General features: G+C 65.6%; 45 protein-coding genes (2 of these 45 cut by a window edge). 22 read left to right on the top strand and 23 right to left on the bottom strand.

Features of this window, described 5'->3' with window-relative positions:
• The 3 genes from IPM80_16565 to IPM80_16555 form a co-directional block, all read left to right on the top strand.
• Positions 1–1,670 carry the 3' portion of a hydantoinase/oxoprolinase family protein gene (locus tag IPM80_16565; GenBank protein MBK8959985.1) on the top strand. It extends 421 nt beyond the left edge of the window, so 1,670 of the gene's 2,091 nt are visible here — the last part of the coding sequence; the start codon falls outside the window, past its left edge; the stop codon is at positions 1,668–1,670.
• Between the two features lie 62 nt (positions 1,671–1,732).
• Positions 1,733–3,499, top strand: coding sequence for a hydantoinase B/oxoprolinase family protein (locus IPM80_16560; protein MBK8959984.1), 1,767 nt, complete (start codon positions 1,733–1,735; stop codon positions 3,497–3,499).
• 22 nt (positions 3,500–3,521) lie between these two features.
• On the top strand, positions 3,522–4,877 hold the full coding sequence (locus IPM80_16555; GenBank protein MBK8959983.1) for an aminotransferase class III-fold pyridoxal phosphate-dependent enzyme: 1,356 nt from the start codon (positions 3,522–3,524) through the stop codon (positions 4,875–4,877).
• 29 nt (positions 4,878–4,906) lie between these two features.
• Here the strand turns inward: IPM80_16555 and IPM80_16550 are convergent, their stop codons facing one another.
• Positions 4,907–5,449 carry a DUF2380 domain-containing protein gene (locus tag IPM80_16550; GenBank protein MBK8959982.1) on the bottom strand — a complete coding sequence of 181 codons (543 nt, stop codon included), beginning with the start codon at positions 5,447–5,449 and terminating at the stop codon, positions 4,907–4,909.
• 194 nt (positions 5,450–5,643) lie between these two features.
• On the bottom strand, positions 5,644–6,639 hold the full coding sequence (locus IPM80_16545; GenBank protein ID MBK8959981.1) for a hydroxyacid dehydrogenase: 996 nt from the start codon (positions 6,637–6,639) through the stop codon (positions 5,644–5,646).
• A gap of 331 nt (positions 6,640–6,970) precedes the next feature.
• Here IPM80_16545 and IPM80_16540 point away from each other — a divergent pair, with 331 nt between their 5' ends.
• The 5 genes from IPM80_16540 to IPM80_16520 all read left to right on the top strand — a co-directional run bounded on the left by IPM80_16540 (position 6,971) and on the right by IPM80_16520 (position 15,323).
• The gene (locus IPM80_16540) at positions 6,971–7,807 is read left to right on the top strand and encodes a nitroreductase family protein (protein ID MBK8959980.1); all 837 of its coding nucleotides are present in this window, start codon (positions 6,971–6,973) and stop codon (positions 7,805–7,807) included.
• A gap of 14 nt (positions 7,808–7,821) precedes the next feature.
• Positions 7,822–8,175 carry a hypothetical protein gene (locus IPM80_16535; GenBank protein MBK8959979.1) on the top strand — a complete coding sequence of 118 codons (354 nt, stop codon included), beginning with the start codon at positions 7,822–7,824 and terminating at the stop codon, positions 8,173–8,175.
• 8 nt (positions 8,176–8,183) lie between these two features.
• Positions 8,184–9,734, top strand: coding sequence for a long-chain-fatty-acid--CoA ligase (locus tag IPM80_16530; protein ID MBK8959978.1), 1,551 nt, complete (start codon positions 8,184–8,186; stop codon positions 9,732–9,734).
• A 77-nt stretch (positions 9,735–9,811) separates the two neighbouring features.
• Positions 9,812–10,969, top strand: a complete 1,158-nt coding sequence (locus IPM80_16525) for a helix-turn-helix domain-containing protein (protein ID MBK8959977.1) — start codon at positions 9,812–9,814, stop codon at positions 10,967–10,969.
• A gap of 349 nt (positions 10,970–11,318) precedes the next feature.
• Positions 11,319–15,323 (top strand): hypothetical protein, encoded by a 4,005-nt coding sequence (locus IPM80_16520; GenBank protein MBK8959976.1) that lies wholly within the window; start codon positions 11,319–11,321, stop codon positions 15,321–15,323.
• Here IPM80_16520 and IPM80_16515 read toward each other — a convergent pair.
• Positions 15,320–16,705: an indole acetimide hydrolase gene (locus IPM80_16515; GenBank protein MBK8959975.1), complete on the bottom strand. Its 1,386-nt coding sequence runs from the start codon at positions 16,703–16,705 to the stop codon at positions 15,320–15,322. The two genes, IPM80_16520 and IPM80_16515, sit on opposite strands and share 4 nt — an antisense overlap.
• A 2,438-nt stretch (positions 16,706–19,143) precedes the next feature.
• Between IPM80_16515 and IPM80_16510 the strand changes: the two genes are divergently transcribed.
• Entirely contained in the window at positions 19,144–20,673 is a 1,530-nt protein-coding gene (locus tag IPM80_16510; GenBank protein MBK8959974.1) for a PKD domain-containing protein, read from the top strand.
• Positions 20,674–21,000: 327 nt separating this feature from the next.
• On the opposite strand, the gene IPM80_16505 is transcribed toward IPM80_16510, so the two are convergent.
• From IPM80_16505 to IPM80_16490, 4 genes are all read right to left on the bottom strand, one after another.
• The gene (locus IPM80_16505) at positions 21,001–21,225 is read right to left on the bottom strand and encodes a hypothetical protein (protein ID MBK8959973.1); all 225 of its coding nucleotides are present in this window, start codon (positions 21,223–21,225) and stop codon (positions 21,001–21,003) included.
• Positions 21,226–21,370: 145 nt separating this feature from the next.
• Positions 21,371–23,317 carry a metallophosphoesterase family protein gene (locus IPM80_16500; protein MBK8959972.1) on the bottom strand — a complete coding sequence of 649 codons (1,947 nt, stop codon included), beginning with the start codon at positions 23,315–23,317 and terminating at the stop codon, positions 21,371–21,373.
• Positions 23,318–23,497: 180 nt separating this feature from the next.
• Complete coding sequence (locus IPM80_16495; protein ID MBK8959971.1) at positions 23,498–24,754, bottom strand: adenylate/guanylate cyclase domain-containing protein; 1,257 nt, start codon at positions 24,752–24,754, stop codon at positions 23,498–23,500.
• A complete protein-coding gene (locus IPM80_16490) occupies positions 24,747–25,970 on the bottom strand; it encodes an adenylate/guanylate cyclase domain-containing protein (protein ID MBK8959970.1) in 1,224 nt (407 codons plus the stop codon). The genes IPM80_16495 and IPM80_16490 overlap by 8 nt, the downstream gene beginning before the upstream one ends.
• Before the next feature lie 341 nt (positions 25,971–26,311).
• On the opposite strand from IPM80_16490, the gene IPM80_16485 reads away from it, so the two are divergent.
• Together IPM80_16485 and IPM80_16480 are read left to right on the top strand one after the other, a co-directional pair.
• The gene (locus IPM80_16485) at positions 26,312–27,367 is read left to right on the top strand and encodes a hypothetical protein (protein MBK8959969.1); all 1,056 of its coding nucleotides are present in this window, start codon (positions 26,312–26,314) and stop codon (positions 27,365–27,367) included.
• Positions 27,368–27,395: 28 nt separating this feature from the next.
• On the top strand, positions 27,396–28,343 hold the full coding sequence (locus IPM80_16480; protein ID MBK8959968.1) for a hypothetical protein: 948 nt from the start codon (positions 27,396–27,398) through the stop codon (positions 28,341–28,343).
• 298 nt (positions 28,344–28,641) lie between these two features.
• Here IPM80_16480 and IPM80_16475 read toward each other — a convergent pair whose 3' ends face one another.
• On the bottom strand, positions 28,642–29,028 hold the full coding sequence (locus IPM80_16475; protein ID MBK8959967.1) for a helix-turn-helix domain-containing protein: 387 nt from the start codon (positions 29,026–29,028) through the stop codon (positions 28,642–28,644).
• Between the two features lie 148 nt (positions 29,029–29,176).
• Between IPM80_16475 and IPM80_16470 the strand changes: the two genes are divergently transcribed.
• Positions 29,177–30,286, top strand: a complete 1,110-nt coding sequence (locus IPM80_16470) for an NrdH-redoxin (protein ID MBK8959966.1) — start codon at positions 29,177–29,179, stop codon at positions 30,284–30,286.
• Between the two features lie 362 nt (positions 30,287–30,648).
• Here IPM80_16470 and IPM80_16465 read toward each other — a convergent pair whose 3' ends face one another.
• Complete coding sequence (locus tag IPM80_16465) at positions 30,649–31,122, bottom strand: hypothetical protein (GenBank protein ID MBK8959965.1); 474 nt, start codon at positions 31,120–31,122, stop codon at positions 30,649–30,651.
• Between the two features lie 242 nt (positions 31,123–31,364).
• Between IPM80_16465 and IPM80_16460 the strand changes: the two genes are divergently transcribed.
• Positions 31,365–31,886 carry a hypothetical protein gene (locus IPM80_16460; protein MBK8959964.1) on the top strand — a complete coding sequence of 174 codons (522 nt, stop codon included), beginning with the start codon at positions 31,365–31,367 and terminating at the stop codon, positions 31,884–31,886.
• Positions 31,887–32,124: 238 nt separating this feature from the next.
• On the top strand, positions 32,125–32,280 hold the full coding sequence (locus tag IPM80_16455) for a hypothetical protein (protein MBK8959963.1): 156 nt from the start codon (positions 32,125–32,127) through the stop codon (positions 32,278–32,280).
• Positions 32,281–33,918: 1,638 nt separating this feature from the next.
• Here the strand turns inward: IPM80_16455 and IPM80_16450 are convergent.
• Positions 33,919–36,081: an autotransporter domain-containing protein gene (locus tag IPM80_16450; protein ID MBK8959962.1), complete on the bottom strand. Its 2,163-nt coding sequence runs from the start codon at positions 36,079–36,081 to the stop codon at positions 33,919–33,921.
• Positions 35,969–37,318 carry a hypothetical protein gene (locus tag IPM80_16445; GenBank protein ID MBK8959961.1) on the bottom strand — a complete coding sequence of 450 codons (1,350 nt, stop codon included), beginning with the start codon at positions 37,316–37,318 and terminating at the stop codon, positions 35,969–35,971. The genes IPM80_16450 and IPM80_16445 overlap by 113 nt, the downstream gene beginning before the upstream one ends.
• A 298-nt stretch (positions 37,319–37,616) precedes the next feature.
• Here IPM80_16445 and IPM80_16440 point away from each other — a divergent pair, with 298 nt between their 5' ends.
• Positions 37,617–37,823 (top strand): glutathione S-transferase family protein, encoded by a 207-nt coding sequence (locus IPM80_16440; protein ID MBK8959960.1) that lies wholly within the window; start codon positions 37,617–37,619, stop codon positions 37,821–37,823.
• On the opposite strand, the gene IPM80_16435 is transcribed toward IPM80_16440, so the two are convergent.
• The 3 genes from IPM80_16435 to IPM80_16425 form a co-directional block, all read right to left on the bottom strand.
• Positions 37,798–38,067: a hypothetical protein gene (locus IPM80_16435; GenBank protein ID MBK8959959.1), complete on the bottom strand. Its 270-nt coding sequence runs from the start codon at positions 38,065–38,067 to the stop codon at positions 37,798–37,800. The genes IPM80_16440 and IPM80_16435 overlap by 26 nt on opposite strands.
• Positions 38,064–39,578 (bottom strand): YifB family Mg chelatase-like AAA ATPase, encoded by a 1,515-nt coding sequence (locus tag IPM80_16430; protein MBK8959958.1) that lies wholly within the window; start codon positions 39,576–39,578, stop codon positions 38,064–38,066. Before IPM80_16430 ends, IPM80_16435 begins: the two co-directional genes overlap by 4 nt.
• A gap of 109 nt (positions 39,579–39,687) precedes the next feature.
• Entirely contained in the window at positions 39,688–39,939 is a 252-nt protein-coding gene (locus tag IPM80_16425) for an accessory factor UbiK family protein (protein ID MBK8959957.1), read from the bottom strand.
• A gap of 298 nt (positions 39,940–40,237) precedes the next feature.
• Here IPM80_16425 and IPM80_16420 point away from each other — a divergent pair, with 298 nt between their 5' ends.
• The 5 genes from IPM80_16420 to aroE all read left to right on the top strand — a co-directional run bounded on the left by IPM80_16420 (position 40,238) and on the right by aroE (position 45,347).
• Positions 40,238–41,053 carry a hypothetical protein gene (locus tag IPM80_16420; GenBank protein MBK8959956.1) on the top strand — a complete coding sequence of 272 codons (816 nt, stop codon included), beginning with the start codon at positions 40,238–40,240 and terminating at the stop codon, positions 41,051–41,053.
• A 126-nt stretch (positions 41,054–41,179) separates the two neighbouring features.
• Positions 41,180–41,518, top strand: coding sequence for a P-II family nitrogen regulator (gene glnK, locus IPM80_16415; protein ID MBK8959955.1), 339 nt, complete (start codon positions 41,180–41,182; stop codon positions 41,516–41,518).
• A 314-nt stretch (positions 41,519–41,832) separates the two neighbouring features.
• On the top strand, positions 41,833–43,110 hold the full coding sequence (locus tag IPM80_16410) for an ammonium transporter (GenBank protein ID MBK8959954.1): 1,278 nt from the start codon (positions 41,833–41,835) through the stop codon (positions 43,108–43,110).
• Positions 43,111–43,385: 275 nt separating this feature from the next.
• Positions 43,386–44,447: a cyclic nucleotide-binding domain-containing protein gene (locus tag IPM80_16405; GenBank protein MBK8959953.1), complete on the top strand. Its 1,062-nt coding sequence runs from the start codon at positions 43,386–43,388 to the stop codon at positions 44,445–44,447.
• Positions 44,448–44,519: 72 nt separating this feature from the next.
• Positions 44,520–45,347 (top strand): shikimate dehydrogenase, encoded by an 828-nt coding sequence (gene aroE, locus IPM80_16400; protein MBK8959952.1) that lies wholly within the window; start codon positions 44,520–44,522, stop codon positions 45,345–45,347.
• A 447-nt stretch (positions 45,348–45,794) separates the two neighbouring features.
• Here aroE and rsmA read toward each other — a convergent pair whose 3' ends face one another.
• The 8 genes from rsmA to ispG form a co-directional block, all read right to left on the bottom strand.
• Positions 45,795–46,583: a 16S rRNA (adenine(1518)-N(6)/adenine(1519)-N(6))-dimethyltransferase RsmA gene (rsmA, locus tag IPM80_16395; protein ID MBK8959951.1), complete on the bottom strand. Its 789-nt coding sequence runs from the start codon at positions 46,581–46,583 to the stop codon at positions 45,795–45,797.
• Positions 46,576–47,595, bottom strand: coding sequence for a 4-hydroxythreonine-4-phosphate dehydrogenase PdxA (gene pdxA / locus IPM80_16390; GenBank protein ID MBK8959950.1), 1,020 nt, complete (start codon positions 47,593–47,595; stop codon positions 46,576–46,578). The genes rsmA and pdxA overlap by 8 nt, the downstream gene beginning before the upstream one ends.
• Complete coding sequence (locus IPM80_16385) at positions 47,573–48,868, bottom strand: peptidylprolyl isomerase (GenBank protein MBK8959949.1); 1,296 nt, start codon at positions 48,866–48,868, stop codon at positions 47,573–47,575. The genes pdxA and IPM80_16385 overlap by 23 nt, the downstream gene beginning before the upstream one ends.
• Positions 48,869–49,050: 182 nt before the next feature.
• Complete coding sequence (gene lptD / locus IPM80_16380) at positions 49,051–51,288, bottom strand: LPS assembly protein LptD (protein MBK8959948.1); 2,238 nt, start codon at positions 51,286–51,288, stop codon at positions 49,051–49,053.
• 148 nt (positions 51,289–51,436) lie between these two features.
• A complete protein-coding gene (locus IPM80_16375; protein MBK8959947.1) occupies positions 51,437–52,057 on the bottom strand; it encodes an LON peptidase substrate-binding domain-containing protein in 621 nt (206 codons plus the stop codon).
• Positions 52,054–53,415: a UDP-N-acetylmuramate:L-alanyl-gamma-D-glutamyl-meso-diaminopimelate ligase gene (gene mpl / locus IPM80_16370; GenBank protein ID MBK8959946.1), complete on the bottom strand. Its 1,362-nt coding sequence runs from the start codon at positions 53,413–53,415 to the stop codon at positions 52,054–52,056. The genes IPM80_16375 and mpl overlap by 4 nt, the downstream gene beginning before the upstream one ends.
• A 15-nt stretch (positions 53,416–53,430) precedes the next feature.
• Positions 53,431–53,955: a hypothetical protein gene (locus IPM80_16365; protein MBK8959945.1), complete on the bottom strand. Its 525-nt coding sequence runs from the start codon at positions 53,953–53,955 to the stop codon at positions 53,431–53,433.
• Between the two features lie 67 nt (positions 53,956–54,022).
• Positions 54,023–55,288 (bottom strand): flavodoxin-dependent (E)-4-hydroxy-3-methylbut-2-enyl-diphosphate synthase, encoded by a 1,266-nt coding sequence (ispG, locus tag IPM80_16360; protein ID MBK8959944.1) that lies wholly within the window; start codon positions 55,286–55,288, stop codon positions 54,023–54,025.
• 95 nt (positions 55,289–55,383) lie between these two features.
• On the opposite strand from ispG, the gene IPM80_16355 reads away from it, so the two are divergent.
• A complete protein-coding gene (locus IPM80_16355; protein MBK8959943.1) occupies positions 55,384–56,301 on the top strand; it encodes an ROK family protein in 918 nt (305 codons plus the stop codon).
• Positions 56,302–56,552: 251 nt separating this feature from the next.
• Here IPM80_16355 and IPM80_16350 read toward each other — a convergent pair whose 3' ends face one another.
• Positions 56,553–57,233, bottom strand: a complete 681-nt coding sequence (locus IPM80_16350) for a response regulator transcription factor (GenBank protein ID MBK8959942.1) — start codon at positions 57,231–57,233, stop codon at positions 56,553–56,555.
• A gap of 225 nt (positions 57,234–57,458) precedes the next feature.
• On the opposite strand from IPM80_16350, the gene msrB reads away from it, so the two are divergent.
• Positions 57,459–57,671, top strand: partial view of a peptide-methionine (R)-S-oxide reductase MsrB gene (msrB, locus tag IPM80_16345; GenBank protein ID MBK8959941.1) — the 5' portion only. It continues 183 nt past the right edge of the window; only the first 213 of its 396 coding nucleotides appear in the window; its start codon is at positions 57,459–57,461; the stop codon falls past the right edge of the window.

Below are 57,671 nucleotides of genomic sequence, written 5' to 3'. Positions count from 1 at the left end.
CGGGCAGGGTCTTGAAGGCGCTCGACGTGGCGCAGGCCGAGGGCGTGCTGCAAACCATCCGCGCGCAGGGCTTCGAAGCGCTGGCGGTGGCGCTGCTGTGGGCGACGGCGAACCCGGTGCACGAGCGGCGCCTCGCCGAACTCATCGAACAACACCTGCCCGGCGTGCCCTATACGCTCGGCCATGCATTGAATCCCATCCTGCGCGAATACCGGCGCGCCTCGTCGGTGGCCATCGATGCCTCGATCAAGCCCTTCATGCAGGCGCATCTGCGCGACCTGCAACTCGATCTGCGCGAGGCGGGTTACCGCGGCGAGCTTTTGATCAGCACCACCATCGGCGGCTGCATCGACGTCGAGAGCGTCATCGAGCGACCCATCCACACCGTGCGCTCGGGCCCCGCCATGGGACCGGTGGCGGGACGCCGCTATGCGCAACTCGAAGCACGCGCGGAGCCGGCGCTGGTGGTCGACACCGGCGGCACCACCTTCGACGTCAGCCTGGTGCGCGACAATCACATCGCCATCACCCAGGAGACCTGGCTCGGCGAACGCTTCACCGGCCACATGCTCGGCATTCCGGCGGTGGATGCACGCAGCGTCGGCGCCGGCGGTGGTTCGATCGCGTGGCTGGACGACGCCGGCCTGCTGCACGTCGGCCCGCAAAGCGCCGGCGCCGAGCCGGGCCCGGCCTGCTACGGACGCGGCGGTACGCGCGCGACGGTCACCGATGCGGCGCTGGTGCTCGGCTACCTGGACCCGGAATTTTTCCTGGGCGGTCGCATGCGCCTCGACACCGCGGCCGCGCTGCGTGCCATCGAGAGCATCGCCCAGCCGCTGGCCATCAGCGCCGAGCAGGCCGCCTATTCGATATTCGCGGTTTCCAACGAGACCATGATCAACGCCATCAAGGACATCACCGTCAGTGAAGGCATCGACCCTTCGGAAGCGGTGATCGTCGCCGGCGGCGGCGCGGCCGGGCTCAACATCGTCTCGATCGCGCGCGAGCTGCAGTGTCGCGCCGTCATCGCGCCGCGCACCGCCAGCGTGCTGTCCGCCTGCGGCATGCAGTTCTCCGACATCCAGGCCGAAGCCAGCGCCGCCGCGCCGACGCGCTCCGATGCCTTCGACCGCGCGCTGGTCAACCGCGCGCTGGACGACATCGATGCGCGGCTCGACGCTTTCGCCGCGCGCCTCGCCGCGCGCGGTTTCACGAAACTCACGCGCCACTACCGCGTCGATGCCCATTACACCGCGCAGGTGTGGGACTTGAGCGTCGACCTGCCGGCGGCACGCATCGGCGATGACACTGCCGAGCAGGCGCTGGTGGAAGCCTTCCATGCCGCGCACCGCCGCGTGTTCGAAGTGGAGGATCGCGCCAGCGCCGTGGAATTCCTGAGTTGGACCGGACGCCTCGCGGTGGCGCTGCCCGAGATCGCGGTGGTCGGCCAGGGCGCCACGCGCGACGCACGCCCGACCCGACGCAAGGTGTGGTTCGACCTCGAAGGTCCGCGCGATGCGACCGTGGTGCGCGGCGATGCGCTGGCCATTGGTGCCGAGGTCAGCGGTCCGGCCATCATCGAGGAAGCCACCACCACCCTGGTCCTGCCGCCCGGCACGCGCGCGCGGCTGACCGCCAACGACAGCTATGTCATCGAGCTCAGCGCTTGAACCAGGAGGCACCCGTGACCACCACCACCCGCACTGACGGCGCCACCCGCACCCTCTCGCCCATGCTGCTCGCGGTGCTCGCCAACCGCTTCGACGGCGTGGTGCGCGAAATGACCAACACCATGCTGCGCACCGGCCGTTCGGCGGTGATCAACTCGGCGCGCGATTTCTCCTGCGGCATCACCACCGCCGACAACCAGCTGTTCGCCACGGCCGAGGGGCTGCCGGCGCACACCTACGGCCTCAACCTGCAGACCGCGGCGATGTGCGCCTTCCATGACGACATCGCCGAGGGCGATGCCTACCTGCACAACGATCCCTACAGCGGCAATTCCCATCCCGCCGATCACACCTTGATCGTGCCGGTGTTCTGGCAAGGCAAGCACGTGTTCAACGTGTGCGCCAAGGCCCACCAGGCCGACATCGGCAACAGCCTGCCGACCACCTATCACGCCGCCGCGCGTGATATCTATGAAGAAGGTGCGCTGATTTTCCCGGCGGTGCGCGTGCAGCGCGGCGGGCGCAACATCGACGACATCATCCGCATGTGCCAGCGCCGCATCCGCGTGCCGGATTACTGGTACGGCGATTTCCTGGCCATGCTGGCGGCGGTGCGTACCGGCGAGAAGCGCATCCACGAGGTGTTCGCCAAGTACGGCGCCGACACGCTCGCGCGTTTCGTCACCGAGTGGTTCGACTACAGCGAGGCGCGCATGCGCCAGGCCATCCGCAACCTGCCGGCCGCGACCGTCGAGCGGCACAGCGCCCACGATCCCCTGCCGCCGATGATGCCCGATGGCATCCCGGTGCATGCGCGGGTCAGTGTCGACCCGGCGGCGGCGCGCATCGTCATCGACCTGACCGACAACATCGACAACATGGACAACGGTCTCAATCTCTCGGAAGCCTGCTCCATCAGCAATTCCGTGGCCGGCATCTTCAACTGCCTGCCGAGCGACATCCCGCGCAACGGCGGCTCCTATCGCTGCGTGGAAGTGAAGCTGCGCGAAGGCGCGGCCATTGGCATTCCGCGCTTTCCTCACAGCTGTTCGGTGGCCACCACCAACGTCTCGGATCGCCTGCTCAACACGGTGCAGGCGGCGCTGTCGGATCTCGGTGAAGGCTACGGCCTTGCCGAAGGCGGCATCGGCATGGGCGCGGGCTTCTGCGTGATCTCGGGCCGCGACCCGCGCCACGGTAATCACCCTTACGTCAACCAGCTCATCATCGGCAACAACGGCGGCCCCGGTGGACCCGAGTGCGATGGTTGGATCACCTACGGCATCCCGGTCGTGGCCGGCCTCATGTATCGCGACAGCGTCGAAGTGAGCGAGCTGAGTTACCCCATCCACTACCGCGAGATCCGACTGACCACCGACACCATGGGCGCCGGCCGCCGTCGCGGCGGACCGGGCGTCGAGATCACCTATGGGCCGAGCGATGCGCCGATGACGGTGGTGTTCGCGGCCGACGGCCAGGTCAATCCGGCGCGCGGCGTGCGTGGCGGCGGTGACGGCAACATCGGAGCGATGCATGTCATCGACCGTGACGGCCAGCGCGTGCGTGCGCCGAGCGTCGGGCAGATAGTGCTCGATACCGGCATGTGGTTGAACGGCGTCGAGACCGCGGGCGGCGGCTATGGCGATCCGCTGGAGCGCGAACCGGAACGCGTGCGCGAAGACGTGCTCGAGCGCTATGTCACTTTCGCCCACGCGCGCGAGGTCTATGGCGTGGTGTTCAGCGACACGCGCCTCGACGAGACGCTGGCGGTGGACGTGGCCGCCACCACCGCGCAACGCGACGCACTGCGCGCCGCGCGTGCGCACTGAATCATCCGCGGGAGCGGCACGCATGACGACCATTTCGAAGCGCGGCACCGAGGACGAACGCTTGCCGATGCTGCTCGGCTTCCAGCGCGTGTCGGACAACACCGCGAGCGCAACGCGCTTCATGGAATACGGCCGTGGCATCTACGTCTACGATACCGACGGGCGCGAATACATCGAGGCCACGGCGTCGTTCTACGTCGCCTCGCTCGGCTATCAGAATGCCGAACTGATCGACGCCATCGAGCGCCAGTACCGCGAGCTGCCGTTCTTCGTGTCGGCCTTGCATCGCACCAGCCGCGCTTCGCTGGAACTGGCCGAGAAGCTGGTCAGCCTGGTGCCGGTCGCCGATGCGCACCTGCTGTTCGGTTCGACCGGCTCGGAGGCCATCGATTTCCTGATCAAGCTGCTGCGTTTCGGCGCCGTGGCGCGCGGTGAGCCGCGCCGCACCACCATCATCGGTCGCCATGGCAGCTACCACGGCGGCACGCTGGCGTCCGCCAGCCTGACCGGCGGGCACCACGAGGAATTCGGGCTGCCCATCGAAGGCTTCCGCCACGTGGCGCAGCCGGATTACCACGGCGAGCGCGAGGTCGGTGAAAGCCCGGCGGCGTTCTGCCAGCGCCTGGCACGGGAGCTCGAAACGCTGATTGCGCGCGAGCCCGCCGACAGCATCGCGGCGTTCTTCTGCGAACCGATCAGTTTTTCAGCAGGCTTCAAGCTGCCGCCGGCCGAGTATTTTCCGAGCATCGTGCCGGTGCTCGAAGCCCATGGCATTGCGCTGGTGGCCGACGAGGTGGTGACCGGTTGTGGACGCACCGGGCAGTGGTGGGGCAGTCAGACCTTCGGCCTGAAGCCCGCCCACGCCACCATGGCCAAGGGCATCACCTCGGGCTATTTCCCGCTGTCGGCGGTTGCCATTGGCAAGGATTTGTATCGCGATCTCGAACGCGGTTCGGAACGTGTCGGCACGCTCGCCCATGCCGGCACCTATGCTGCCCACCCGGTCGGCGCGGCCGCCGCCTTGAAAACCATCGAGATCATCGAGCGCGATGGACTGGTGGCCCACGCCGCGGCGATGGGCGCCAGGCTGCACGCCGGATTGAATGCCTTTCGCGATCACCCGCTGGTCGGTGATGTACGCGGCGCCGGCCTCGCCGGTTGTCTCGATTTCCTGCGCCGTGATGCCGACGATCGTCCCATCAACGGCGATGCCGACGCGGTGCTGGAACGCGTCTACGAAAAACTGCTCGAGCGCGGCGTGGTGGCGCGATTGGCCGGTCGCAGTCTCATCATCGCGCCGCCGCTGGTGGTGCAGGCCGACGAAATCGACGAGATCTGTCGTCGCGTGGGACTCGCGCTCGACGACGCCCTCGCCTGAGGGCGGCTGCGCTCGCGATGCGGGCCGGCTCAGCGCGCCGCCACCGGCGCGCGTTTGAGTGAAGTGAATACATCCAGCAACTGGTCCGCGAGGCTGACGGCGGCGCGGCGCGTCATGCGTTCGTCGGTCATGGCGCCGCGAAGATCCGCTTCGACCCGCGCCACCGCGAGTTCGCGGTGGGTGTCGATGAGGAACAGCCGCAACCACGAGATCAGGAAACTGAATTTGCGCTGCACGCCGAACGCCACCCAGTCCGCGCCTGCTGCGCGCCCGAGTGCCGCGACGGCGGCCGGATGGGCGAGGTAGTAACCGTTGGACGCGAGCGCGCGCGTCTCTTCGTCGACCGGCCGTTCGATGACGGTCACGCCGCTCGCTTTCAAGCGTTCGCGCAGGAACGGCGCGAGGGCCGCGGAGCGCGCGACTTCGGCCGGCACCCGCGGCAGCAGCGTGTCATCTTCGAGTCCGAAGTCGAGCACCAGCACGCGTTCGCCGGCGGCGTGGGCAGTGCCGGCAAACAGCAGGAACATCAAGCAGAACACATGGGCGTGGCGCAGGGGCTTCGAGCTGGGCATGACGGCATTCCGATAGCGCGGCCACTCGCCGCAAGGAACAACTTAGCGGCGCGGCGCGGTGCGCGCCAAGGTCACGCTGCCCGTCGCGCGCCGGGCATTTTGCCCGGTCTGCGCGCCGCTTCGATGCCATGCATGCCGGGCGCGCTGCGGTCCGGCACCGAGCGATGGGACGCCGGCGAACGACGTACGGCTATTCAGGGCGCACCCGCCAGCGCGGCCCGAAGCTTCGGCCACACGTCGGCGTTGACGCAGTGCTCGGGCAGTTCGCCGCGCTCGAGCTTTTCAATATTGCGTACCACCGCCGCGCCGATGCCGCGCAGGCTTTCCTCGGTCACGCCGCCGACGTGCGGCGTGGCGATGACGTTGTATTGCAGCAGCGCATCGTCGGGATCGAACGGTTCGGTCCAGAACACGTCGAGGCCCGCGCCGGCGAGATGCCCGCTGCGCAGCGCCTCGAGCAGCGCTTGGTATTCGATGACCTGGCCACGCGCGATGTTGACGAGGAAGGCGCCGGGCTTCAGGGCGCCAAGCACGCGTGCGTCGACCAGCCCGATGTTGTCCGGCGTGGCCGGCGCCGCCACCACCAGGTAGTCCGCCTCGCCCAGCACCTCCATCAGTTCCGTCGCCGCGACATGGCGCTCGAGGTTCACGGCCGGGTCGCGCGCGCGTTCGCCGCGCGGGCCGTGTCTCGATACGGCGACCAGGCGTGCACCGAAACCGCCGAGGCGCCGCGCGATTTCCTCGCCGATGCCGCCATGGCCGAGGATCACCACGGTGCTGCCCCACAGCGCGCGGCCCATGGGCCCGCTGAAGCGCCGTTCGCGGAAACGCTGCTGGGCGAGCGGAACCTGGCGGCCGAGCATCAGCATCAGCAACACCGCGAGTTCGGCCACTGATTCGGCATTGCCCGAGCCGACGCTCGGCACGTTGGCGACCAGCACCCCGGCGCGGCTTGCCGCATCGATGTCGACGATGTCGAGGCCCACGCCGTACTGCTGAACGAGTTTGAGGCGACCGCCGGTCAACGCGGCCTGCGGGAGGCGCGTCATGATCGGCACAATGACGTCCACCTCGCGCGCGACATCGACGATGTCGCTGGCGTCGCATTCGACGATGGCCTCGTCACCAAAGGCCGCGGCCAGTATTCGCCTGACGTGGGAAAAGCCGCGCACGGCAAGTGCAATTCGCATGATGGTTCCGCGCCTCCCGTTCGAATCGATGTTGGTCGGCGACGCCGCTGCGCCCCACTCGCGGCGGCCATCACCGCCTGCGAGTTTCGCACAAGGCCGCGCGCCGGTACGGCGTGCGGGCGCTGGGGTACCGCGCTGCCGCCCCCCTGCCCGCGCTGGCGCCTGTCAGCGCCTCGCCGACCAGCGCCCCAGTGGGTGCACGAGTCACGTTGTCGAAAACCACAACGCCCGCCCGTCCCGTTTGTAGGCCGCGCCGTTGACCACCTATCCGCGCGCTCATGAGAATGCCGACACGCATCGGCATTCGCCGAGCACCTTCGAGGGGAGCACCATGGAATTCAATCGCGTGGTCGGTTCGCGGCGCAGCATCCGCTATTACAAGACTTGGCAGGCGGTGGAGGAGGAAAAGATCCAACGCATACTCGAGGCGGTGCGCTGGACCACCTGCCCGGGCAACCTGCAGCCGTGGCGAGCGATAGTGGTGTACCGCGACGAGCTCGACGACAACACCCGCGAACTGCTGCTGCGCGCCGACAACTGGCAAGGAGCCCACGTGCAGGCGCCGGTGTGGATCTATTGGTTCGGCGACCTGGCCGTGGCGCGCCCGGACAACTTCGTGCGCAACACCATCGAGCTGCTCGGCGTCGGCGCCATCCCGGCCGCCTACGGCTGGGCCAAGGACACCATCCAGGCCGCCATCGAAGGCGGCGAGGAAACGCCCGAGGGCATGGCTTCGATCCAGGAGATCCTGCACGACATGCCGGAGGAAGTGTCGCGCGCCATGGCGCACGGTGAGACGGTGGGTGCCTGCGCGGTGGCGGTGTTGGCTGCCGTCGACGCCGGCCTCGGCACCTGCCTGCACACCGTCGGTCGTCCTTCGATGGTGGCCAAGGTCAAGCAGGCCCTCGGCGCACCGGACAGCTGGGTGCCGGTGTGGGTGCAACTGCTCGGCTACCCGGCCGAGGGCGCCGATGCCGGCGGGCAGCGGCCGCGCAAACCCTACGAGGAACTCTACTTCCGCATGAAACACGGCATTCCGATGAAGCGCGATCCGAAGGTCGTCGCCGAACTCGAGGCCGAGGGACTGCTGCAGGCGCCCGCGCCGCTGCCGGGGCGCGCGGACGAGCTGCGTTACCTGGCGCGCATGTACGGCTATCCCGAAGAATGATCGAAGGTGCACCCATGAGCGAAATCGATCACCCTTTGTGGACCGAAATGAGTGTGCGCACCTGGATCGAGGCGAGCACCTCGGTTGCCCTGCGTCCCGCCGCCGATCGCGCGCGCAAGCTCGATTGGCTGGCCGACTACTGCGCGTTCGTCGGCGCTTCGCCCGATGCGATTGTCGCCGCCGCGCGCGGCGACGCGGCGGCCAAGAATGAATTCCTCAAGCGCTTGAAGACCTGGGCAGACCAGATGACGGCGCCGGAGCGCACGCGTCACGACGCCGAAAACGCCATACGTGGCTTCTTCATGCGTAACGGCTTCCGGGTCGTTGCGCGCCCCTATCGCGACGTCTACCAGCGCGCCGGGCGCTGAGCGCTCCCATGAACGCCGGCGACTTCCTCACCCATACCGCGCGCAGCCTGCCGACGCGCACCGCCTTCATCTGGGAAGGCCGCACGCGCAGCTACGGCGATTCGAACGCACGCGCCGACGCTTTCGCCCATGAACTCGTGGCACGCGGGCTCGAACGCGGCGACCGCGTGGCGCTGCTGCTCGACAACTGTCCGGAAGTGCTGGAGGCGATGTGCGGCTGCTGGAAGGCCGGCCTCGCGGTGGTGCCGCTCAACGCGCGCTTCACCACCAGCGAGATTGCCTATCACCTCGAGGATTCGGGTGCGCGCGCGGTGGTGGCGAGCACACGGCATCTGCCAACCCTCGCCACGCTGCGCGCGCGCCTGCCGGCGCTGGCCCATGTCATTGCCGCGGAGGGTGACGGCGACGACGCCTGGGAAACCATCGTCGCGCGCGAGCGCGGAGCGTTTGCGAGCGTCGCGGTGTCTGCTGACGAACTCGCGTGGCTGGCCTACACCTCGGGCACCACCGGCCGCCCCAAGGGCGCCATGCTCACCCACGGCGTACTGGTGTTCGAAGTGCTGGGCATGCTCGCGGACTTCTTCCCGCTGACGAGCGAACACGTTGGCATACACGCCGCGCCCTTGACCCATGGCTCCGGGCATGTCGGCTTGGTGTTCACCGCCAAGGGGTGTGCGCAGGTGATCCTGTCGCGCAGCGGATTCGACGTAGCGTTGTTCCTCGAAATGGTCGAGCGCCACCGTGTGAACGCCTTGTTCCTGGTACCGACCATCATCAAGATGGTGGTCGAGCATCCGGATGCGAAGCGCCGCGACCTGTCATCGCTGCGCTGGGTGTTCTACGGCGGTTCGCCGATGTATGTCGACGATCTGCGTCGCGCCATCGATACGCTGGGACCCATCTTCATCCAAGGCTTCGGCCAGACCGAGTCGCCGATGACCGGCACCTACCTGCCGGCCGCCGAACACGATATCGATGGACCGGGCGCGCATCGCTTGATGTCGTGCGGACGCGTGCGCACCGGCATCGATTTACGCATCCTCGATCCGCAGGACCGCGAACTGCCAAGCGGCGAGGTCGGCGAGATCTGCATCCGCGGTGGCTCGGTGATGGCCGGTTACTGGTGCCGACCGGAGGAAACCGCGGAGACCTTGCGCAACGGCTGGCTGCACACCGGCGATCTCGGTCGTATGGATGCCGACGGCTACGTCTACATTCTCGACCGCAGCAAGGACATGGTGATCTCCGGCGGTCTCAACATCTATCCGCGCGAGGTCGAGGAAGTGCTGCTGTTGCATCCCAAGGTCAGCGAAGCCTGCGTATTCGGCGTGCCCGACGCGAAGTGGGGCGAGGCACTGTCGGCGCAGGTGGTGCTGAACGCGGGGCACACGCTCGGCGAGGACGATCTGCTGGCCTTCCTCGCCGAGCACCTCACCGGCTACAAGAAACCCAAGCACATCAGCTTCGTGGCGGCGTTGCCCAAGACCACCTACGGCAAGGTCGACAAGAAGGCGGTGCGTGCGCCCTATTGGTCAGGACACGCGCGGCAGGTCAGCTGACGGCGCGTTCGCGGCGACGACAATACCCGGCTCGCGCTGGCACACTAGCGCTCCCAGCGCCACCACGCAGCGAGTCCATGACCACCGCCGAAGCTCGTTTCGCGCATGCCGTAGCCGCCTTCGAAGCGGACGCCGGCCGTCTCGCAGAGATGCAGGCGGACGCGGTGCTCTCGCGTTTTTCGGACTACGTGAACGCGCGGGTGCCGCGGGCCTCACTGGTTGAATCGGGCCTGCGCAACGTCAGCCAGCTGTGCGCGATCCTGCGCAGCGGTCAGCCGCCCGGCGCGGGCGAGCTCGACGAAGCACGACGTGCGCGCGAACGCACCGCCCAGGGCGTGCCGGCCGACACGCTCTACGACGCTTACCGGCTGGTGCTGCGTCTGCTGGGCGATGCTTTTCTCGGCCATGCCGAGCATCACGGCGTACCGCGCGAACGGCTGCTGGCGGCCTTGCGCTTGCTGTGGGCGAGCGCCGATGCCCTGACTTCGGCGGTGGTGGTCGCGCGACTTGCCGCCGAACTCGATCTCGCGCGTCACGACGAGGGGCGGCGACTCGACCTGCTGCGTGCCCTGGTGTTCGGCAACTTGCCGCTGGTCGAACTGCGTCAGCGCATGGCCGGCTTCGGACTCGGACCCGATCGCAGCTACTACGTGCTGCGTGCACGCGCCGCGACGCCCGTGGCCCGCGAAACCCTGCGTGGACGTTTGGAGTCGAGCTTGCGCACTTACGGCTGTCGGCCCTTGTGCGGCATCGTCGATGGCGACGTGACGGTGCTGGCGCCGCTGCGGCCACCGCGCGGCGAGTCCGGCTACACCGCGGGGGTGGCGGGGCCGTGTCCCGTCGAAGGTTTGGCCCAGGCTTACGTGATGGCCAGCCGGCTGCTCGAGGTCGCGCGCGGCTTCGGCCTGGAAGGACCGCACGAACTCGGCGACCTCTCACTCAAGGTCGCGGTCAGCGCGGAAGCCGATCTCGGGCAGTTGCTCGATGTCCGACACCTCGCGCCGCTGCGTGAGGCGGGCGAGTTCGGTCGCCAGTTGATCGATACGCTGAAGACCCATCTTGCGAATGGCGCGCGCATCGCCGATACCGCGGCGGCTCTCGGTGTGCATCCCAATACCATCCGTCATCGGCTGGCGCGCGCCGCCGAACTGAGTGGCGCCGATTTCGAACGGCTCGAGGTCTTGTTCGAATTGTGGTGGGCATTGAACTGGGCGGAGCACGGCGGCGCCGGCTAATCGCGGCGTGCCGACTTTCAGGGAACGCGCGCGAGCCGCCGTCGGGCGCGCGCGCACAGGCAAGCGATGCTGAGCCGGGCAGGCTTGGAACGAGGCGTGCGCCCATTGCCCGTCATCGGCGATCGAGGTCCGCGCGCGCCGCACGATTGTAAAAGCTTGTCACACGACCATGAATTTCCAGGCACGACGCGGCCGTGGCCGCCGCGCGCTGCGCTGCCTCGCTTCGCCCGGTCTACACTCGAACGCATGACCCCGCCCCCGGGGCGGCCGCGGTTCGATGTTTCTGCCACGGTTGTAGTCGCGCGGCCCTCGCGCGCCGCGCCGTGCGCCATGTTCGAGGATGGTGCCCATGCTGCGTTGGTCCCGGTTCTGTTCGCCCGTCACCCGCGTCACCGCGCTGATGCTCGCCATTACCGCGCCCACCGTTCACGCGCTGCCGTTTCCCGCCACCTGGATAGGCGGCAACGGCAACTGGCTTGCACTCCGGCCCGGTGACTGGGCCATCGTCGACTTCTCGAGTCCCTGGAAATTCTTTCCCGACAACGACGGTTCGGATTACTTCTTTGTCCTGATCCCGAACGGCCATGTGCATCTCGACGATGGCGTGGTGCCGGGCGAACTCGGCGTGCCGGTGCCTTTCCTGGGCGTCGAGGTATCGACCCTGGCGCTGGCCAGCGGCGGCGAACTCGGCATCGGCGGTTCGGGCAGTCTGACCGTCAATGGTATCGAGGGCGTCGGCAGCCTCATCACCAATCAAGGCCGCATCACGCTCGACGGCGCGGGTTCGCTGGCCGCGCCGTTCGCCATGTCGATCCTCGGTGCGGGTGAGATCGCGCTCGGCAGCGACGACGCCGTGATCACGGGTCTTGGCGTCATCACGCATGATGAGGCACATACGCTGTCAGGCTTTGGCAACGTGGCGAGCAGCGTGTTCATCAATGACGGCACGGTGTTGGCCGACGTGTCGACGCGGGCCATGCGTTTCACCGGTCTGCAATTGGTGAACGGCGGCTCGCTGCGCGCCGCGGGCCGCGTGCCGGGCGAGGCCGGTGGCGAACTGCGGCTCGCGCCGCTGTTGAGCTTCGCCAACGATGGCGAGGTGATTGCCGACCACGGCCTGGTCAAGATCGAACAGACCGACATCGACAACGGTGGAGAGATAGGCGCGCGGCTGCTCGGCACGATGATCCTGGAAGAGGTCACGGTCGACAATCATGGCCGCCTGTTCGTTGAGGCGGGCGGAGCGTTCGAGCTGCGTGGCGACAACTTCATCGACGGTGGTGTACTGGACGCCGCGGCGGGCGCAGGTTTCACCGTCACCAATGGCCGCACCGAGGTGTCCGGCGGCATCACGCTCGGCGGTGAATTCGCGACTGCTGGTGGCACGCTGCGCTTTCGCGGCGTCGACCTCGCCATGCACAACGGCACCGTGCATCTCGCCGCCGGCACCGTCGCCGATGCGCTGGTCGGCAATACCTTCCGCGGCGGCCGCTGGAGCGGCAGCGGCCGATTGAACGTACTCGCGCCCAGCACCTGGGACGGCACCCCGAGCCTGGCCATCGACGGCACGACCATTGCGCTTGCGACGGCGTTACATCGCTGGCACGGCCAGTTCCATAACGACGGCACCATCGCGCTCGAGGAGAACACCTTCAACAGCTCGCTGCGTTTCGTGTTGGACGGCGCCACGCGCTTCGATGGCTCTGGCCGCGTGCTGGTGGCGGCCGGTGACGCCAATCGTTTCGAGGCTGACGGCGGCGACGCGATGCTGGTCAACGGCACCGATCACACCCTGGCCGTGGCGGCAGGCGCCGCCGCCACTGTCGACGTCGCGCTCAGCAATGAAGGGCTGGTCGATATCGACGGCGGCGGCGCCTCGCTGCTGGTGCAAGGGGAAGTGGCCAACCGCGGTGTGATGTCGGCGGCCGGCGGTGGCACGCTCAAATTCTCGAGCCCGCTCGCAGCGGGTCTCGTCATCGACAACGCCGATGGTCGTATCGAGGCGCTGGCCGGCGGCACGGTGTTGTTCGGTGACGGACATCCGCTGTCGTCCGCGATCACTCTGCGCGGCGGCACGCTCGCCGGGCCCGGGCTGTTGCGCGGACTGAACGCGCTGGTGTTCGACGGCCTCGCACACGGCGCGATCACGCTGGAGGACGGCGCGACCCTGGTACGCGGAGGCGGTACGACCACCGCGTTCGGCACGTTCGTCAACGATGGCACGCTGAAACTCGAGGACACCACCGGCTTTCTTTCAGGCAATGCCAGGCTCGCGGTGAGCGGCGCCTGGCACGTCGACGGCAGCGGCGAAATCTTGCTTGCCGACAACAGCGAGACTCTCATAGACGGCACCGATGCGACGGCCTTGATGGTGCTCGGCGCCGATCAGCGTGTGCATACCGCGGCAAACACTTTCGGCAGCGTGAATGTCGCGATGGAGAATCACGGCGAGGTGGTCGGCGAAGGCGCCAATTCGACGCTCGTCGTGCGCGGTCAAATCACCAACCGCGGACTGTTCGCGGCGCGCGCCGGCGGCACCTTGGTGTTCGAACCTGGCGCGGTGGCGGGACTCGTGATCGACAACCTCGGCGGCCGCATCGAGGCCGCGGCGGGCGCGACGGTGCAGCTGGGCGGTGGTCACCCCTTGTCACCGGCCACCACCGTGCGCGGCGGCACGCTCGGCGGGCCCGGCGCGCTGCGCGGTGGCACGGGCCTGGTGCTGGACGGCGCGACGAATGGCGCAATCACGCTGGAAGACGGCGCAACCCTCACGCGCTCGGGCGGCACCACGACCGCCGTCGGCACGCTGGTCAACGACGGCGTATTGAAGATCGAGGACACCACCGGCTTTCTGAGTGGCCCATCGCGGATCATGGTGGGCGGCACGCTGCACATCGACGGTGTGGGCGAGATCCTGATGAGCGGCAATACCGAGAGCCTCGTCAACGGTAGCGACGCCAGCGCGCAACTGGTGCTGGGTACCGGGCAACGCCTGCACACCGCGGCGAATACCAGTGCCACGCTGGATGTCGCCACGGTGAATCACGGCGAAGTGCTGGCCCATGGCAACAATGCCTCCTTGTTCGTGCAGCGTGACGTCACCAATCTCGGTCTCATGGCGGCGCGCGACGGCGGCACGCTGCACTTCAACCCGTCATTGAGCGCGGGGCTGGTGATCGACAACGCCGCTGGTCGCATCGAGGCGGGCGCCGGCGCGACGGTGCAACTCGGCGGCGGTCACCCCTTGTCGCCTGCCACCACGCTGCGCGGCGGCACGCTGGGTGGAAGCGGTGTGCTGCGCAGTGCGACGGCACTCGTGCTCGACGGCGCCACGCGCGGCGCACTCACGCTTGAAGCCGGCGCGACACTGCGGCGTGCCGGAGGCACCACCACCGCGTTCGGCACGCTCAACAACCACGGCACGCTGTTGCTCGAAGATACGACTGGCTTCCTTTCGGGCAACGCGCGACTCGCCGTGGCGGGCGAACTACGCCTGGACGGCCACGGCAGCGTGCGCTTCGCACAGGGCGACGAGATGCTGATCGACGGCACCGCGCCCGGCGCACGGCTGGTACTGGGTGGCGGCCAGGTCCTCGGCAACCAGGCCAATGCCTCCGGCACCGTCAACCTCTTGCTCGAGAACCACGGTCGCGTGCAGGGCGAGGGCGCGAATGGCCGCGTGTTGATTCAGAGCAATGTCGTCAATCGCGGCGTGCTGGCCGCGCAGGGTGGCGGGCTTCTGAGCTTCGAGGGTGCGACCAGCGCCGGCGTCGTCATCGACAACCATGGTGGCCGCCTCGAAACCGCGGCAGGCAGCATCATCGCGCTTGGCAATGGCCATCCCGCCGCGCCCTTCGTCCATTTGCACGGTGGTGTGATTGCCGGCAATGGACGGGTCGAGCTGGTGAAAGCCACGCTCTCCGAAGGCGTGACCATCGCGCCCGGCAGTTCGGCCGGGCTGCTGACCTTTGGCGGCAACCTGGATTTCGATCCGCTGGGCCTGCTCGAGATCGAACTCGGCGGTGCGAACGCCGGCGTCGATTTCGACCGCGTGGCGGTGACCGGCAATGCCCGCCTCGACGGGCGTCTCGAGCTCGATCTCGTCGGTGGCTTCGCGCCCGGCGACGGCGATGTGTTTCGCATTCTCAGCGCGGCGAGTGTCAGCGGCATCTTCGACAACATCGTGAACGGGCTGGTGCATTTCGAAGGCGGCAGTTTCGAAGTGGTGATCGGCGCGGGCTTCGTCGATCTGCGGCACTTCACGCCGGCGCCCGTGCCGCTGCCGGCGCCGGGCGCGTTGCTGGGCGTGGCACTGGCCGCGCTTGCGCTGCACGGCCGGCGCGCGCGGCGCTAGCGTCGCACCGGATCGATGGGCGTGATGGCGCCGCAGGCCGCTTCGATCACCGCTGCACCGTCGAGGCACAGATCCTCGCGCCAGCGCTCGGCATAGACCTGCACGCCGGTCGGTAACCCGTCGGCCACGCCCGTCGGCACCGCCACCGCCGGAATGCCGAGCAGGTTGCCGGGGGTGATGAAGCGCAGGCGCGAGAGCGTGGTGTCGAGACCGGTGTGCGGGTCGAGGTCTTCGTCGTGACGAAACGGCAGGTCGGTCCAGATCGGCCCGATCACCAACGGCCAGTCGAGGAACAGGCGTGACCAGGCCTGGGCGAGGCGGTCGCGTTCGACGAATCGTGCGTTGCCGTGCAAGGCCGCGCCGCCGAAGCGCGCGACGAGCTGCTCCATGGCCATCACCGGGCCCGCCGACATGATGCTGGCGAGGGTCGGCAGCATGTCGGCGACGTCCGCCGCGAGCATCTGCCCCCAGGTGTGGTTGATGGCGTCGATCTCGGGTGGCGTGACGGTGTCGACCGTCCAGCCGGCGGCGACCAGCGCCGCGCCGGCGCGTTCGACCGCGGCCACGGTTGCCGCGGGCAGGGAAGTCCCGGGCAGCGCGGTGACCAGCGCCGCGCGTTTCGCGACGGGCGGACCCTGCAGCGGCGCGGGCACCGAAAACGGATCGCGCGCGTGCCAACCGGCCAGGATCGAGAGGCCGAGGCGCAGATCGGCGACGCTGCGCGCCATCGGGCCTTCGACCGCCATCAGGCGAAAGGCGATGCCCATGTCGGGCGCGGCGCACCACGCCAGCGGAATGCGCCCGGTGGTCGGCTTGAGCGAGGTGATGCCGCAGCAGTAGGCGGGATTGCGCAACGAGCCGCCGATGTCGTTGCCGAGGCCGAACGGCGTCATGCCGCTGGCCAGCGCCGCACCTTCGCCGCCGCTCGAACCACCTGCCACCAGGTCCAGGTTCCACGGATTGTTGGTGCAACCGCGCAGGGCGTTGTTGGTGCTGATGCGCAGGCCCATCTCCGGCAGGTTGGTGCGCGCCAGCGGAATAGCGCCCGCCGCCTTCATGCGTGCCACCACCGGCGCGTCCTGCGGCGGCGCCGCGGCGGCGAACATCGCCAGGCCCTGGGTGGTGGCCGATCCCATGCAATCGATGTTTTCCTTGATGGTGAAGGGCACGCCATGCAGTGGCCCCTGCGGGGCGCTGCGGTCGGCGGCGTCGGCCGCGGCCAGCGCATCGTCGGCAAGCGTTACGGTCACCGCGTTGACCGCGCCGTTGACCGCCGCGATGCGCTCGAGGTGGCTGGTCACCACCTCGCGGCTGGAAACCTCGCGCTTGCTGATCAGCGCGGCGAGTTCGATCGCGGTTCTGCGCCACAGTTCGTCTGCCATCTTGCTGCCTCTTGGTTGTGCGGGCGTGATGGCGATGACCATGCCACAGGTGGCGTGCGCAGACGAGAGGTTCCGCTCACGCCAGGTGAATGGAGGCGGCCGCCACGCTCCCTAGGGACGCGACCGGCCGTGCGCTTCAAAACCGTCGATACGCCCTCGGCCGGGGCATACGCACGGCATGTTTGCCTTTGAACGATTGTCTCCGCATAACCACGGTAACAACCTGCGTCACTCGCGGCGCTGCGCGGCCGAGCACCCATTCGTTCCGCTCGGGGCATCGTTCAACACCGATGGTCACCGGTAAAATTTTGTGAACACCGCGACGCCAGCCGCGCGCGCGTGCTTTACGCGAAACTTACCTGCTAGATTCTGCGATCGAATATTCGCGATCGCCCGGCCGGCAAGGGGCGCCGGCGGAGAAACAGCCATCTGGCCGAACGCCGCCCGGCTCGCGGTGCGGCGGCGGTTCGCTCATCGCGCTCGCCGCATCCGTGACGAGGCCCCAGCGATCCGGATTCAGCGATCCACGTCCTCAGGGGACGTGTAAGCAACGAAGTGGCTGCGAGCGGCCAGCAAGTGTCCGACCATTTCGCAGGCCGCGGCTGCGCGGAAGGAGCGGTTCCATGACCGATACTCGGGGAGTGCGACGGAGGTCTCGTATGTCGATAAGGAATTATCTGAACGGCTTGCTGTTCGGGGTCGGCGCGACCGCCGCGCAACTGGTCTCCGCCGTCGGATTGCCGGACGTCGTCGCGACGCAACCGGTAGGCACCTGGCAGAAGGTCAACCAGAACCAGTTCCAGTCCGTCTGGGCGCCGGCAGGCCAGCGACCTGCGAACCTGCCGACCGCAAAGATCAGTGCCTGGGCGAGCGGTGGCTACGACCCGGTCACCGGTGATTTCTTCGTGCTCGGTGGCGACAACATGCCCTATTCCGGCAACGAGGTGTATCGCTTCAATGGCAGTACGCTGCTGTGGCAGCGTGATTCGCTGCCGAGCGCCATCGTGGCGCCGGTCGGCGATCAGAAGGTCTACCTCACCGCTGACGGGCCGGACGGTTCACCCATGGCCGGCGAGACCTACGACAACGTGGTCTTCCTGCAGAACTCGCGCAGGTTGGCCTACATCGGCGGCAACGCCTGGCCGGGCGAGGGGCAGCAGTACTACCGCGGCGATGGCGTTACCCGTACCGGCCCCTATTTCTTCGACCCGCTCAAGGCCGATCCGAACAAGGTCGGCGGTTTGCCCGGCTCACAGTGGAACGCCGCGAGCTACCCGAACGTCCAGGCCGGCTTCATGTGGGAAAACCGGCAGTCGGTGCAGACCGCGGCCGGACTCGTCGGCGCCCGCAACAACAATGGCGGTGTCACGGCCGTCACGCAGCGCAACGGCAAGGACGTCGTCTACGTCGGTGAGTTGGCGAGCGGCCTGGCCGGTGGACTCGGCCGTCTGTTTCGCTACACGGTAAACAGTCTCGCGCCGGGCGACGACACCTGGGAACTGGTCGGCGTCCCCGTCACACAGAGCTACGGTGGTGCCGGCGTGGGCGCGCTCGATACCGAGCGCCAGGCCTTCGCGCGCACCGCGTCTTCCTCGGTGGTGTCCTATGTTCCGGCCACGAACGCGTTCTCCGGCGCGTCGAAGTACCAGTTGCTGTATTGGAACCTGAAGACGGCGGGTGCCACGAACCCGAGCGTGTTCGCGCCGCATATCGCCGGCGACCCGCTGCCGCTGGCTTCCACAGCGGGGCTCGAATACGACCCGGACATCGACGCTTACCTCGTGTGGGAAGGCAACAAGGACGTGTGGCTCGTGTATCCGCCCAACCAGCTCTCGTCGGACGGCTGGTTCGCACGCAAGGTCAGCCCGGAGGGTGATGGCCCGATGCTCGGCGGCTTTACCTATACCGGCGTCTACGGAAAGTGGAACCACATGCCTGGACTCGCCGGCCTGATGGGCGTGATTCAGCCGACCACCGGCGATATCTGGGTGTACAAGCCCGACCCGGCGCTGGCGAACCCCAAGTTGCCGCTGACCTATGTGTCTGGCTTCCGTGCAAATGCGAACGGCGGCCTGGAGGTCTACGTGGCCGATCCCGCGGCACCGGGCACCCCGCGCGTCATCGTGCCGCACGTGCCTGTCGGCACCGACGCCAAGTCCGTCCTCGTGCCGCATGCGGTCACGCTTGCGCCACGCATGGCTTCGGCAATGCATAACCGCAGCCTCGTCCTGCCGAGCGGCAATGTGCTGGCGAAGGTCGATCTCCGGCAGGCTGGCAGCCAGGTCCCGGTGCAACTGTCGTCCGAGAGCGGCGCCGCCCAACTGTGCGGCTTTCCCGCCGTGGCGGCCGACTACCAGGACGCCGATCGTTCGGCGGTCGTCTACGGCCTGCCGGGGCCTGACGGCAACTGCGCCAGCACAGGCGACAACGAATATCGCATGGTGCGCGTCGGCATGACGCCAACCGACACGCCACTGGTGGCGAAGCGGCCGGTTACCGCCGTCTACGATGACTCGCACGCGCACATCGGCTGGCTGGCGACGGACGGCACGAACCTCGTGCTGACCGATGCGAATTTTCAGGCGCCGCAGGTAATAGGCACGTTCTCCGGCAATGCCGACAACGTCCAGTCGCTCGGCGTGGACAAGGCGAACAACGTGGTGCTGCTCAAGATCGATTCGGAACTGCGCGCGTACAACAAGCAGACCAACATCCTGGCGCCTTCGATCCATTCCTTTCAGGACGCGGCCCGAAGCGTATTGTTCTCCCAGGACGATTACTTGACGTACTTCGTCGACCGCGGTGCGTCCGCGTCCACCATTCGACGTGTCCGTTCCGACGGCAGCAGTACTGTCCCCTTGCAGATCGCCTCGGAGACCCGGCCGATCATTACCGCGCCGAAGCTGTTCCACAATTCGACGCGAATGGCCTATCTCATCAGCAGCACCACGGCGGGCCTCGCCACCGTGCGCGTCGCCGACAAAACGACCGGCACGATCTGGAGCTTTGCTTCCTCGGTGTCGGCGGATTTCCTCGAGGTGGCGTACAACGTCGTCTATTACAACGTGCCGGTCGGGGCCACGGGATTCAAGGCCGGGCGCATCGAAGGGGGCGGCGTCAACCGCGTCGAACTCGCCAATTCGCGCTGGGCCGGGGCCTTGGCGCCCACCACCGGAGACCTCGGGGCCGGCGTGCGCCCGGTGCGGCTGGTGCGCGTTGATCGCGTGGTGTCGGATCGCGACGCCGGCGGCACCGTGAACGTGATCGACCCGACCTCTAACCTTGTGCTGGCCGGGCAGGGTGCGTTGCCGACGGACAGCGCGCGCTTCTCGGTGGTCCAGGCGCCCGGTGGCGTGTCATATGCGGGCGCGGCGCTCGGCACCAGCACTTCCATCGCCGGCGGCACCCAGCCGACGAATTTTTATTTCAATTCGGAGAGCGCAGGCACCGTGACGCCGCTAGGCCAGGGTGTGCCGGTCTCCGGCGGCAACGCCGCGCCGATCGTCAGTTTGTTCGCGAGCCCGACCGCGGGTTTCACCAGCACCGACTTCACTTTCAGCACCGCGGGAAGCTTCGATCCGGACGGCACCATCACGAGCTACGAATGGAATTTCGGTGACAGTACGTTTGGCTCGGGCGCCAGCGTGAATCACACCTACCTTGCCGGTGGCAACTACACGGTGCAGGTGACTGCAACGGACGACAAGGGCGCGCAATCGCAAGCCTCGATCGTCGTCAATGTGCAGCAGGTCGTCGAGTTGCAGATTAATGTCGTGCAGGTGCGCCTGGTCGGTACGCTCACCGACGCTTCGGTCACGTCGATCAAGGTAAATGGTCAGGACGTGCCGGTGGTGAACGGCGCGTTCGATGCCCCGGTCACCGTCGGCACCGGCACGACGAACGTCACGCTGGAAGCCAACGGCCAGCAGGGAACAGTCACCAAGGCGGTGAGCGTGAGCATTCCCTGAGTTCAGCTCAGCTGCCCTGTTGCTGGGCAGCTTTGCGCCGACTTCGCGCTGAACGTGGTCGTCAGCGGCATGTTCGGCAACGCCGAGAACGAGCTGGAGCAGCGGCGGCTACCGAGAAGGGTTCTAGCGTCGCACCGGATCGATGGGCGTGATGGCGCCGCAGGCCGCTTCGATCACCGCTGCACCGTCGAGGCACAGATCGGCGACGCTGCGCGCCATCGGGCCTTCGACCGCCATCAGGCGGAAGGCGATGCCCATGTCGGGCGCGGCGCACCACGCCAGCGGAATGCGCCCGGTGGTCGGCTTGAGCGAGGTGATGCCGCAGCACTAGGCGGGATTGCGCAACGAGCCGCCGATGTCGTTGCCGAGGCCGAACGGCGTCATGCCGCTGGCCAGCGCCGCACCTTCGCCGCCGCTCGAACCACCTGCCACCAGGTCCAGGTTCCAGGGATTGTTGGTGCAGCCGCGCAGGGCGTTGTTGGTGCTGATGCGCAGGCGACCGGCCGCGTCCATCGCGGCGCGCGCAGGCGAAAATTTCAGGCATCGATTCACGTCCGGCATCCGACCCCTTGCGGCGGGTCTGCACCGGCCGCGGCGGGACTCTGTCGCACCCCGGAGCGTCCGCCAAGCTTCACGGCAACGGTCTGCGAAGGCAGCCTGACGATTTCCGCGGTCGCGCCGGACCGGCACCGCGACACTAGTCCTGTTTGACGATGGAGAAATAGTCCAGCAGTCGCCCCGACGCGTCGATGTAGCGAGCATCGAGCCTTCGGTTCGCGACGTCGATGACGACGGAACCGGGGCTGCGCAACCCGCGTCGACGCCGGCCGTCATCCGGATCGGTCAGATAGACCATGACTGGATGGTCCAGCGTGCCGGCGCCTTCCAGCGCTTCGGCGCCTCCGCCGGAATTTCCATTGACGATATATACCGTTCCCTGGCCTGGGCCACGTATTCCCGGCTTGAGGTAAACGCCGTTGCCTTGTTCGCGTCCATCACCACCGTTGACGGTATAGCGCAGTGGGTCACGCACGAATTCGTCGCTGGTGCCAAGCAGTCCTTTTATCAACATGGACCGTTCGTAATTGTGACTGTGGCCCGCCAGCACGACGTCGGCGCCATGGCGTTCGAGGATCCGTGCGAACTCGCGGGCCGCCACGTGGCCTTGCTGATCGGAATCGTGGGTGCCATGGCTGTAGGGTGGCACGTGGTAGAAAGCGATCACCCACAGTGCGCGACTATCGGCCAGATCCTGCTCCAGCCACGCGGCGCTGGCCGCCGTCGGCTCCTGTGTGTTCATGCTGATGAAGTGCACGTTGCCGTAGTCGAACGAATAGTAGGCTTCGGTGCCTGATGGCACTCCGCCCGCTTCGGCCGCGCGCGGCAAGGTGAAAGTGTCGAAATACGGACCACTCTCGGTGACGGGATCCGACACGCCGTTCGACCACTCGTGGTTGCCGAAGGTTGGCCATACCGGTGTGCGCCACAGCAGGTGTTCGAAGGCATTCTCGAACAGGCCGTATTGGTGGGCGAGGTCACTGCCGCCGCCCCAACTGAATTGCTCGTAGGCATTGTCACCGAGCATCAAGAAAACATCGCACTCGCGCCCGTCTCTTTCCTTCAATGCGTAGTAGGCGTTGCGCACCGCGCGGGCCGTGCCATTGCCGGTGCCGGCGTCGCCCACCGCCCAGATGCGCAGTGGTGCCGTACTGCCCACCGGAGGTGGCGTGACGAAGCTCAAGCGCCCGTCGCTGCCCGCCAGCATGCCGCCATCGCCCTTTGCACCAATCTGGTAGTAATAACGGGTCCTCGGCGTGAGACCGTTCAACTTGACCACGTGATCGCGACGCGCCGTCGAGGTGGCTTCGATTTCCGACGAGCGAATCACCCCTGGCGAGGGACCGTAGGCGACGAGGCCGACGGTGTCGCGATTGGTCCGCCAGCGCAAGATGGTGCTGACGGGCGTGGACTGCTGCAAATAGGGGCCGCGCACAAGGCTCAGCATCGACTGTCGAAAAGCCAGCGAAGCGAACCAGTACAGCACATCGCTGCCCGGTTCACTTTGATGCAACTCCACGGCGAGCACGTTGTTGCCCGCCACCAGCGCGGAGCGTGCAACGCTTATGTCGATGGTCTCAATCTGTGTCGGCGCATGCACTTGCGCAGGCGTCCAATAGTCGATGGCGCCTGCTGGCAGTCCCCGCCGCACCACTTCGACACCGTTCAGATACGCGACAAAACCGTGGGACCAAGCCGCTTCTAGTTCGAGCGCGGCCACGGCTTTCGGATCGCGCACCTCGAATTGCTTGCGCAGGTACACCGTGTTGCGTGTCGGATGAATGGTGTCGTCGACGCGGGTTCTGGTCGCAAGACCGTACCTTGCCGCGCCAAAGCCGAACGAGCCTTCGCCTCGCTGCCAGTGGCTGTCATCGAAATCGCGCCCGCGCCATGCACCGTCGGTATGGACACCGCGCAGGTCGTACCGCCAGGCGTCGCCGGGATAGATGAACCGCGTTTGTGCGCCTTTCGGGATCGAAGTCTGCGCTTGGTCGGCAACTGCCCAAGCAGACACGAGCAATACAAGTACGCCCACCACACCTGCAGACCGCGACCGCAATCCACTGAAGAGCCGCCCGGCGATCATCGCCCCATCTCCATGGTTACTTTGCGCGCCAGTGTACTCATCGACCCGCGTCCGGACATCGTTTGGCGAGAAGAAGTGACCCCGGAAAGTCTCCTGAGCCTTGTCAAATAGCGACCGGCGGCAGGGACCAGGTGGCCGCGCGGGGCGGGCCCTGCCCGGCGTTGCCGCGCGAGCCGACTGTTACGTCGGATGCGCTGAGTCATGAACTTCTTCCCTCAACCCGAGCAGCATGTAGGTGTGCATCGGCCGATGCCCCTTGATGGCTACCTCGCCGCGCGGCTGGCAGACGAAATCAGCGCCGAGGCGCTGAAACGTCGCTTCACTGAGCTGGATCTGGCCCGCGACACCGTGGGATTTCATGCGCGACGCCACGTTCACCGTGTCGCCCCACAGGTCGTAGATGAAGCGCTTCTTGCCGATGACGCCGGCGACCACGGGCCCGGAATGGATACCGATACGTAACGCTATGCCCGCGTGATGCTTCGTCACCTCCTGAAATTCCAGGGCCAGTCGCGCCAGAGCGCGTGCGTGATCCGGTCGCGGATCGGGAATACCCGCCGCCACCATGTAGGCGTCGCCGATGGTCTTGATCTTTTCGATGCCGGCACGTGTGCACAGGTCATCGAACGCCGAGAAGATTTCGTTCAGGCGCAGCACGATCTCCGAGGCGGGCAAATGCCGCGACAGGTCGTCGAAGCCGACCAGGTCTGCGAACATCACTGAACATTCGAGATAGCCGTCGGCGAAGGTCTTGCCTTCGCGCCGCAGGCGCTCGCTGATTTTCTGCGGCAACATGTAGCCGAGGATACGTTCCATCGCGGCTGCATCGTCCGCGAGTTGATGCTCGACGCCGTCGACCTCGCGCAGGAATGCTGCCATCAAGGCCACGACCGTGGCGAAATAGAGGCACCACACGACATTGGTCGCCGTGGCGTGGAACTCCGCGGGTACCGGTGCGATCGGCTCGAACCGTACCACGCCGAACTCCACCACCAGGAAAGACAGCAGGCAGACCACCACATAGCCGGCCACCACCGATCGATGTTCATCGGCGAGCACCAGCACCGCGGCCACGGCGAGGCCGATGAACCACAGGTGATTGGCTGCCGCATGGGCCGTCAGAACGCCCTCGACGAACATCAAGGTCGCCCAGTTGATGATGAAGAACAGGGCGCCCGTCAGGTGCGCGCGGGCCCGGAACCCGAGTCGCGGCACAGCGAGCAGCAGTGCCGCACCGAGCGCGCACCCACTGTCGATCAGCGCCAGCCCCCATAGCCCCCGCATCGCGCCTTCGACGGCCCAGGCGCTCTGCAGAATCAGCAGGACCCACAGTGCCGCCTTCAGCACCCCGTTCGCCCGTGCGCGCGCGCCGCGCCGTCCCGGCGACGGCTGCGTGCCGGCCATCGCCAGCAACTCAGCGGGTAACGGTTCAGCCATGAGCGCCTTCTCGACGTCGCCCGCTCACGCGGTAAACATGCAGCGGTGGTCGTCCGGCGACCGCCACTTCACCGCCGGCGTCACAGGCGAACTGCTCGGCGATCAGTGCATGGGTGGCCGCACTCACCTGGATCTCGCCGGCAATGCCGTGGGATTCCATGTGCGCGGCGATGTTTACCGTGTCGCCCCACAGGTCGTAGGCCAGCCGCTGTTTGCCGATTAGGCCCGCCACCACCTGGCCGGAATTGATGCCGATGCGGATACTGAGGCGCGGGTAGGCCGCGACCGCCTCGCGCATGCGCAGCGCGAACTCCACGAGCACGATAGCGTGGTCGGCCCGTGCTTCGGGCAGCCCGCTCGCCGCCATGTACGCATCACCGATGGTCTTGATCTTCTCGAGGCCCAGGGATTCGGCAAGGTCATCGAAGGTCGAGAACACTTCGTCCAGCAGGCGCACCAGCGCGTCCGGGGGCGTGGCCGATGCCAGCGGCGTGAAGCCGACGATATCGGCAAACAGCACGCTGCAGGCTTCATGCTTGTCGGCGAACGTAGTGCCGTCGCGGCGCAAGCGCGCACTGACCGTGGCCGGCAGCACGTTGTCGAGCAAGGCCTGGATGCGTGAGGCACTCTCGGCGAGCGCATGTTCGCCGCGGCGCACGTCCTCGACGATCGCCCTGACCAGCACCAGCATGGCAAAAGCATGCAGGAGCATGCCAACCCCGCGCCCCGGCCCGGCCAACTCCGCCGGTAGCGGCGCTACCGGGTCGGCCGTGATCCAGCCCAGTTGCGCGGCGAGGAACGACGCGGCACACAAGGCCACGTAACACACGGCCACCGAGCGGCGCACTTCGATCAGGACCACGCAGGCGCCGACCGCCAACGTCAGGAACCACACCTGGTTGAACGAACTGCCGGGCCCCTGCACACCTTCGAGCGACAGCAACATCAGCCAGATGCAGGCGAACGTCACCCAGAAGGTCAGGTGGCCGGCGAGCGCCAGCGGCACGCGGCGGGTCACGAACAGGAGGGCGGCGCCGCTTGCCGCGACCAGTCCTTCGACGCCGGCGAAAACCCAGTTCTGCAGCGACAGCCCGTGGAGGACCCAGAAGCCGGCGGCGCCGGCAATCAGTGCCTGCCCGACCGTCAGGGTCATGCGCGCTCGCTCGCTGCGCTGCTGCCGGAACGCGACGTCCGAGAAGACCAGTGACGACGGCATGATTGACCACCACTGCCCGCGAGGGAGGATGCGGCATTCTACGCGGACTGTTCGAGGGCGGGCAGGTCTCGACGCCACCAATTGGCCGTCGATGCGCGCGAGGGCTTGCGCATGATCCCGGTGATGACCGACGCGATGGCGCTGAAGCGTGCGCCAGCCGCGAGCGTCGCGCGGCGGAGGGGGGCGTGCCACCTTCGCCGCGGCACACAAGGTATCAACAACGTGAACAGTTACCGGGTCGTGAGCCGCGGCAGCGACTAGTGTGTGGAACAGCCGAGCGCCTGGCCGCTGGCGTTCTTCGCCGCCAGGCCGATGATTCGCATACGCAGGGAGGCGATGTCATGCCCGACCGATTCTCAACTCAGCGCCGCACCTTGTTCGCGCTCGCGATCCTGGCGTTCGCGCCCGTGACGCTGGCGCAAATGACCCTGCAAAGCACGAGGATCGAGGCGCACCTCCGTTACGAAGCGGGGACCGATGCCTCGCACCTTTCCTACATCGCCTCGTTACCAAGTGACTCGCTGTTCTTTCGCGGCGCGTCTCCACCGCCGGGGCAAGCCGCGCAACGCGTGGGTATCGTCCCGGATTTCACGCCGCCCGCGGGAGCGATAGGTGACACCTTGTTCCTGCCAGCCGAGTTGCGTGCCTACCAGAGCGTCGAGGGCTTCAACGCAACCCGCGTCGATGCGGCGATTGCCGACGGGTTGCCCTTTCACCGCGCGGAGGCGAGGACGGAATGGAGCATTTCCGCTCAGGTGTCGAACCTGATTCCGCATTCGCAGGTGCGGGTGTTCCTGGACTACCTGTTGTTTCCGGGCGAGGCGGGCTTGACCGCCTTTGGCGGCTTTACCGGCGAAGCGGGGTTCCGCGCGGCCATCAGTGTTGAAGATGTGCAAATCGACGAGTCGCTCGCCACGTTGCGCAGCGGGCCCGGCCTCGCTCTGCCGACCCTGGCCACCTCCGGTGATTTCCTGCAGCCAGGCGTGTCGCTCATTACCGAGTTGCGCAACGGCCTGAGCCACAACGTCATCCGTACCGAGCCCGTGTTCGGTACGGCCGATCTCGGCCTGTTCCAGAACGGTGACTTCGTGAACGTCAAGTACGTGCTGGAGGCCTGGCTCGAGATTCCGGGATTCGAGGTCGGCGGCTTTGCCGCCATCGGCGACCCCTTCGCGCTGTCGAGCGATCCCGCGGCCTATCTCGCGAGCCAACTCCCGGGCATCGACGTGCGGGGAATGGTGCTCACGGAGCAGCCGGTGCCAGTGCCGCTCCCCGGCGGGTTCGGTCTGCTGTTCGGCGCAGTGGGTGTGATGGGCGCGGCACTACGCCGCCGGGTCATGCAGGCCTGGGAGCCCGCTCCTGCTCACGGTCACACGGGCTCGCGGTCGTCCAGGTGAATGACTTCACATCGTTGCCGTGGGCAGGTTGGTTGAGTCGCGTTCGAGTGTCCGCCACGGCCGCGCTCGTTCGTCCACCAGGGAGGTAGTCGTCGTGATCGGGATTCGTCACGGTTCATCGGTTGGCCTGGCCACCGCGGGGTTCGCGCTTGCTGGCAGCCTGGTCGCAGCGTCGGCCTCGGCGGCGGTGAGCCACGTCTTCGGAGTCTCCGCGCCACAGGACGTGCCCGGCATACTCGAGGCCAGCATCACGCGCATCGACATGCGTGACATGGAGGTGTCCATCCTGCGTACGGACGGCGAGGCCGACAGCCGCGTGTGGAGCGCCACCACGGCCGGCAAGGCCGTCGGCGTCGGCTGGGCGATGGGCACGTCCGACGCAGACACCGGCTTCGCTGCCTGGAATGTCTCCAATTCCACCAGTCACGCGCCGATTCACCGCATCGTCCTGCACGGCCAGCCTGGCCGCGTGCTGTTCGATGTCGACATGTACGACCTGGGTGCCGGCAATGCCTGTGCGACCTACTCGTCCGCGAGCGGCTTCTCGCTGCCGTGCTCCACCGGCTCTGAACGGGGACGCCGTTTCAGTTTCGACGTCGGCGATTTCGATGCGACTGTGACCTACAGCGATCCCGTGGGCATCGCTGGCACCGCGCCGTTGGGCGATCTCTTCTACACCATGACCATCGAGTTCGCGCGCCCCGGCATGGACTTGGCCAGCTTCAGCTTCTTCCAGGACACCGACCTGGCCGCGCGCAGCCCGGTGCCACTGCCGACGACGGTGGTGCTGTTCGGTTCGGGCGTACTGGGCCTGCTTGCTCGCGGGCGACGGCGACGGGGACGGCGCGGCTGCGCCGGTGATTGCCGCGCCGGCGGTGGCCGAGCCGGGCAGCACGGCGCGTATTTTCCGCGGTCGTCTTCAGCAATTCGACGGCCTGCGCGAGTTGGCCCGCGCAGACGTCTTCGACTGCATTGAGGTGGTGCGCAATCGCCATCGGCGTCACCGCCATCTCGATGGCGTCAGCCCGGAGGCGTCTGAAACCGCCTGACTCTTAGGGCGCGGGGCGTCCGGCATACGGCGCAAGTCCGGTGGCGGCCGACAACGCGTCACCGACGTTTTCAACAAGTGCCCCGTCCGCACATCGACGGATATACTCGGCGCGGACGCAAGCGCACATCCAGCCGCTTGTTCTTTCCTTGAAAACTATAACGAAGAGCAGCATCGCTGCCCGGAGGACTCCATTCGCCTTAGCATCCTGACGGCGCCCCTATTGTCATTCGCAATAGCGGCACAGGCTGAACAGCTTGATTTCTTGCAGCTCCCCAATGTCGATGGCTTGGCGACGACGCCGGGTTACGAGCGCTGGATTCAACGGCAGCTGCAAGCCGATTTGCGGCGCTTCGATAAACCCAACCACTTGCGCGACCATAGTTTCAAACGCCGTGTCGCCGTCGATCGATTCCTCATCACGGAATTGCTGCTGCGCCACGCGCAAACGCTTTGCCCGCAGCTGTCGTGCATAGGCATGCGGTGTGACGCCGGTGCAGGTGCGAAACAGACGGTGCAACTGATGCGGCGACAGCGCGACGGCGGCGGTCAATTGTGCCAGTGTCGGCAACGGCGTCTCGCTCGCCAGCACAGGGCATGCGCGAGTGACGATATCGGCGCCTTAGGCTTGCAGGTGGGTATTCGGCTGAGGATTGGATAGCGCGACTGTACGCGGCGGCACGGTGGCGAGCACTCCGAATCTTGCGCAACACGCAGCTGGTTGACTACCGTCTGCCCATCGCCACGTTGGAAGCCAACCCATGCTGCGTTTCGTCGCCACCCTGAGTGCCTTGCTGCTGATGCTGCACAGCGCCACTGCGCGCGCCGACGCACAGAGTGTGGCCAGTGGCGAGCTGCACATTTATGTGCGCGAAGGCTGCCCGCATTGCGCCGCCGCCAAAGTGTATCTGCCCACACTGCAGCAGCAATACCCGGCGCTGACGATACACATTCACGATGTTGAAAAGGATCCCGCCGCGCGCGAGCGGTTGACCACACTGTCACGCGCAGCCGGTGTCTGGCCGCCCGGGGTGCCGAGTTTTGTATTCAACGGTGGCGTGCTGGTGGGGTTCGATGCCGATGACACACACGAGCTGCATGCGTTGCTGGCCAAGCGCGCGGTGGCCGCCGACACCATCACACTGCCGCTACTGGGCGCGATCAGCGTGACGCAGCTGGGCTTGCCGACGTTCACGCTGCTGGTTGGCCTGCTCGATGGCTTCAACCCGTGTGCGATGTGGGTGTTGCTGTTTCTGCTGTCGCTGCTGGTGCATTTGCGCAATCGACTGCGCATGGCCTTGATCGCCGGCACCTTCGTGCTCGTCAGTGGGGCAGTGTATTTCGCCTTCATGGCGGCGTGGCTCAATGTGTTCCTCGCGGTCGGCCTGTCGACCTGGCTGCGACTGGTGCTGGCGGCATTGGCGATCGTGATCGGCGCCATCAATGTCAATGAATTTCGCCGCAGGCAGGCGGCCTTCACGCTGTCGATTCCCGCGCGCGCCAAGCCGGGGATTTACGCGCGCATGCGCCGCATCGTCAACGCTAGATCATTGCCACTGGCGCTGTTGTCGGCGGCAGTGCTGGCGGTGATCGTCAACGTCATCGAGTTGTTGTGCACGGCGGGATTTCCTGCGCTGTATACGGCGATTCTTGTGCAGCAGCAGCTCAGCACCAGCGCGCACCATGCGTACCTTGCGCTGTATATCGCCGGCTACATTGCCGACGACAGCCTGATGGTCGGCACCGCAGTGCTGGCATTGAGCAGCAACAAACTAACCGAGCAAGCCGGCCGCTGGCTCAAGCTCATCAGCGGCGCGGTGATGCTGTTACTGGGTGTAGTGATGCTGTTAAAGCCGCAGTGGCTGATGTAATTGCCGCCACCGCCAACACACCCAATCAGCTGCAATCACGCTTCCAGCAAGCTGCGCAGCATCCACGCGGGTTTTTCGTGCATGTCGGTGCGTTGCGTCAGCACATCGGTCGTGGGCTGATCGTTGGCTTCTTAGACCACCGGGAACAGCTTGCGCGCGGTTCGTTCGGTAGCCTCCTGCGCTGCCACCCGATGACGCACCATGGCGTTGGCCTTGGGCACGCCGTCAACCATCCTTGATGGACGCGAACTTGACGAATTCCTTGTAGCTGCCCGGCGCGGGGCCGTAAGCTCCCCCGTCACGTAGACAGTTCGAAACTGGAGGTCCGGCTCGCTGGACCAACTCCTGGGGTCGTCGATCACCTACCGCATCGCGGTCGGGCCGCAACAGGGTCGCAAGGTGGCCGGGTTCTCCCTGGACGCAACGGCCTCGTGATCGAGGGACGGATGCGCACTGTCCACCACCGCTACAGAAGTTCGTGGCGCAAGTAACCGGGTACCCGGGTGTTGCGGCGCGCCGCGAAGAAGCTTGTGCGGTTCACTCAGCGACAGCGGGGCGCGGTTTTCGGCACGAATTCGTCGAATCGGGTGGTTGTCCTGTCCATCCGCCACGGCGACACCGGCCAGACCCGTCTGCCCCGTGGAACGACGCAAGGCCGCTCGCGTCTGCCTCCGCGGAAGATCGAAGCCGGTGGTTGGTGTTCGTGTTCCTACAGATGCATCGCCGGTCCCGTCGATGTCCGTTCGCCGACGTTCGCACGCGTCGACGAAGCGGTTCTTCCACGAGTCTTCGTAGCGTTGATAGAGCAAGCGCTTATCTTCGGCATCGGCGTTCATCGCGGTGGCGATCTGCGATGCATTTCACGGACCGCGCGGGCGCGAGTCCCCATCTTGGTCGCAACTCCGGGCAGGGGGCGCGCAAGCGAGCCCGGGTTTCATCGACGCCGCTGCCACGTGCGGGGTCTTGCCGCGGTGGACGCTTTCCTTCCAGGTGAGGCGTGCCGTGACGACGGGGCGGCGTCGTCAGCCCTGCACAGGCGGTGGATGCCGCACCATCGAACACAAGAGGAGGGAGTCCGATGAAGTACCAGTCCGTACGAAGACTGTTAGGGGCCGTGACGCTGCTGGTCACCGGCATCGGCGTCGCGCCTGGCGTACTCGCCGATGGCGCCGCCATCATCTCGCACCCGCCGGCAACGACGCCCGGCTTGCTCACCGTCACCGACGGTAGCACCGCCAGCTTGAACGAGGCTCGTGCGCCGGTGACCTCGGACGTCGGTTACACCGCGGTCACCAGCGCCGAGGCCGACACCACCAGCGGCGTGCTCGGCGGCTACGCGGGTTTCGAACTCGAGGCCGATGCCACCACGGTGCAGACCGTGATCGGCACGCCCGAAGACCCCGCGGTCTCCGAACCGAAGATCGGTGACACGCTCGCCGTCAGTCACGCGACCTCGGTACTGTCGCTGCAGGCGACGGTCGGCGGCGACCGGGTGCCAGCGGACTGGTCACCGTGCTGCTGCAGATGCACGGCAGCTTTCTCGCCACCCAGGGTGTGCCGACGCTGGAACTGCTCGGCTCGCTGGGCGCGGGCCGCGTGAATCCTGCGAGTCCGCTCGACTTCCAGGTCTTCAGCGCGGCGCTCTCGATATTCACCAACGCACTCGACCCCGGTGTGGTCAAGGCCGACTTCGAGAGCAGCGTGTCGGGAGCGGGCGGGACCACTGTCCATCCCGGCGCCGCCTTCGAGCTGGTGAGCCTCTCGCCGGCGAACCTCGAGGCGGTGATGGCCTTGTCCTTTGTTGCGACGGCCGGCGATGAACTGGGTTCAGTGTCGGCATGGCCGGTCTCGCGGCACCGGAGTTCGATCCCGAGGACCCCGATCTCAGCGGTCTCTACGACGTCGACGGCATCGTGCTGTTTCCCGATTTCGTGTTCGACGACGGCCTCATCGATGTCTGGTCTGACTCCCCTCGCGCCGCCGCTCCCACTTGACCTGTGGCGGTCCTGGAGGGTGCGTGGTGGCGGGGTGTGGGGTGTGTGTCTAGCAGGTGTTCACTCGATGCTGCGCGTGCCGCCGGCGCGGCTGGCGTTCTCCTGCGATCAATGCCGAGTAGGGTGTGCTGTATCAGCCGGCCGGCGCTCCCGGAAAGCCTGTCGCTAACGCCGAAGGCGTCGACCCGCCGCCGACGGCAGACGCGGTCCTTGACCCCGGTTCCTTGCCCGGTCGCCCTGGGCCTGGCGCGGGCGTCGTGCCCCTGCTCGGCGCGGTGACGCCGCGCGGGGCCCGCCGCCGCTCCCGGCCGTGATCGCTGAAGGGCAGAGAGGGCGGGCGCCGACGGCGCTGCGCTGGTGCGCACCTCGAGCATCAGGGCTTGTTGGTACGCGTTGATCGGGAGAACAGCCCTGGGCTGGCGACGCTTCGAATCCGGCCCGCGTCGTGCCAACTGGTGCGGTTCCGTTCGGATTGGTCGGTGGTCTGTCGATGGCCTTGGGGATAGCTCCAGCTTTCGGTCTGGCTCGTCCATCACCCGCCGGCAAGCGCCGTCCGCCGCCCCGGCCGCAAGGTGTTCATGGCTGCGAGACCGCTGCCGGCGTGTGAGGCGTCGGGTGCCCTGAGGCGGCAGGTGGCCGGGCCTCCGCACGCCGGTGTAGCGGCCGGGCGCAGCTCGCAGGAAGTCTCCAGCGGTTCGGCCGTCGCCGGCCGGCGACCTCCGGAAAACCGCGCCCGTCGCTAACCGCCACGGCGATTATACCGCCTTGGACACGCTGAAGACGGCCGTCCGTGACGGCACGGCGTCGCCTCATGTTCGGCCACTTGCCTTCCATCGGCCGGTCGGCGGCCCTTGTCGGCCAAGCCGCGACGCCTTAGATCCCCTGCCCGCGCTGACCACTCACGGGGTCTTTGCGCCGAATGGCCCGAGTATCGCGCTCCGCGGCGGGAGAGCGCCGCTCCAAGAGGGGCCCAGCGCGTTCAGACGGTCCTATACGGGGCTGGTCGCCGATGAGTTCCCCGCCGACGGTCGACTCCATCGCCTCAGGCCTTGACACGTACCAGCCAAGATCATCGTCGGCCCCTTCTCGACCAGCTCAGCAATGCTTGTCTTGGCATCGCTCTCCAGGCAGTAACCTCTACGCTTGACCATCGCAACCCAGCTTGCGGCGCAGGCTCAGATCGAGCCCCCTTTCCCCCCCGCCTGCGCCCACCATCGGGAAAACTCTATTCGGTTCGAATGGACTTCACTTGCGGTTGGCGACAACCGTGGCGAAAGCGACAGGTTCGCGGCTCCCGATCGATCAACAACAACCGGACTCGCGCCCTGCTCCTCTGCGGTGGGCTCCACTTGATGACCAAACACCGACGAAAATAGCCGAACGACCTCTCGCCGGTGACGGAGGGCGGTTTATCCATCTACAGGTGGCGATGTCCTCTCGGTCGACTTCACCGGGGTAGGATTGGTCGGGTCTTTCGTCCCTTCGGGATGTTCATCTGAGTGCAGATACCAAACCAATGGTTCTTGGAGCGACACTACGAATGCCGAGCTCCAAAGCGCGCAAAGCAATGGCCGTCAAAAAATCATCAACACATCACGCAGGGCTAAGGTAAAGGCCGGCAACACCAATCGCCGAGGCTCACCAACTGAGTTGCATGCCGCCGACGATACCGTGTGCGCTCTGGTTGTTGCTGACCTGCGCATCATAGCCGACGTATAGCACCACTCGCTCGGCGAGTTTCGCCGATGCACCGACACCGAATTCACCAAAATTTCGTCCAAGAACGTTTCCTTGGGAGAGGAAAGAGCTGCCATTCACGCCGGCAAAATTCGCATCCACCTCTCGTTTATTGTCCAGCACTTCATGCGTCCAGCGAGCTTGCAAATACGGAGCGATGGTTCCCCAGGATGTATCGTAAGACCGCATGGCCCGGATTCCCGCCGAGTATCGTAGCGAGTCGTACGTCGCGCCCGCGATGTCTAAATTCGCGCCCGGCGCTCCGGTCTCTGTGAATCCGTCCTGTGCGAGCAGGAGATAACGAAGTCCGACCAACGGCTGAACGGTCCAGCCCTGTATGGCCAAGCTCAGGCCGCTCTCGATGTAGGAAACGAACTCGTCGCCGGCGTAGTCGCCGCGCGCTACGTTTTGGATCCCGCCAATGTTGATATTACGTTTGGTGAGGAACTCGTCATGCCCGTAGCCGATGATGCCAATGACATACGCTGATTCCCAGTGATGCATGCCATAAAGGTTGAGATGCAGCGAATTGATGCTGGCATCGCCCATGGCCTGCTGTTGTCCAACGCCGGTATAGCTATAACCGCCACCGACACCAATGATCGTGTCATCGAATTGCTTATCAGATCCAAACGTCGTCCCGCCGACACCGTAATCCAGCCCGGCGTAATTGCCGTTGCCGGATGCCTGACCGTCGATTCCAATACCTTGAATCCATCCGTTGACGGGACTCGAATCGCTTGCAACGGGTGCCGCTGCTTGAGCCCCAAGGCCAGAAAAATCTTGATTAGCGATCATCGGCACGAAACCGGTTTGCCCGGTCTTGCGTTGCTGTAAGTGATTCACCGTGGTACGAAGTACGGCATCGGTGGTCTGGATTTTAATTGAGGCAGAGCTGCCAACGATTTCGCCGCCGAGTTGTTGCAGACCACGTTGCACGCCCGCCGCGTTCTGAAGCGTGAGCTGTTGGACGATATTCGATAGTGACGGGGCGCCGCCTGCATTGTCCAGGACGTTGGCCACCGCCAACTGATTGGTATTCGATGCAACGTCCGTGAACTCAACGGAGTTTTTCAACAGCTCGATGAGAACAGACGAGGATGTGTAGTTGACGGCGACATCAATGAGCGGCAAGTCATCAGTGACGGAGGCGAATTGACCGATGACCTTCGAGGCCGAAAGTATTGTGTACTGGGATCCCGGGGTGTAATTCCCTGGCGCGGCGACCACGGATAAATTGCCGTTAAGCGTTGCGTTGCCCCTTATGGAAAGGAGATCGCTTTGGCCTGCCGGGTTGATTTCCGCTTGGTAAGTTCCGAGGTGCGTGTAGTTGCCGGCGATATTGAGCCTTCCGATCGAGTTGCCGGGCGCGATGATCGCTCCAGGATTGACAGTGACTGAACCTGCAGCACCATTGCCGCTCAAGAGCCCACCGCTGTTGACGACAATGCCCGAGCCCGCCAGGCTTCCATTGAGTTTCAGTTCACCGCCATCAATGTTCGTCGTGCCTGAAAATCCGCTCGAATCTCCAGTCAATTCGAGCTGGTTCGCCCCGGTTTTTACCAGGTTCCCCGTACCCGAAAGCTGACCGGTGTATGTTCCCGATCCCGCTTGATCAAAGACCAGCGTGGCGTCGTTCTGGATGTTCCCTTGCAGGCTATCGGTGCTGCCGCGCAACGTTCCCCCGCTGACCGTGGTACCGCCCGTGTAGTTGTTCGCGCCGGTGAGGATCTGGGTTCCAGTGCCAACCTTGCTCAGAATGCCTCCTGCGCCCGTGAGCGCTCCCGCGAATGTCGTGTCTGTGTTATCGCCGCCCGTCGTCAACGTAGCGCCGCCGAACGCGACCTCACCACCCGATGTGCCGCCGCCCGCAAGCGAGCCAATGGTTTCGCTCGTGCCATTGAGATCCAGCCGCGCACCAGCAGTATTCGCAAGCGTGACTGTTCCGGTGTCAGAAAGTGCGGAACCTCCGGAAAGCTGTAGGGTTCCCTGGTCGATAATCGTTCCTCCGGCATAAGTGTTCGCCCCAGAAAGAATCAAGGTGCCGATGCCGGTTTTCGCCAATCCACCTGTTCCGCTCATATCCCCCGCATAGGTACCAAGTGCGGATTGGTCGAAGCGGACACGAGCGTTGTTGGTGATGGCGCCTTGCAGGGCTGTCCGTCGATCCCTGAAGGATCCCGTCGCTGACAGTGATCCCGCCACTGAAAGTGGATGTGCCCGTCAGGGTCCAAGTACTGCTGCCTGACTTGGCGAGAATGCCGAAGTTTTGGAACTGTTGACCCGCGCCCACGGTGTTGAGGTCGAATGTCGCATCGGTGGTGCCGCCCAGTCGCAGGGTGTCCGCGGCACTATTGGCGACGACATCACCGGTGAATGAGAAGCCTGACCGAAGTTCGAGAATATTCGTGCCACCGGTAAATACAAGCGCGTTCGCACGTGAGACGCCATCGCCACCGAGTCCGCCGCTGATCGATCCGTTGGTGATGACGGTCAGGTCTGACCCCAAGACACCCACGCCGCCGGCGCCGGGGGAACCAGGGCCGATGCCGAAATCAGCTCCCCCCGCGCCTCCGTCGCCACCACGGACAGTGGCGGTGCCCGGCGAAGACGCGACGTTCATGAACGTGGCGCCAGTCGAGGTGAAACTCACACCCGCGCCCGCGTCGCCGCCATTGCCACTCGCGCCGAAGATGAAGAAGCCTAGATTGCCCGTGCCACCGGCGCCGCCGTTACCCCCCGTGATGGTTCCGGAATTCGTGCTGGTAGAGGAACTGCTGGTGATCGCGCCAGAGCCACCGGCACCACCTCCGCCTCCTCCCGAAACTCCGGTTGACTGCGCGCCGTTGCCACCCGTTCCGCCGTTACCACCATTGACCGTGGTGGAGTTATTGAATGGGCTCGATGAATCGAGGCCGTGGAAGCCTCCACCTCCACCACCGCCACCGTTGTTTCCGCCAGCGTCGCCGGGGTCGCCATTACCCCCGTTGGGGCTTATCAAAGTGCCTCCGAGGCCGCCGGTACCGCCAGCGCCAAATCCATCTCCACCGGCGCCACCACCGGCTCCGCCACCGCCGCCACCACCACCGCCATTGACGCCGGCCGTTCCGTCATTGCCGATGGTCGCGCCAGTGCCTGTTCCGCCGAGGCCACCGTTACTATCGGGAAAGGTGGAACCGCCGTTGCCTGCGTCTGCCCAAGCCGCTGTGTGAGCAAAAGTTGCCAGAAAGAAGCCCACGGCAAATGTTGCCACGGTAATGCGAGATGTTGTCGGTCGACCGAGAATCCACAGGTCAATCATAGGGGTATTCCTTGGCGACTAAATGATCGGCGGTGCATGAGTTATCGTGGTGCGGAACACGGTGGAATGAATCTGGCGTCTGAATCGACACTTTCACGGCTTAACTTAAGTTGCGTGCGTACGCGTTTCCAGTAGCGGCCGTCATTGCAACCCACCTGCACAACCAGGAAAACCAACAGCACCGCGCACCCCAGGCGAAGGCTACGAACTGTTCAAGTCGCGTGTGGACTGCATTCCGCACGCGGCCGACGATCTGAAACACAAGGCACAGGGCGGCTTGCGATAGCTCGATGGCCTCATCGCTGGGCGCGATTACATTGCCGGCGAGCGTTTCAGTCTTGCCGACATACCCTTGTTCACGGTGATGGACTTCATGAAGGACGCCGGTCAGCCCCTGGACCGCAGCCTGTGTCGTGTGTCCGCGTGGTTCGACCGGATCAACGCGCGGACCTCGGTGCAGGCGCGCATTCACCCGTCCGCTACGTCATTGAAGTGGACAGGCTGAACTCCCGGCTCGAGCACGCACGCATGAAGGAGCCCTTCGACGTCGTGGTCATCGGTAGTGGCTTCCGTGGTGCCGCGAACAGGAGCAGCGACAGCATGCCGTTCATCAACAGGCCCGGGAAGTCCACCAGATGCCGCAGCGAGGCCTCGTAGGCGGAGACGCTCTGCAGCAGGCCAAGCGCGTTCAGCCCGTCCCTGGCAGCGTCCGGTCGAGGCGCATGCCGAACAGGCGTGGCACCCTTCACTTGGGCGCAATCCTTCGATCGAGCGCTCGATAGCCGATTGCTTCGCCGATATGCGTTTCTTCGATCGTGGTCGCGCCGCTCATGTCGGCGATGGTGAGCGCAATGCGCAGTACCTTGTGATAGCCGCGCGCGCTCAGCCCCAGGCGGTCCAGTGCTTGCGCCAGGAGTTCACGCGCGGTGGGCGCGACGGCGCAGGCGCTCAGCAGTTGTGTGCTCGACAGCTGCCCGTTCAGGGCACCGCGCAGCGCGATCTGCCGTTCGCGCAATGCGCCGACGCGTGTACGCACGTCGGCGCTGGATTCTCCGCGCGGCGCGGCCGCAGCGAGAAGTTCCTCGGTCTGGCGCGGTACTTCGACGTGCAAATCGATGCGCTCGGCGAGCGGCCCGGAGATGCGCGCGCGGTAGGCCGCGACGCGTTCCGGCGTGCAGATGCACGGCTTGCGCGTGTCGCCATGGAAGCCGCAGGGACAGGGATTCATGGCCGCGACCAGCTGGAAGTTGGCCGGAAAGCGCGCCGCCCGCGCCGCGCGTGCCACGGTGATGTAGCCGGACTCGAGCGGTTCGCGCAGCGCTTCGAGCGCGCGCCGTTCGAATTCCGGCAACTCGTCGAGGAACAGCACGCCATTGTGGGCAAGCGAGATTTCTCCGGGACGGGGAACGCGTCCGCCGCCGACCAGGGCCACGGCCGAGGCCGAATGGTGAGGCGCGCGGAACGGCGGCGCCAGCCAGTCATGCAGGCGCGAGGCTTGTCCGGCCACCGAGTGAATGGCCGCCACGGTGAGCGCCTGGTCTTCGGCCAGCGGCGGCAGGAGCCCCGCCATGCGCATCGCGAGCATGGTTTTGCCAGTCCCGGGCGGGCCGATGAGCAACAGGTTGTGACCACCGCTGGCGGCGATTTCGAGCGCACGCCGTGCGCGCGGCTGGCCGATGACATCCGCGAGATCCGGCAACCCGGAGATGGACACCGCGCGCGGCGGTGACGCGCGGGCAGGCAGGCGGGCCTGCCCCTGAAGGTGCAGACACACATCGCGCAGGGTCGCCGCTTCGTGCACTTCGGCGCCCTCGATGAGCGCCGCTTCGTCGGCGTCCGCGGCCGCGACAAACACGCTGTGGCCGGCGTCGCGCGCAGCCAGCGCCGCCGCCAGCGTCGAACCGACGGCGCGTAAACCACCGTCCAGGGCCAGTTCGCCTATGAATTCAGCGTTCGCCAGCGGCGCCGGCGGGATCTGGTGGGAGGCGGCCAGAATGCCGATGGCAATGGCCAGATCGAAGCGCGTACCTTCCTTGGGAATGTCGCCGGGCGCGAGGTTGACGGTAATGCGCCGCTGCGGAAATTCGAACCCCGAGTTGATCAACGCACATCGCACGCGCTCGCGGCTTTCGCGCACGGCGGTTTCCGGCAGGCCGACGATGGTGAACGACGGCAGGCCGTTGGAAAGATGGGTTTCGACGCAGATCGCCAGGGCGTCCAAGCCGTCCTGGCAGCGGGTATGGGCAAGAGCGATGGACATGCGATCCCTGCATTTCTGGCCTCGCGTCCTGCGAGGCGTGGTGGACAAATCCGACGCGGCACCAGTCTAGCGGCGCGCGCCGCCCCGCGTCGAACGAAATCTCCAGCGTTCAGCCGGGCGGCGTGCCGGTGTCCCGCTCCGTCAGCAGCTTTTCCAGCCTGTCGAGTTTCTCCCGGGTACGGCGCAGCAGCGCGCTCTGCGCGTCGAATTCCTCGCGCGTCACCACGTCCATCCGCGTCAGGCTCGCTTCCAGCACGGCCTTGACGTTGGTCTTGAACTCGGCGCGCAGCGCCGTCAGGTCGGCCGGCAGCAGGGCGCCGATGCGCTCCGCCATGGCCTCGATGCTCTTCAAATCAATCACCACGCAATCCTCGTTTGTCCGCCAAGCGTAAAGCCCGACCGCGCCCCCCGCCAGTCTCCAAATCGCACCGCAGCAGTGCAATCACGACGGAACTGCTTCGCGCTGGTGCGCCGGGCAATGAAAGTTCATCACATTTTCTGAGATCATTCTTTACAAAGATCTTGTAACTATAAAATTTTAAATTATTATTTTATCCATGGCACACATGGTGCATAGGTGGGCCAACAGCTTTTTCAGCCGCTCCCGGGAGCGCGCAGCGAAGCAACCAGTTTTTGAATGTCCGGAGGAAATGAAAGTGATGAATAAGCTCAGTGCAATTGGCGCGGCCGTCGCGCTGGCAAGCGCGACGATGGCAGCAAACGCGGAAGAGGCCTCCTCGGCCCACGTATTCGCCGCCAACGTCGCCCTGACCACGAACTACATGTTCCGCGGTATCACCCAGACCGATAACGGTCCGGCCATCCAGGGTGGATTCGACTACCAGTACGCGCCGGTGGGCTTTTACGCAGGTGCATGGGCGTCGAACGTCGAACTGGCGGTGCCGAACAGCCCGGCCATCCAGACCAACAATCGCGCTTCTGTCGAACTCGACTACTACGGCGGCTTCGCCGGCGCCCTCGCCAACGGCGTGGGTTGGGATATCGGCGGTATCTACTACTCTTACCCGGGCCAGAACGAAGACGGCAAGATCATCAAGAACGGCGTGGTGACCACCAACGGTGCCGAGTACAACTACGCCGAGGTCTATTTCAAGACCAGCTACGCCTTTACCGGGGCCACCTACAGCCCGGTCGTGAAAGGCGGCGTGTTCTATTCGCCGGATTACTTCGGCGAGGACGGCGACAGCGTGTACGGCTACGGCAACTTCGGCGTGACGCTGCCTTACGACGTGGGCCTGGCGGCCACGGTCGGCTACCTGACGGTCGAGGGCGACAAGACCACCGGCGCCATAGACGGTTACGACTACGTCCACTACTCGATTGGCGTCAGCAAGGCCGTCGGCAAGCTCAACTTCAACGTGTCGTGGAACGACGCCGATGGCGGTTGCACCGACGTGACCGGCAAGGCTGGCATGTGCGAAGGCGTGGTGTTCGCGGTATCCAGCGTCTGGTAAGCCGGCGGCCATATCCGCTGGCTCTGCGAGCCGTTATCCTTAGCTGACACGAGACTCTCGAACCCGCCTGCGGCCGTCCCCCGGCCGCAGGCTCCGGCCGCCGACAGGGCGACGAGGAATGCTTCAATGAAACTGGTCACTGCGATCATCAAACCGTTCAAACTCGACGACGCGCGCGAGGCTTTGTCGGAAATCGGCATCCAGGGATTGACGGTGACGGAGGTCAAGGGCTTTGGCCGTCAGAAGGGGCATACGGAACTCTACCGCGGCGCGGAATACGTCGTGGATTTTCTCCCCAAGTCGAAACTCGAGGTGGCGATAGCCGACGACCAGGTCGACGCGGTCATCGAGGCCATCAAGAAGGCAACCGGCACCGGCAAGATCGGCGACGGCAAGATCTTCGTCACCGAGCTGCTCGAAGTGGTGCGTATCCGTACCGGCGAAACGGGCACCGAGGCGCTCTGAGTCGCGATCTCCAGGATCACGAGCCGCCACTGAAGGCGCGCTCCAAACAAACACTGACCGCGGCCGGCCCACGCCGGGTCGACCGCGAAACACTGCAGAATTGAATCGCATCACGGCCGTGAACCTTGGGTGGGCGCACGGCACGCCGATGTGGTCGATGCGGACGATGCCCGCGGATCTTGGGCGCGACGAGCTTCAATTGCAGGCCCGTCACGCACCCCGGCATCACCGGACACGAGTCTCGCCCTCGGGGGCTGCCCGTCGCATGGCAGCGGTGAGACGCCAATAACAACAGTTCTTCGGGGAGGACTCCCATGTCGCGCATTCTGCTCGGGTTGGTTTTTGCCGCCATACCGTGGGCGGCCAGTGCTGAAGGCCTGAACGGCGGTGACGGCGCCTGGATGCTGACAGCGACGGCTCTTGTCCTGTTCATGACCTTGCCGGGCCTCGCCTTGTTCTACGGCGGCCTGGTACGCAGCAAGAACGTACTGTCGATACTCATGCAGTGCTTCGCCTTGACCTGCGTGGTCACGCTGCTGTGGGTGGTGGCGGGCTACGGACTCGCGTTCGGCGACGGCGGCGAGTGGAACAAATTCATCGGTGGCGGCAAGTTCCTGCTGGCGGGCATCACGCGTGAAAGCCTGAGCGGCACCATCCCCGAGTCCGTGTTCCTGATGTTCCAGATGACCTTCGCCATCATCACGCCGGCGCTGGTGGTCGGTGGCTACGCGGAGCGCATGAAATTCTCCGCCGTGCTGCTGTTCAGTACGCTGTGGGTGATGCTGGTCTACGTGCCGGTGTGTCACTGGGTGTGGGGCAACGGCTGGCTCATGCAGATGGGCCTGCTGGATTTCGCAGGCGGCACGGTGGTGCACATCAATGCCGGCATTGCATCGTTGGTGGCGGCCCTGATGCTTGGCAACCGGCGCGGCTTTCCGCAGACGGCGATGCCGCCCCACAACCTGACCATGACGGTGACCGGCGCCTCGATGCTGTGGGTGGGTTGGTTCGGCTTCAACGCCGGCAGCGCGGTGGCGGTCAACGGTGATGCCGGCATGGCCATGTTGGTCACCCATATCGCGGCGGCCTCGGGTTCGCTGGCCTGGATGACCATCGAATGGATCAAGCACGGCAAGCCCAGCGTGCTGGGCATCGTCACCGGCATGGTGGCGGGCCTCGGCACCATCACTCCGGCGTCCGGCGTGGCCGGTCCCCTGGGCGCGCTGCTGATCGGTCTGACCGCGGGCGTGGTCTGTTACTTCAGCACGCAGCTGGTCAAGCGCGTATTGCGTATCGACGATTCACTGGACGTTTTTCCCGTCCACGGTGTGGGAGGCATCCTTGGAACCTTCCTGGCCGGCGTGGTGGTGGCCAGCGAGTTCGGCGGCAAGGGCCTGGCCGAGGGCGTCAGCCTCGGTCACCAGGTGACGGTGCAACTCATCGGCATCGTGAGCATCGGCGCGTATTGCGCGGCGCTGACCTTCATCCTGTTGAAGCTGACTCAAGCCGTGGTCGGCCTGCGTGTCGCGCCGGAAACCGAGACCGAAGGCCTGGATCTCGGCGAACACGACGAGCGCGGTTACATCCTTTGACGGCTCGCGGGGCATGGCGCGGCGCTGTCGCGCGGCGCCATGCCCCGGGCGCGACATGCGTCTTGCGCGGGCGACCGCGGCGATAAAGCCGTTCCCATGATTTACAGACTCGGCATACAATGAAAGCCAGTGATCGCGCAGCGGATGGGCTTGGTCGGCGTGCTCCGAAGCCGCCACTTTTTCCGTCACCGTCACTCGCGTAGAGGCGGTCGCGGAAACTCAGGACCGCAGTTCTCACCAAGCAGCCCAGGCGTTCATCCGAGCAGTCAAAATCCATGGCAGACGGTCAACTCGTAGACAAGAACATCCTCAAGACGCTGGTTCCGCCGAACGCGCTCAATGCCGAGAACTTCCAGGAACTCTCGGGTAAGGCTTACGTCGAGGAAGTCGGTGCCGGCAAGGTCATCTTCAAGGCCGGTGATGTCGACCGCAAGACGGTATATCTGCTCGAAGGCGAACTGACCCTGGCCGACGATGCCGGCGCGGTGGTGGTGGTGCGGGGTGGCTCCGATGTCGCCAAGCACCCGCTGTCCAATACGCAGCCGCGCAAACAGACCGCGCGCACCAAGACCGCGTGCAAGATCACGCGCTTCGACAGCGACCTGCTCGACATCCTGCTGACCTGGGACCAGCTGTCCGGCATCGAAGTCAACGAAATCGTCATCGGTGAAGGCGACGACGACGCCGACTGCGACTGGATGACGCGCATCCTGCAGTCGCAGGCCTTCCTGCAGGTGCCGCCGGCCAACATCCAGGCCATGTTCATGCGTATGCAGGAAATGCCGGTGCGCGCCGGGGACGTGGTCATCAAGCAGGGCGACGACGGCGACTTCTACTACATCATCAAGCATGGTCGGGCGAAAGTGACGCGCGCGTCCAAGACTGGCACCGACCTGGTACTGGCGACGCTCAAAGACGGCGATGCATTTGGCGAGGAAGCATTGCTGTCCGAGGCCAAGCGTAATGCCAACATCACCATGGAGACCGACGGCACCTTGATGCGTCTGTCCAAGGAGAATTTCAACGCACTGCTGAAGGAGCCGATGCTCAACTGGCTGAGCCTGGACCAGGCGCGCGAGCGGGTCGCAAAAGGCGCAAAGCTGCTCGACGTGCGACTGGAAAGCGAGCATTCGAACAACGGCATCCCCGGCAGCCTCAACATTCCCCTGTTCATGCTTCGCCTCAAGACCGACACGCTCAATCCCGACGTGCCCTACATCGTCTATTGCGATACCGGCAGGCGCAGCTCGGCGGCGGCCTTCCTGCTCGGCGAGCGCGGCTTCGAGACCTATGTGCTGCAGGGCGGTCTCATGGAGCAGACGCCGGGCACGGCTTGATCCCGATGCCGGGCGACCGTGGCGCCCCGAAGGTCGTGCGGCGTGGCTGAATGGTTCGCCAAACGCGTCGACCTGCCTTACTTCTGCGTGGTCGGCAGCCCGATAGCGCATAGCAAGTCACCGCTCATCCACGCCGCTTTCGCCGCGCAGTGCGGCATTGACTTGGTCTACGAGAAAGTCGAGGTGGCGCAGGGCAACCTGTCACGGGCGCTGGCGGAATTCCGGGCCGTCGGCGGACGCGGACTCAATGTCACCGTGCCGCTCAAGGAAGAGGCCTGGGCGCTGGCGGACCAAAGAATGCCGCGCGCCGCGCGGGCCGGCGCCGCCAACACCCTGTGGTTCGAGGGCGAGCGCGTGATCGCGGACAATACCGACGGTCTGGGCCTGGTGCGCGACCTCGAGATCAACCACGGGGCGCCGCTGGCCGGCAAACGCATCCTGCTGCTCGGCGCGGGGGGCGCGTCCATGGGGGTGCTGCCCGCGCTGCTCGACGCCCAGCCCGCGCGGGTACTGGTTACCAATCGTACCCTGGCCCGCGCAGAGCGACTGGTCGAAAGCTATGCCGATAGCGGCCGCGTCGAACTGCTGCCGTGGGGCGGCACGGGTAGCGCCGCCTGTGACGTCGTCATCAACGGCACCTCGCTGAGCCTCAAGGGCGAACTCCCCAACCTGGATGCCCGCCTCATCGGCCCTGACACTCTCTGTTACGACATGATGTACGGTGCCGCGCCGACGCGATTCATGCTGTGGGCCGCCGAGCGCGGAGCCGGGCGGGTTCTGGACGGCCTGGGCATGCTGGTCGAGCAGGCGGCGGCGGCGTTCTCCATCTGGAATGGCTACACGCCTGATACCTCGCCTGTCATCGCCATGTTGCGCGAGCGTCTGGTCAGCGGCGTCTGAGCGACCACCGGGCCGCTCGAAATCCACATAAAAAAGTCTGCCCTCGAGCCCTCGGAGGGCTTGCATTCGGCGACGATTGCGGGTCGGAAATCGCCCGCCAAGTGCGCCGGCGCGCGGTGTTATGCACACCGGCGTGAAGCTCTCTCAGCTTGTTCGGTACTTATCGAATTTTGCCGCGATTCAACACTAGATAAAAATCGCAATTATTTGATAAATATAAACAAGTATCTAAATTGGTTAAATCTTGGCCAATTCGATGGCAATCGCTTTCAGGGCATCGCGCAGGCCCGTTCCAATGCAGCTCATGCACAGGGTTATCCACAGAATCTGTGGGTAACGTGGCTGTCATGAAATCCGGCCCGAAGGTGTCCCGCGATGGCGGCAAGTGCGCGCAGGGGAAAGGGCACGTGCGGTGGCGTCACGGTAGGGGAACGAGCCGTGCCGGTCTCAGCGGCGGGAGACTTCCGCCAGCCGCACGAAGTCGGCCACGCTCAGTTGCTCGGCGCGTGCGCCCGGATCGATGCCGGCGGCGGCGAAGGCCGCGGCATCGATATGCCCGCGCAGGGCATTGGCGATGGTTTTCCGACGGGCGGAAAAGGCCAGCCGTACGACATCGGACAGCCACTGCTCGAAGGCCGCGTCCAGCGTATGCCCGTGGGGGACGAGTTCGACCACGCTGGAATCGACCTTGGGCGGCGGTCGGAAACTCTCGGGGCCGATGTCGAGGATCGTGCGCACCGAACATCGGCGCTGCACCATGACACTCAGGCGCCCGTAGCTGTGGCTGCCTTCGCCGGCGGCCATGCGCTCCGCCACCTCGCGTTGCACCATGACCACCATGCGGGAAAAAGTCTGGGCATGGCCAAGCAGCAGCATGATCAGGGGCGTAGAGATGTTGTAGGGCAGGTTGCCGACCACTTTCCAGCCGCCCGCCACCGAGGGTAACGCAGCGAAGTCGAATTTGAGTACGTCACCGGCGTGCAGTCGGAAGTTGTCGGCCTTCTCGAAGCGGCGCGTGAGCCTGCTCACGAGGTCGCGGTCAATTTCGATCGCCAGGATGTTCGCGCCGCTCGCGACCAGTTGACCGGTCAGCACGCCCTCGCCGGGACCGATCTCGATGACGTGTTCGCCGGCGCGCGGGTCGGTGGTGCGGATGATGGTCTCGACCGCGTGGCCATCGACCAGGAAATGCTGGCCAAAACGCTTGCGCGCCGTGGCGTGCTCCGATCTATCCATGGCGCTTCCGAGCACTGGCGAGGGCCGTCGCGACTTCGATTGCCGCCTCGAGACTGCCGGCGCGGCCGTTGCCCTTGCCCGCCAATGCCAGGGCGGTGCCGTGGTCGACGGAAGTCCGCACGATGGGCAGGCCGAAGGTGACGTTGACCGATTCGCCGAAGCCGACCGCCTTGAGCGCGGCAAGGCCCTGGTCGTGGTACATGGCAACGATCGCGTCATAGCCGCGGCGTTGGTCCAGCGTAAAGGCGGTATCCGCCGGCAACGGTCCGTCGACCGACCATCCGCGAGCGCGCATCGCCGCGACCGCCGGCCGAATCTCGTCATCGTCCTCGCAGCCCAGATGGCGATTTTCGCCGGCATGGGGATTGAGGCCGCACACCGCGATACGCGGCGCGGCCAGACCGAACTGTTCGCGCAACTGCCGATGCACGATCTCGACCGTGGCCACGACGCGGGCTTGGGTGATGAGGTCGGGCACCTGGCGCAGCGCGACATGGGTCGTGACCAAGGCCACGCGCAATGTGCCGGCCACCAACACCATCACCGGCAACGGTGCCGCCAGGCGTTCGGCCAGATACTCGGTATGCCCCGAGAACGGCATGCCGGCTTCGTTGATGATGGATTTTTGCACCGGGCCGGTGACCATGCCGTCCAACGCGCCGGCAGCGCAGGCGTCGCAGGCGGCATCCAGGCAGTCGAGTACGTAACGCGCGTTGCGCGCGTCCAACTGGCCGGCGCGCGGAGAGGTCGCGCAGCGCAGGGGAAAGACCTGCAGTACGCCCGCCGGTACGCTTTTCAGCGCGGCCGGTTCGCGCACCTCGCGCAGTTCCACGGCGCAGCCCAACTGCGCTGCGCGTGCCGCGAGCAGTTCCGGGTCGGCGAAGCATAGGATCTGCGCGGTATGGGGAACACACGCCACCGCGAGCGCGAGATCCGGCCCGATACCGGCCGGCTCACCCGGCGTCAGCGCCAGACGTATGGGGGCGGAGCTATTTGTTGCGATAGTCGACATAGGCCTCGTCGCGCAGGCTACGCAACCAGGTTTGCTGTCTTTCCTGCATCTTCTGTTCGCGGATCGCGCGGCGCGCGCTGGCGCGCTTCACTTCCTCGGTGCCGTCGTATTCGCGCATGTCGGTGACCTGCAGGATGTGCAGGCCGAACTCGCTGCGGAACGGTTCGCTGATCACGCCTATCGGGCTCTGCTTCATCACTTCCTCGAATTCGGGGACCATCTGGCCCTTGCTCACCCAACCCAGTTCGCCGCCCTTGAGCGCCGAGCCGCGGTCGTCGGAGTTGGTGCGCGCCAGCTGCGCGAAATCGGCGCCACCTTCGAGGCGCATCTTCAATTGCAGCAGCCTATCGCGGGCCTGCTGGTTGGTGACCAGCGCGTTGGGCTTGATCAGGATGTGCCGCACCTTGTGCTGCTCGACCATGATCTTTTCGCCGCTGCGTTTGTCCATCAATTTGACGATGTGGTAACCGCTGGGGCTGGTGATGATGCCGCTGTTCTCGCCAACCTTCATGTTGCTGACGGCGTCGGCGAACAAGGAGGGAATTTCCGCGCCTTTGCGCCAACCGAGATCGCCTTTTTCCAGGGCCTGCTGACCGTCCGAGACGCGCAAGGCCACATCGCCGAAGTCCTCGCCCGCGTCGATGCGTCGCAGCGCGTCGTCGGCCTTGTCGCGCGCGGCTTTCAATTCCGCCTCGCTGGCGCCGCTCGGGATGGTGACGAGGATGTGAGAAAGCTTGTATTCGAGCTCCGATTCGCTCTCGGTGGCCTGGTTGCGCAGGAAGTTCTCGATTTCCTGCTCCGACACCTTGATGCGGTTTTCCACTTCCTCGTGACGCAGCTTGGCGATGACGATCTGCTGGCTGATCTGCTCGCGAAAGCGTGAGAACGAGATGCCTTCTGATTCGATGATCTTCTCGAACTGCGGCAATTCGAGCTTGTTGCGCTTGGCGATGTCGGCGACCGCCCGGTTGAGTTCCTTCTCGCTGACCTTGATGCCCGCCTGGGCGGCAACCTGGATCTGGATCTTCTCCAGCACCAGGCGTTCCAGCACCTGTCGCTCCAGCACCGTGGTCGGTGGCATTTCCGTCTGTTGCTGGCGCAGGGCATCACGCACACGTGCCGCCTGCTCATCGAGCTCGCTCTGCATGACGACGTCTTCGTCGACCACCGCGATGATGCGGTCGAGTTCGGCGGCGTGCGCCGATGCTGACAGTAGCAGCGCGGCCGCGCTCAAGACTCGTCGCAGGCGATGAAAAATGAGGGTTTCAAGCATGGGGATACACGGGTACCAGATCGGATTCGGCGACTGTCTTCAGGCCAGGACCACGGAACGGCATCGGCACTGGCAGGGACGGCGACCGCGCGGCGGGCGCAATTGTAACCCATGCATCGCCGCTTGCGGCCGCCAGGGCGCGAGGCCCGCTGCCGGCCGGCGTGGCCGCCCCCAGGCGAGCGTTATTCGAAGGGGTCTTCGTAGCCGGGGATACCCCGGTGCAGCACCGAACCGGACTTCTTGCCGATGCCGCCCAGGCCGCGGAACTGGAACTGGAGAAAGAAGCCATTATCGAACTCGCCCTCGGCGTTGCGCAGGAAGCGGCGACCGACGAAGCGCACACCCCAGCAGCAGCTTTCGTATTCCACGCCGGCCAGGGTCTCGAGCGAGCGTTGCTCCTGCACCGAGTAGTTCCAGCGACCGACCAGGGCGATGTTGTCGGTGACCGGCAAGCGCATGGAGAAATCGGTCTGCTGAATGTCACTGATGGCTCGGCGAAAGCGATAGCTGAAATTCAATACCGTATCGAGGTCGGGACGATAGCGCAGCGTGGCCGCGGCAAGCTCGGTGCGTGAGTCGTGGGGATCCCACTGCAGCACGCCGCGCGCGGTCCAGTCCTCGATGACATTGGTCGCGACCTCGGAGATCAGCTCCGACGTACCCGCGGTCTGCGGGCCCTCGTTGGCGAGTTCGACTTCGCGGTCGCGAAAGTAATAAATCTGACCGACGCTGACGCGATAGGTTTCGCGCCCGCTCTCGACATCGATCATGCGCGAGGTGATGGCCGTCGCGATCTGATTGGCATCCGACACGCGGTCCTGGCCGGTGAAGCGGTTGTCGCGAAACAGGTTGCGGAACGACACGCTGTAGTTGCCGCTGTCGAAGCGCGGGATGTCATCCTGCTGGACTTTGGGCACCAGCAGGTAATACACGCGCGGCTCGAAGGTCTGGATGTGTTCGCCCTCGAAGAAATTCAGACGGCGCTCGAAGTAGACATTCGAATCGACGCTGAAGATCGGCACGGTGCGCGACAGGCGATCGTCGAAGCGCTGACGCGGGTCGTCGAGAAAATACTCGGAGCGCATGACCGCGATCTTGGGCGTGACGTTCATATACGGACGCACGAACGGATAGGACAGTGCCGGCGTCACGTCGACGCGACCACCGGTGACGCTCGCATCGCGGTCGAAATAGGAGGTATCGGCCTTGAGCTGAGGCAGGAAGCCGAAATAGGTGCTGGGCGTGCGGCCGTCGAAGATCACCTGCGGCAGGCGGCGGTAAGGGCCGCTGCCGGGCGTCAGCGTGTTGTCGATGGTCTGGTAGCTCTGTACCACGCCCCGCACTCGGTAGTTGCCGCCGTTGTAGAAGAAATCGGCGCGGCGGTCGAGGAAGCGCTGACTGGTGGCCGCGATGCTGCTGCCGAAGTCCTCGAAATACTGGTCGTCCGACACGTTGTTGAAAATCATGCGCAGACGACCGCGGTCGTTGAGCATCTTCTGGCGGTGCCTGAAGGAAATCAGGGAGCGCGATTCGTCGTCTTTGAGCCTGTCGCTCGGCAGGTATTCGACGTCGAACTGGCCATCGTACAGCGCGCCCATGTAGCGATACTGGCCGTTGAGCATCACGCCGCGGTCGGTCAGGCCACGCGGCGTGAGCGTGGCGTCCTGGTTGGGAGCGATGTCCCAGTAATAGGGCAACTGCACGTCGAAGCCCGATTGGTTGGTATTGCCGAACGTCGGCGACAGGAAGCCGGACTTGCGCTTGTCGCTGATCGGAAAATTCACGTAGGGAAAATAGAACACCGGCATGTCGTAGACGCGCAGGATGGCGTTGCGCGCCGAGCCGCGCTCGGATTCGTGATCGAGCCGGATACGCGAGGCCGACACGCGCCACGCTTCGTCGGACAACGGGCAGGTCGAGTAGTCGACGCCCTTCAGGATCGTAACCTTGCTGTCCATATCGTTGCGCATGCTGCGCGCGTGGCCGCGGCCATGGCCGTCATGCACCCAGTAGTCGCCGTCGCGCAGGCGGGACACGCGGCTGGCGGCGTCGTACGAGGCTTCGGCCCCGGCCCACACCATGGTGCTGTCCCACAGGCGCGCGCGTCCCTCGGCGGCGAAGGTGTCGCGCTGGCGGTCGTAGGTGACGATGTCGGCGCTAAGCGCCTGGCCCGCCCGTATGACCTCGACATCGCCGGAAAACTGGCTCAGGCCGTCCTTCAACATGCGTACCGCGTCGGCGCGCACTTCGGTGGTTTCGGTGTCGGTGTTCGAAGCGCCATAGGGCGGCGCGACCGGCACCATGGTGGCCGGCGGGCACAGGCGCCATTTGTAGTCGTCGCTGCGCTTTTCGAGGATCGCGGCGCGAGCGTGGCCGCACCAGGCGAGCGTGAGGGCTGCCACCAGGACGAGCGAAACCACGGGCGCGGCCGCAGCCTGCGCACGCGAGGAGATTATTTTTATCATTTAACGCAGTGACGCGTAGGGTGACTCAGCGTAGGGCTAAAGTTCGCACAGATTCCCGACGGCAGCAACACGCACCGCTACGGGTCGTGGTGCAGGACCGAAGTCAGTGCGTTCCCTTGGGGGCGGGAGACGAGGCGGCCTGGATACCCGCGTCCAGGCGCGACAGCGCGGCGAGGCCATCGTCGGCCTGCAGCACGGCGACCTTGGTGGCGGCCGGCAGCGGCAGCAACTCGGCCAAGCGATACGCCACCCACAGTGCGCTCTTCAGCTGCAACTCGCGATACGGCAGGTGTTCGGCATTGGCGGTGAAGATGTCCTCGAGCAGGCTTGCCAGGTAGGCGAGGTCGCGCGGTACGTCATGATCGGCGGCGGGCGGCACCGTCACCACCTCCGCGACCGTCAGCTGGTCGGCCTGCACCGCATGCTGCTCGACGCGGAAGCGCTCGCTGCCGCGCACGCTGACATGCAGCAGGCCGTCGGCGCCCTTGTCGAACGATTCGATGGCCGCCAGCGTGCCAAAGGGAAAGAAATCGGCCGGTGCGCCGACCTCGCGACCCAGGCGGATGGGCACGATGCCGAAAGGGCGGCCAAGGCGCAGCGAGGTGCTGATCATGTCGAGGTAACGCGCCTCGAAGATCCGGAGCGGCAACAGGCTGCCCGGGAAGAGCACCGTCTGCAGCGGAAACAGCGGCACGCCACCGAGAGCGGAAGGCGTGTCGTTCATGGCCGCGCTGCCAGTGCTTCGAGCAGGCGCGCGTGGACGTTGTCGAAGCCGCCATTGCTCATGACCAGCAAGGCGTCACCGGCTTGCGCCCACTGCGCCACCGTCGCCACCAGTTCGCCGCTGTCGTGGAATACCTGGTGGCCGGCGAGCGGCGCGAAGGCGGCGTCGATGTCCCACGGCAGATCGAGCGGCGCGAGCAGGGCGCTGCGCTCGGCGCCGGCAAAGGCGCCTGCCAGGGTGTCGCGGTGCACGCCCATGCGCATGGTGTTGGAGCGCATTTCACTGACCGCGATGATGCGTCCCGGTGGCGCGACCCGGCTGCGCAGCGCGGCGATGGTCGCGGCAATCGCGGTTGGATGGTGGGCAAAATCATCGTAGACACTGACGCCGCGCACGGTGCCGCGCAACTCGAGGCGGCGCTTGACGTTGGCGAAGCCGGTCAGGGCCTCGAGCGCGCGCGCCGGTGCGAGGCCGACGTCGGCGACGGCCGCCACCGCCGCCGCGACGTTGTGGGCGTTATGCGCGCCGAGCAGCGGGCTCGTGCCCCGCGCTTGTTCGCCATTCGGCGCGTCGATGGTCAGTTCGCCGCTGCCGCCCTCATAGCTGTAGCGCCAGGCCGCGTCCGCGCCCGTGCCGAAGCGCGTGACGCGTGACCACACGCCCATGGCCAGCAGCGCGTCGATAGCTTCGTCGGGCGTCGGGCACACGATCAGCGCCTCGCGCGGCAGCGTGCGGACCAGGTGATGGAACTGCCGCTTGATGGCGTCGAGGTCGGCAAAGATGTCGGCGTGATCGAATTCGAGGTTGTTGATCAAAAGCGTGCTCGGCGCGTAGTGCACGAACTTCGAACGCTTGTCGAAAAAGGCGGTGTCGTACTCGTCCGCTTCGACCACGAACACGCGGCCGCGGCCGAGACGCGCCGACACGCCGAAGTTCTCCACCACGCCACCGACCAGGAAGCCCGGCTCCAGGCCACCGTGCTCCAGCATCCAGGTCACGATACTGGTGACGGTGGTCTTGCCGTGCGTACCGGCGACCGCGATCACGTGACGATGACGCAGGATCTCGTCGTGCAGCCAGGCCGGGCCCGAGGTGTAGGGCAGGCGACTGCTCAAGACGTGTTCGACGCTCGGATTCCCGCGCGACAAGGCATTGCCGATGATGACCAGGTCCGGCGCCGGTTGCAGCGCGGCGGCGTCGTAGCCATTGAAGACTTCCACGCCCAGGGCCGCCAGCTGATCGCTCATGGGCGGATAGAGATTGGCGTCGGCGCCGGTCACACGGTGGCCCAACTCCACCGCCAGTCGCGCCACCCCCGCCATGAAGGTGCCGCCAATGCCAAGGATGTGTAGGTGCATGTCGCGAGTCGTCCGTCAGGCCGGTGCCGTACCGAGCAGCGCGTCGGCGAGCATGAAGACCTTGTTCAACAGCAGAGCGTAACCGAAAGCAATGAGCAGACCGGCCAGGAACCAGGTGCCGAGGGCGTGGCGCAGGATGTGCGCGATGACCAGCAGGTTGAGCAGGAAATTGACACGCAGCAGCGCCAGGCCAAGGTCCGCCGGCAGTACCGGCGCCAGCAACATGGTGGTGAGCGCGATCGCACCGAGCAGCGTGCCACAGCCCATGAGGGCCGTCACGGTCTGCGTCCAGCGCCGTCCATAGGAAAGCAGGAACAGCAGGATGAAGGTCACTGCATACAGCACAGCGGTTTCGAGCACGGCCTTGAACAGCGACTGGCCGAACGACGATTCCAGTCCGTAGATGATCACCGACAGCAACATGTTGCCGGCGGTGGTCACCGCCAGCAGCGTGGTGGAACGGGGCAGGTCCTGGGGCGCGATGTGGAAAATGCAGATGCCGCCGAATGCCCGCAGCAGCGCCCACAGTGCGTTCAACATGGTCGGGTGGCGTTCCGGCAGGCACGCCGCGTCGTGCACATGGCGAACAATTCGATGCGCGGCCGACTCAAGCCGCGGACGCGTCTTCCTTGGCGGCGAGCGGCGCCCCCGTGCCGTAACGCGCATCGACGTAGGAATTGAGAATGGCCTTGAATTCGTTGGCGATGTTGTCGCCGCGCAGCGTGGTGTACTTCTCGCCGTCCACGAATACCGGCGCCGATGGCGCTTCGCCGGTGCCGGGCAGGCTGATGCCGATATCGGCGTGCTTGCTCTCGCCGGGGCCGTTGACCACGCAACCCATCACCGCCAGCGTCATTGATTCCACGCCGGGATAGGTCTTGCTCCAGGCCGGCATCTGCGTGCGCACATAGGCCTGGATGTCGCCGGCCAGTTCCTGGAACACCGTGCTGGTGGTGCGGCCGCAGCCGGGGCAGGCCGTCACCAGCGGCGTGAACGAGCGCATGCCCATGGTCTGCAGCAGTTCCTGCGCGACGATGACTTCCTTGGTGCGATCGCCGCCCGGTTCGGGCGTGAGCGATACGCGGATGGTGTCGCCTATGCCTCGTTGCAGAAGAATGCCCATGGCGGCGGCCGACGCCACCATGCCCTTGGAGCCCATGCCGGCCTCGGTCAGACCGAGATGCAGGGCGTAATTGCAGCGCGAGGCGAGTTCGGTGTAGACCGCGATCAAGTCCTGCACGTCACTGACCTTGCACGACAGGATGATGCGGTTGCGCGGCAGGCCGATTTCCTCGGCCTTGGCGGCGCTGTTCAAGGCCGACAGGATCAGCGCTTCGCGCGTGACGGCCTTGACGTCGCGCGGTTCGGCGAGCTTGGCGTTGTCATCCATCATCTGCGCGACCAGCGCGGGATCGAGACTGCCCCAGTTGACGCCGATGCGCACCGGCTTGTCGCGTGCGATGGCGACTTCGATCATGGTCGCGAACTGGTTGTCCTTCTTGCGCCCGAAGCCGACATTGCCGGGATTGATGCGGTACTTGGCCAGGGCCTCGGCGCAATCGGGATACTTGGTCAGCAGCAGGTGGCCGTTGTAATGGAAGTCACCGACCAGCGGCACGCGGCAACCCATGGCATCGAGCAGGTCGCGGATGCGCGCCACTTGGCGCGCGGCGTCTTCGGTATTGACCGTGATCCGCACCAGTTCCGAGCCGGCCGCCGCCAGCGCCTGCACCTGCTTGGCGGTGCCGAGTGCATCGGCCGTGTCGGTATTGGTCATGGATTGCACGACCACCGGCGCCTCGCCGCCGACGGTGATGTCGCCGATCTGCACCGGCACACTGTGATGACGCTGGTACCCGGCTTCTGAAATCATGATGAGACTCTGCTTGGTGGCGTGGATGCGAACGGCGGCGGAAATTCTACAGTAGCATGGCAAGGGTGCCAAAGCGGCGAGCGCGAGGTGGACGCATGCGAACAGGCATCGACCTGGGGGGAACTAAAATCGAAATCGCGGTGCTCGGCGACGATGACGACATCATCCTGCGCGAGCGCGTGCCCACCCCACGCCATGATTACGCCGCCATCTGCGATGCGATTGCGCGCCTGGTGCTCGATGCCGAGCGCAGTCTCGGCGCGCGCGGCACGGTGGGTGTCGCGATTCCGGGCGCGGCCTCACCGGCCAGCGGCTTGGTCAAGAATGCCAATACCGTATGCTTGATAGGGAATCCGCTCGAAGCCGATCTCGCGCGACGACTGGCGCGTCCGGTGCGACTCGAGAACGACGCCAACTGTTTCGTGGTGTCGGAAGCCGCTGATGGCGCTGCCGCCGGCGCGCACAGCGTGTTCGGCGTAATCATCGGCACCGGCTGCGGCGGCGGACTGTTCATCAACGGCGCCGCCATCCGTGGCGCCAACGGCATTGCCGGTGAGTGGGGCCACAATCCCGCGCCGTGGCCGCGGCACGGTGAGCCGCCACGGCCCTGCTATTGTGGTCGCGCGGACTGCATCGAGACCTTCCTGTCGGGACCGGGCCTGACCCATACCTACAACGTCCTGGGTCCGCGCCAGTGCGTCACCGCGCAGGCCATCGCCGACGCCGCCGCCGCGGGCGAGGTGCAGGCACGGCAGGCGCTGGAAACACATCGTGACCAACTGGCTTTCGCGCTTGGCACCATCGTCAACGTTTTCGATCCCGAGGTCATCGTGCTGGGCGGCGGCTTGTCGAACCTGCCGGACATCGCGTCCGATGTCAGCCGTCGCTTGCCGCCCTACGTGTTCGGGCCTGAATTCGAAAGTCGCGTGGTGATTGCCAGGCATGGCGACAGCAGCGGTGTACGAGGCGCGGCGTGGTTGTGGTCGAAGGCCGAGGCGGCGGTATTTCGCTGAGGCGATGCGTGCCCTCATGTGCCGTTCTTGCGCTCGCAAAACGCGTCCCGGGCATCTGTGACCGGATTCACAGCAGCCACTCCGAGCGGCTTCTAGACTCCAAAACAAGTCTCGGGTAGACCCTCAACCAGTCCCCGCTTGACGTGCTCGGTGGTCGCCCGACCTCCCTCCCCCCAAACCCCAGGGCGCACACCGAGCTTTTTTTTGCCCGGTGTTCGTGCGAGCCGTGCACGAGGCACGGGGAGGGGGCGTCAGTTGACGGCGGTTTTCTCCAGCCGGTAACCGTGCTGGTAGATCGAGGACAGCTTCCAACCGGTATCCGGCGCCAGCGCGAGCTTGGAACGGATGCGGCTGACGTGCGTATCGACGGTGCGGGTGTTGATGTCGGGATTGCGGCCCCACACGCTTTCCAGGATGTGGGCGCGTGACAGCACACGGCCGATGTTGCGGAACAGGAACACGATCAACTCGTATTCCTTCTGCGTGACTTCGATGCGCTCGCCGCCGCGCTGGATCTGGTGATTGCCAAGATCGATCAGGAAGGGGTCGTATTCGATGGTGGTCTGCGCGTCGTCGACGCTGGCGGCGCGACGCACCACGGCGGTGATGCGCGCCACCAGTTCACGCTGCTTGGCGGGTTTGACCACGTAGTCGTCCGCGCCTTCCTCGAGGGCACGCACGATGTCGTCTTCCTCGTCCTTGGCGGTGACGAATACCACCGGGATCGGCCAGTCGAAATTCTCGCGCACCCAGCGCAGCACTTCGAAACCGTCCATGTCCGGCACCATCCAGTCGAGGATCAGCGCGTCGTAGCTGTCGTGCTTGATGTTGCGCACGAAAGCCTTACCGGTATCGAAGTGTTCGCAGGTGTGACCCGCGGCCTTCAGCCATTCGGCGAACAAGGCGGCTTGGTCCTGATCATCTTCCAGCAGTGCGACCCTCACATGACTTCTCCTGGCTGTCGGTTCTGTGCGGCGGTCTGGGCGGCGCAGACTCCTTGGCGGCCGGCGCGCAGGAATCTTTATTTTTTTAGGGTCAAGAACGGTCTTATCATAGCGCCTCCGTCTGGGGCCGGGAACGGTCGGGCCGTGCCTCGCGCATGCGTCGAACCGCCCGTCACCTTCGACCCTGCCAACCGTCACGAGGCATGAATCATCATGAGCAAGATCACCAAGACCGAGCAGCAGTGGCGCGAAACGCTGTCCGCCGACGAGTTCGCCGTGTGTCGCCAGCAGGCCACCGAGCCGCCTTTCAGCGGTCGTTATTACAAGCTCAAGGATGACGGCATCTATCGCTGCGTGTGCTGTGACGCCGAACTGTTCAGTTCCGAGCACAAGTACGATTCGGGCTCGGGCTGGCCGAGTTTCTGG

The organism is Pseudomonadota bacterium (assembly GCA_016719885.1).
GTDB lineage: Bacteria > Pseudomonadota > Gammaproteobacteria.
Note: the sequence above shows the minus strand (reverse complement) of the source record. Positions and strands in the feature narration are given on the sequence as shown.

Excerpts from the sequence above, each read along its gene's own strand:
- IPM80_16365 (MBK8959945.1), bottom strand. The coding sequence starts at position 53,955 with ATGTTGAACGCACTGTGGGCGCTGCTGCGGGCATTCGGCGGCATCTGC.
- IPM80_16535 (MBK8959979.1), top strand. The coding sequence starts at position 7,822 with ATGAGCGAAATCGATCACCCTTTGTGGACCGAAATGAGTGTGCGCACC.
- IPM80_16515 (MBK8959975.1), bottom strand. The coding sequence starts at position 16,705 with ATGGCAGACGAACTGTGGCGCAGAACCGCGATCGAACTCGCCGCGCTG.
- IPM80_16445 (MBK8959961.1), bottom strand. The coding sequence starts at position 37,318 with ATGATTGACCTGTGGATTCTCGGTCGACCGACAACATCTCGCATTACC.
- IPM80_16410 (MBK8959954.1), top strand. The coding sequence starts at position 41,833 with ATGTCGCGCATTCTGCTCGGGTTGGTTTTTGCCGCCATACCGTGGGCG.
- IPM80_16385 (MBK8959949.1), bottom strand. The coding sequence starts at position 48,868 with ATGCTTGAAACCCTCATTTTTCATCGCCTGCGACGAGTCTTGAGCGCG.
- ispG (MBK8959944.1), bottom strand. The coding sequence starts at position 55,288 with ATGATTTCAGAAGCCGGGTACCAGCGTCATCACAGTGTGCCGGTGCAG.
- IPM80_16510 (MBK8959974.1), top strand. The coding sequence starts at position 19,144 with ATGGTGCGCGTCGGCATGACGCCAACCGACACGCCACTGGTGGCGAAG.
- IPM80_16530 (MBK8959978.1), top strand. The coding sequence starts at position 8,184 with ATGAACGCCGGCGACTTCCTCACCCATACCGCGCGCAGCCTGCCGACG.
- IPM80_16545 (MBK8959981.1), bottom strand. The coding sequence starts at position 6,639 with ATGCGAATTGCACTTGCCGTGCGCGGCTTTTCCCACGTCAGGCGAATA.
- IPM80_16550 (MBK8959982.1), bottom strand. The coding sequence starts at position 5,449 with ATGCCCAGCTCGAAGCCCCTGCGCCACGCCCATGTGTTCTGCTTGATG.
- rsmA (MBK8959951.1), bottom strand. The coding sequence starts at position 46,583 with ATGGATAGATCGGAGCACGCCACGGCGCGCAAGCGTTTTGGCCAGCAT.
- IPM80_16465 (MBK8959965.1), bottom strand. The coding sequence starts at position 31,122 with ATGAACGCCGATGCCGAAGATAAGCGCTTGCTCTATCAACGCTACGAA.
- IPM80_16470 (MBK8959966.1), top strand. The coding sequence starts at position 29,177 with ATGCTGCGTTTCGTCGCCACCCTGAGTGCCTTGCTGCTGATGCTGCAC.
- IPM80_16420 (MBK8959956.1), top strand. The coding sequence starts at position 40,238 with ATGAATAAGCTCAGTGCAATTGGCGCGGCCGTCGCGCTGGCAAGCGCG.
- IPM80_16540 (MBK8959980.1), top strand. The coding sequence starts at position 6,971 with ATGGAATTCAATCGCGTGGTCGGTTCGCGGCGCAGCATCCGCTATTAC.
- mpl (MBK8959946.1), bottom strand. The coding sequence starts at position 53,415 with ATGCACCTACACATCCTTGGCATTGGCGGCACCTTCATGGCGGGGGTG.
- IPM80_16490 (MBK8959970.1), bottom strand. The coding sequence starts at position 25,970 with ATGCCGTCGTCACTGGTCTTCTCGGACGTCGCGTTCCGGCAGCAGCGC.
- IPM80_16520 (MBK8959976.1), top strand. The coding sequence starts at position 11,319 with ATGCTGCGTTGGTCCCGGTTCTGTTCGCCCGTCACCCGCGTCACCGCG.
- glnK (MBK8959955.1), top strand. The coding sequence starts at position 41,180 with ATGAAACTGGTCACTGCGATCATCAAACCGTTCAAACTCGACGACGCG.
- IPM80_16375 (MBK8959947.1), bottom strand. The coding sequence starts at position 52,057 with ATGAACGACACGCCTTCCGCTCTCGGTGGCGTGCCGCTGTTTCCGCTG.
- IPM80_16555 (MBK8959983.1), top strand. The coding sequence starts at position 3,522 with ATGACGACCATTTCGAAGCGCGGCACCGAGGACGAACGCTTGCCGATG.
- IPM80_16500 (MBK8959972.1), bottom strand. The coding sequence starts at position 23,317 with ATGATCGCCGGGCGGCTCTTCAGTGGATTGCGGTCGCGGTCTGCAGGT.
- IPM80_16525 (MBK8959977.1), top strand. The coding sequence starts at position 9,812 with ATGACCACCGCCGAAGCTCGTTTCGCGCATGCCGTAGCCGCCTTCGAA.
- IPM80_16355 (MBK8959943.1), top strand. The coding sequence starts at position 55,384 with ATGCGAACAGGCATCGACCTGGGGGGAACTAAAATCGAAATCGCGGTG.
- IPM80_16560 (MBK8959984.1), top strand. The coding sequence starts at position 1,733 with ATGCTGCTCGCGGTGCTCGCCAACCGCTTCGACGGCGTGGTGCGCGAA.
- IPM80_16485 (MBK8959969.1), top strand. The coding sequence starts at position 26,312 with ATGCCCGACCGATTCTCAACTCAGCGCCGCACCTTGTTCGCGCTCGCG.
- IPM80_16460 (MBK8959964.1), top strand. The coding sequence starts at position 31,365 with ATGAAGTACCAGTCCGTACGAAGACTGTTAGGGGCCGTGACGCTGCTG.
- IPM80_16495 (MBK8959971.1), bottom strand. The coding sequence starts at position 24,754 with ATGGCTGAACCGTTACCCGCTGAGTTGCTGGCGATGGCCGGCACGCAG.
- IPM80_16455 (MBK8959963.1), top strand. The coding sequence starts at position 32,125 with ATGGCCGGTCTCGCGGCACCGGAGTTCGATCCCGAGGACCCCGATCTC.
- pdxA (MBK8959950.1), bottom strand. The coding sequence starts at position 47,595 with ATGTCGACTATCGCAACAAATAGCTCCGCCCCCATACGTCTGGCGCTG.
- IPM80_16430 (MBK8959958.1), bottom strand. The coding sequence starts at position 39,578 with ATGTCCATCGCTCTTGCCCATACCCGCTGCCAGGACGGCTTGGACGCC.
- IPM80_16405 (MBK8959953.1), top strand. The coding sequence starts at position 43,386 with ATGGCAGACGGTCAACTCGTAGACAAGAACATCCTCAAGACGCTGGTT.